Annotated in this window: 45 protein-coding genes and 3 pseudogenes (1 of these 48 running past the window's edge); 25 read left to right on the forward strand and 23 right to left on the reverse strand. The window is 59.6% G+C overall.

Translation table 11 applies throughout. The annotated features are described in order from the left end of the window. Positions 1-220 (forward strand): IS3 family transposase (locus tag EYC95_RS23065; protein WP_165557438.1); only part of this gene is annotated, 220 nt, incomplete at its 5' end. A 54-nt stretch (positions 221-274) separates the two neighbouring features. Here the strand turns inward: EYC95_RS23065 and EYC95_RS23070 are convergent. Together EYC95_RS23070 and EYC95_RS30220 are read right to left on the reverse strand one after the other, a co-directional pair. Then, positions 275-1,279 carry a helix-turn-helix transcriptional regulator gene (locus EYC95_RS23070; RefSeq protein WP_131062374.1) on the reverse strand — a complete coding sequence of 335 codons (1,005 nt, stop codon included), beginning with the start codon at positions 1,277-1,279 and terminating at the stop codon, positions 275-277. 230 nt (positions 1,280-1,509) lie between these two features. Beyond that, a complete protein-coding gene (locus tag EYC95_RS30220) occupies positions 1,510-1,650 on the reverse strand; it encodes a hypothetical protein (protein WP_165557497.1) in 141 nt (46 codons plus the stop codon). A gap of 193 nt (positions 1,651-1,843) precedes the next feature. On the opposite strand from EYC95_RS30220, the gene EYC95_RS23080 reads away from it, so the two are divergent. The 4 genes from EYC95_RS23080 to EYC95_RS23095 all read left to right on the forward strand — a co-directional run bounded on the left by EYC95_RS23080 (position 1,844) and on the right by EYC95_RS23095 (position 7,488). After that, positions 1,844-3,217, forward strand: coding sequence for a glutamine synthetase family protein (locus EYC95_RS23080; protein ID WP_131062375.1), 1,374 nt, complete (start codon positions 1,844-1,846; stop codon positions 3,215-3,217). 10 nt (positions 3,218-3,227) lie between these two features. Then, a complete protein-coding gene (locus EYC95_RS23085) occupies positions 3,228-4,619 on the forward strand; it encodes an aldehyde dehydrogenase family protein (RefSeq protein ID WP_131062376.1) in 1,392 nt (463 codons plus the stop codon). A 3-nt stretch (positions 4,620-4,622) separates the two neighbouring features. After that, positions 4,623-5,783, forward strand: coding sequence for an iron-containing alcohol dehydrogenase (locus EYC95_RS23090; RefSeq protein ID WP_131062377.1), 1,161 nt, complete (start codon positions 4,623-4,625; stop codon positions 5,781-5,783). Positions 5,784-5,922: 139 nt separating this feature from the next. After that, a complete protein-coding gene (locus tag EYC95_RS23095; RefSeq protein WP_131062378.1) occupies positions 5,923-7,488 on the forward strand; it encodes an amino acid permease in 1,566 nt (521 codons plus the stop codon). 354 nt (positions 7,489-7,842) lie between these two features. On the opposite strand, the gene EYC95_RS23100 is transcribed toward EYC95_RS23095, so the two are convergent. Continuing rightward, on the reverse strand, positions 7,843-8,202 hold the full coding sequence (locus tag EYC95_RS23100) for a DUF6124 family protein (protein WP_131062379.1): 360 nt from the start codon (positions 8,200-8,202) through the stop codon (positions 7,843-7,845). Positions 8,203-8,788: 586 nt separating this feature from the next. Between EYC95_RS23100 and alaE the strand changes: the two genes are divergently transcribed. Then, positions 8,789-9,250 (forward strand): L-alanine exporter AlaE, encoded by a 462-nt coding sequence (gene alaE / locus EYC95_RS23105; protein WP_131062380.1) that lies wholly within the window; start codon positions 8,789-8,791, stop codon positions 9,248-9,250. A gap of 208 nt (positions 9,251-9,458) precedes the next feature. Next, complete coding sequence (locus EYC95_RS30320; RefSeq protein WP_178083850.1) at positions 9,459-9,635, forward strand: hypothetical protein; 177 nt, start codon at positions 9,459-9,461, stop codon at positions 9,633-9,635. A gap of 76 nt (positions 9,636-9,711) precedes the next feature. Here EYC95_RS30320 and EYC95_RS23115 read toward each other — a convergent pair whose 3' ends face one another. The 5 genes and pseudogenes from EYC95_RS23115 to EYC95_RS23135 all read right to left on the reverse strand — a co-directional run bounded on the left by EYC95_RS23115 (position 9,712) and on the right by EYC95_RS23135 (position 24,564). Continuing rightward, positions 9,712-10,083, reverse strand: a complete 372-nt coding sequence (locus EYC95_RS23115; protein WP_131062382.1) for a hypothetical protein — start codon at positions 10,081-10,083, stop codon at positions 9,712-9,714. Between the two features lie 189 nt (positions 10,084-10,272). Continuing rightward, positions 10,273-11,118, reverse strand: a complete 846-nt coding sequence (locus EYC95_RS23120) for an alpha/beta fold hydrolase (RefSeq protein WP_131062383.1) — start codon at positions 11,116-11,118, stop codon at positions 10,273-10,275. Positions 11,119-11,321: 203 nt separating this feature from the next. Then, positions 11,322-12,374: an alpha/beta fold hydrolase gene (locus EYC95_RS23125; RefSeq protein ID WP_131062419.1), complete on the reverse strand. Its 1,053-nt coding sequence runs from the start codon at positions 12,372-12,374 to the stop codon at positions 11,322-11,324. Positions 12,375-12,617: 243 nt separating this feature from the next. Then, positions 12,618-12,719: pseudogene (locus EYC95_RS31110) on the reverse strand (carbon-nitrogen hydrolase); the annotation flags it as partial. Between the two features lie 76 nt (positions 12,720-12,795). After that, on the reverse strand, positions 12,796-24,564 hold the full coding sequence (locus EYC95_RS23135) for a peroxidase family protein (RefSeq protein WP_131062384.1): 11,769 nt from the start codon (positions 24,562-24,564) through the stop codon (positions 12,796-12,798). 692 nt (positions 24,565-25,256) lie between these two features. On the opposite strand from EYC95_RS23135, the gene EYC95_RS23140 reads away from it, so the two are divergent. From EYC95_RS23140 to EYC95_RS23155, 4 genes are all read left to right on the forward strand, one after another. Further along, positions 25,257-26,993: a type I secretion system permease/ATPase gene (locus tag EYC95_RS23140; protein WP_131062385.1), complete on the forward strand. Its 1,737-nt coding sequence runs from the start codon at positions 25,257-25,259 to the stop codon at positions 26,991-26,993. A gap of 6 nt (positions 26,994-26,999) precedes the next feature. Then, on the forward strand, positions 27,000-28,340 hold the full coding sequence (locus EYC95_RS23145; protein ID WP_131062386.1) for an HlyD family type I secretion periplasmic adaptor subunit: 1,341 nt from the start codon (positions 27,000-27,002) through the stop codon (positions 28,338-28,340). Between the two features lies 1 nt (position 28,341). Then, positions 28,342-29,670, forward strand: a complete 1,329-nt coding sequence (locus EYC95_RS23150; RefSeq protein WP_131062387.1) for a TolC family outer membrane protein — start codon at positions 28,342-28,344, stop codon at positions 29,668-29,670. Between the two features lie 421 nt (positions 29,671-30,091). After that, positions 30,092-33,181: an Ig-like domain-containing protein gene (locus EYC95_RS23155; RefSeq protein WP_256656990.1), complete on the forward strand. Its 3,090-nt coding sequence runs from the start codon at positions 30,092-30,094 to the stop codon at positions 33,179-33,181. Positions 33,182-34,050: 869 nt separating this feature from the next. Here the strand turns inward: EYC95_RS23155 and EYC95_RS23160 are convergent. Beyond that, a complete protein-coding gene (locus EYC95_RS23160; protein ID WP_131062388.1) occupies positions 34,051-34,890 on the reverse strand; it encodes a nitrilase family protein in 840 nt (279 codons plus the stop codon). Further along, positions 34,887-36,386 (reverse strand): cytosine permease, encoded by a 1,500-nt coding sequence (locus EYC95_RS23165; protein ID WP_131062389.1) that lies wholly within the window; start codon positions 36,384-36,386, stop codon positions 34,887-34,889. Before EYC95_RS23165 ends, EYC95_RS23160 begins: the two co-directional genes overlap by 4 nt. Positions 36,387-36,534: 148 nt before the next feature. On the opposite strand from EYC95_RS23165, the gene EYC95_RS23170 reads away from it, so the two are divergent. Further along, positions 36,535-37,434, forward strand: a complete 900-nt coding sequence (locus EYC95_RS23170; protein WP_131062390.1) for a LysR family transcriptional regulator — start codon at positions 36,535-36,537, stop codon at positions 37,432-37,434. Here EYC95_RS23170 and EYC95_RS23175 read toward each other — a convergent pair. Continuing rightward, a complete protein-coding gene (locus EYC95_RS23175; protein ID WP_131062391.1) occupies positions 37,431-37,961 on the reverse strand; it encodes a cysteine hydrolase family protein in 531 nt (176 codons plus the stop codon). The genes EYC95_RS23170 and EYC95_RS23175 overlap by 4 nt on opposite strands. A 571-nt stretch (positions 37,962-38,532) precedes the next feature. Between EYC95_RS23175 and EYC95_RS23180 the strand changes: the two genes are divergently transcribed. Then, complete coding sequence (locus tag EYC95_RS23180; protein WP_131062392.1) at positions 38,533-38,862, forward strand: hypothetical protein; 330 nt, start codon at positions 38,533-38,535, stop codon at positions 38,860-38,862. Beyond that, positions 38,863-39,717, forward strand: a pseudogene (locus tag EYC95_RS31115) (Ice nucleation protein); the annotation flags it as partial. It lies immediately after the preceding gene. Positions 39,718-39,772: 55 nt separating this feature from the next. On the opposite strand, the gene ggt reads toward EYC95_RS31115, so the two are convergent. After that, a complete protein-coding gene (ggt, locus tag EYC95_RS23190) occupies positions 39,773-41,500 on the reverse strand; it encodes a gamma-glutamyltransferase (RefSeq protein WP_131062393.1) in 1,728 nt (575 codons plus the stop codon). A 137-nt stretch (positions 41,501-41,637) separates the two neighbouring features. On the opposite strand from ggt, the gene EYC95_RS23195 reads away from it, so the two are divergent. Then, a complete protein-coding gene (locus EYC95_RS23195; protein WP_131062394.1) occupies positions 41,638-42,153 on the forward strand; it encodes a methylated-DNA--[protein]-cysteine S-methyltransferase in 516 nt (171 codons plus the stop codon). A 183-nt stretch (positions 42,154-42,336) separates the two neighbouring features. Here EYC95_RS23195 and EYC95_RS23200 read toward each other — a convergent pair whose 3' ends face one another. The 4 genes and pseudogenes from EYC95_RS23200 to EYC95_RS23215 form a co-directional block, all read right to left on the reverse strand. Then, on the reverse strand, positions 42,337-42,924 hold the full coding sequence (locus EYC95_RS23200) for an NUDIX domain-containing protein (RefSeq protein ID WP_131062395.1): 588 nt from the start codon (positions 42,922-42,924) through the stop codon (positions 42,337-42,339). Between the two features lie 145 nt (positions 42,925-43,069). Beyond that, a pseudogene (locus tag EYC95_RS23205) lies at positions 43,070-44,074 on the reverse strand (chitinase); the annotation flags it as partial. A gap of 39 nt (positions 44,075-44,113) precedes the next feature. After that, positions 44,114-44,749 (reverse strand): lytic polysaccharide monooxygenase auxiliary activity family 9 protein, encoded by a 636-nt coding sequence (locus tag EYC95_RS23210; protein WP_131062397.1) that lies wholly within the window; start codon positions 44,747-44,749, stop codon positions 44,114-44,116. Positions 44,750-44,971: 222 nt separating this feature from the next. Further along, positions 44,972-45,409, reverse strand: coding sequence for a hemerythrin domain-containing protein (locus tag EYC95_RS23215; protein WP_131062398.1), 438 nt, complete (start codon positions 45,407-45,409; stop codon positions 44,972-44,974). A gap of 152 nt (positions 45,410-45,561) precedes the next feature. Here EYC95_RS23215 and EYC95_RS23220 point away from each other — a divergent pair, with 152 nt between their 5' ends. Next, entirely contained in the window at positions 45,562-45,993 is a 432-nt protein-coding gene (locus EYC95_RS23220; protein WP_131062399.1) for an N-acetyltransferase, read from the forward strand. 157 nt (positions 45,994-46,150) lie between these two features. Here EYC95_RS23220 and EYC95_RS23230 read toward each other — a convergent pair whose 3' ends face one another. Next, a complete protein-coding gene (locus tag EYC95_RS23230) occupies positions 46,151-46,501 on the reverse strand; it encodes a hypothetical protein (protein WP_131062400.1) in 351 nt (116 codons plus the stop codon). A 162-nt stretch (positions 46,502-46,663) separates the two neighbouring features. On the opposite strand from EYC95_RS23230, the gene EYC95_RS23240 reads away from it, so the two are divergent. The 9 genes from EYC95_RS23240 (at position 46,664) to EYC95_RS23280 (ending at position 51,676) form a co-directional block, all read left to right on the forward strand. Next, the gene (locus EYC95_RS23240) at positions 46,664-46,912 is read left to right on the forward strand and encodes a hypothetical protein (RefSeq protein WP_008154823.1); all 249 of its coding nucleotides are present in this window, start codon (positions 46,664-46,666) and stop codon (positions 46,910-46,912) included. Positions 46,913-46,933: 21 nt separating this feature from the next. Continuing rightward, positions 46,934-47,263: a DUF6388 family protein gene (locus EYC95_RS23245; RefSeq protein WP_131062402.1), complete on the forward strand. Its 330-nt coding sequence runs from the start codon at positions 46,934-46,936 to the stop codon at positions 47,261-47,263. 35 nt (positions 47,264-47,298) lie between these two features. Next, positions 47,299-48,003: a YoaK family protein gene (locus tag EYC95_RS23250; RefSeq protein WP_131062403.1), complete on the forward strand. Its 705-nt coding sequence runs from the start codon at positions 47,299-47,301 to the stop codon at positions 48,001-48,003. 201 nt (positions 48,004-48,204) lie between these two features. Next, on the forward strand, positions 48,205-48,597 hold the full coding sequence (gene tusD, locus EYC95_RS23255) for a sulfurtransferase complex subunit TusD (protein ID WP_131062404.1): 393 nt from the start codon (positions 48,205-48,207) through the stop codon (positions 48,595-48,597). 1 nt (position 48,598) lies between these two features. Further along, positions 48,599-48,961 (forward strand): sulfurtransferase complex subunit TusC, encoded by a 363-nt coding sequence (tusC, locus tag EYC95_RS23260; protein WP_131062405.1) that lies wholly within the window; start codon positions 48,599-48,601, stop codon positions 48,959-48,961. Continuing rightward, on the forward strand, positions 48,961-49,254 hold the full coding sequence (gene tusB / locus EYC95_RS23265; RefSeq protein ID WP_131062406.1) for a sulfurtransferase complex subunit TusB: 294 nt from the start codon (positions 48,961-48,963) through the stop codon (positions 49,252-49,254). The genes tusC and tusB overlap by 1 nt, the downstream gene beginning before the upstream one ends. Next, the gene (locus tag EYC95_RS23270; RefSeq protein WP_131062407.1) at positions 49,251-49,586 is read left to right on the forward strand and encodes a TusE/DsrC/DsvC family sulfur relay protein; all 336 of its coding nucleotides are present in this window, start codon (positions 49,251-49,253) and stop codon (positions 49,584-49,586) included. Before tusB ends, EYC95_RS23270 begins: the two co-directional genes overlap by 4 nt. Beyond that, entirely contained in the window at positions 49,583-50,584 is a 1,002-nt protein-coding gene (locus EYC95_RS23275; RefSeq protein ID WP_131062408.1) for a glycosyl transferase family protein, read from the forward strand. Before EYC95_RS23270 ends, EYC95_RS23275 begins: the two co-directional genes overlap by 4 nt. 90 nt (positions 50,585-50,674) lie before the next feature. Beyond that, positions 50,675-51,676, forward strand: a complete 1,002-nt coding sequence (locus EYC95_RS23280) for a glutathione S-transferase family protein (protein WP_131062409.1) — start codon at positions 50,675-50,677, stop codon at positions 51,674-51,676. 116 nt (positions 51,677-51,792) lie between these two features. On the opposite strand, the gene cysG is transcribed toward EYC95_RS23280, so the two are convergent. The 6 genes from cysG to EYC95_RS23310 form a co-directional block, all read right to left on the reverse strand. Then, positions 51,793-53,187: a siroheme synthase CysG gene (gene cysG, locus EYC95_RS23285; RefSeq protein WP_131062410.1), complete on the reverse strand. Its 1,395-nt coding sequence runs from the start codon at positions 53,185-53,187 to the stop codon at positions 51,793-51,795. After that, positions 53,188-54,468 (reverse strand): serine--tRNA ligase, encoded by a 1,281-nt coding sequence (gene serS / locus EYC95_RS23290; protein WP_131062411.1) that lies wholly within the window; start codon positions 54,466-54,468, stop codon positions 53,188-53,190. A 15-nt stretch (positions 54,469-54,483) separates the two neighbouring features. Further along, positions 54,484-54,858, reverse strand: coding sequence for a fluoride efflux transporter CrcB (gene crcB / locus EYC95_RS23295; protein WP_131062412.1), 375 nt, complete (start codon positions 54,856-54,858; stop codon positions 54,484-54,486). After that, the gene (locus EYC95_RS23300) at positions 54,858-56,180 is read right to left on the reverse strand and encodes a replication-associated recombination protein A (protein ID WP_131062413.1); all 1,323 of its coding nucleotides are present in this window, start codon (positions 56,178-56,180) and stop codon (positions 54,858-54,860) included. Before EYC95_RS23300 ends, crcB begins: the two co-directional genes overlap by 1 nt. A gap of 139 nt (positions 56,181-56,319) precedes the next feature. Beyond that, a complete protein-coding gene (gene lolA / locus EYC95_RS23305) occupies positions 56,320-56,943 on the reverse strand; it encodes an outer membrane lipoprotein chaperone LolA (RefSeq protein WP_131062414.1) in 624 nt (207 codons plus the stop codon). Positions 56,944-57,008: 65 nt separating this feature from the next. Continuing rightward, a protein-coding gene (locus EYC95_RS23310; RefSeq protein WP_131062415.1) for a DNA translocase FtsK crosses the window boundary here: on the reverse strand, positions 57,009-57,671 show its 3' end. 1,746 nt of this gene lie beyond the right edge of the window; the window shows 663 of its 2,409 coding nt (coding positions 1,747-2,409); its start codon lies beyond the right edge, outside the window — the gene reads right to left on this strand; it ends in the stop codon at positions 57,009-57,011.

Consider the following 57,671-nt stretch of genomic DNA (forward strand, 5'->3'; position numbering starts at 1 on the left):
CAACTCAGTGATGGAGCGCTTCTTCCTGAGCTTGAAAATGGAGCGGGTATGGCGGCGCGATTACGCCAACCACGCCGAAGCGATACGTGACATTACTGAATACATCGTTGGGTTTTACAACAACGAGCGGCTGCACTCGAAACTCGGGTATCTGCCACCGACCGTTTACGAACGGGAGATGGCGTCGAAATCACCTATCGAGGTGTCCGGAATTAGTTGACCACGACACCCGCTCCCACAGGGGATTGCATTTGAGTGGGTGAAATTTGGGGACTTAATCGCGGCGCGTTGTGTCCCGCAGGACTGAACCCAGTTCAACCTTGCTTTTCACGCCAAGCTGCAAATAGCAGTTGCGCAGATAGGTGCGCACTGTCGCCGGGCTCAGGGTCAGGATCTTGGCAATCTCTTTGTAGGAATGCCCGGCAGCGAACAGCATCGCCGCCGTCCGCTCCCGTGGCGCAAGCACTGCCGCACGTGACTGCGCTTCGAGCGACAGAATCACATGCTCCGCGTTCGGACTCAGGGTCAGCGCACAACGGCCCAGACGCATCACGCATGGGGCCTTTTGCAGTTGCGCGATCACCTCGGCCGGCAGCATCGAACCGCTCCAGCCTGGCAACTCGCGCTGAATGGCGGCGCACAGGCTGGCCCCCACGTACAGCAGACTGCCGTCCATGCGCGCCACGCCGAAGTCGGTCGCGCCGTTGCCCGTGTCGATGCGGATCATGTCTTGCACCTGAAACCGCCACAGCTGGAACAGGTGGTCGCAGAAGGCCGAAAACAAAGCGGCCTCGCTGTCGTTGAACGCCGGAGCATCAATGCCACGGTAGAGACACACGAAGAACATCAGGCCGCTTTCGGGCAATTCGAAAGTGATGCACATCGGGTGGTAGAGATCGTGGCGCCGAGCGAATGCGTCCACGGCTTCATCGGGGTCGGTGAACCCGCTGTCGCGCACGACTTCACCGGGTTGACTCAAGGTGTCATGGGAGAATTTGTCGCGGCCTGCACTTTTGTGCCATTCGGCGGCAAACGATTCGGGCAGATTGATCCGCCCGTGCATCCAGCTTTTAGGCGGCGCGTTGACAGCTGACGCGGACATCTCGCCCCACCACGCCGACGCAAAGGGCACCAGTTCACGGAACGCTTGCAGGCCTTCGGCGATGAACTGCGAGGCGCCGCGCTCCCGGGCAAGCCGCCCCAGGTGGAGCACGCAACGATTGAACGCTTTGAGCGTTGCCATCGACGACTGCGCGCCGACCTCATCACCCTCCTCCATCGTTTTGATCCTGTTCGCAATACGACGTATTTTTTTCGACGATGCCATAGGCGCAGGCGTAGCGCCATTGGCTTTTTCGAAGGCTGCTATTCATGCGCAATCCGTCAACAGTGTTTGTCCAACGGGCCGCTATTTGAGGAACCGGTAAAGCCCTAGCATCGTCTCTACCCGGTGAGCAAACGACTCACACCGGGTCAACCCAAGACGAATCGGTGAATGACATGAAAGGTTTAAAAATTGCGCTTTTCCTTGCGCTGGGCGGCATAGGCACACACGCCTTTGCTGACGACAGCCGAGTGCGGACCGGTCCCGGCCCGAGTGGTCGCAATCTCGCGTTCACTCTCGATCAACTGGTTGGCGCGTACCAGCAACTCTGGTGTGCCGTGAATAGGCCGGCCTGATTCATCAAGTTTCGATCACCGAAACTTGCGTTTATCGGCCTTAAGCTAAGCTAAGAGCAGCTTATTGCACACGATGCTCACGTCTGCAGGTTTTGGGTTTTTCTGGAGAGCGTCTGCAACAGCTATTTCAGACCGGCCCAACCATTTCACGCAGGACTACGTGATGACCGAGCCCCTCCTCAGCTTTGACCAACTCAAGCGTGCTGCCGCCTCCGGCGAGATCGATACCGTTCTGGTGTGCATGGTCGACATGCAAGGCCGACTCGTCGGCAAGCGATTCCAAGTCGAGTTTTTCATCGACAGCGGACATGAAGAAACCCACTGCTGCAATTACCTGTTGGCCGACGACATCGACATGGAACCCGTGCCGGGTTACGCCGCGGCCAGTTGGAGCAAAGGCTATGGCGACTTTGTCCTCAAGCCCGACATGTCCACATTACGGCGAGTGCCCTGGCTTGAGTGCACGGCGCTGGTGCTGTGTGACGTGCTCGATCATCACCATCGGCGCGATCTGCCGCACAGCCCTCGGGCGATCCTGAAAAAGCAGATCGAGCGACTGCGCGAACGCGGCTACACCGGCATGTTCGCCTCGGAACTTGAGTTCTATCTGTTCGACGAGAGCTACGAGGCGATCCACGAGCGCAACTACCACAAGCCCAAGACCGCCGGCCACTACATCGAGGATTACAACATCCTCCAGACCACACGCGAGGAGCCGGTGCTGCGGGCGATTCGCAAACATCTGCAAGCGTCCGGCATTCCCGTGGAAAACTCCAAGGGTGAATGGGGCCCGGGGCAGGAAGAGATCAACATCCGTTACGCCGACGCGCTGACCATGGCCGACCACCACGTCATCATCAAGCACGCCTGCAAAGAGATCGCGCAGTTGCAGGGCAAGGCGATCACGTTCATGGCCAAGTGGCGTTATGACGCCGCCGGTTCCAGCAGCCATATCCACAATTCGCTGTGGGACAAGAACGCCAAGAAGCCACTGTTCTTCGACGCCAAGGCTGAGTTTGGCATGTCGAAACTGATGCGTGCCTGGGTGGCCGGGCAGCTGAAATATGCCAACGACATCACCTGCTTTCTCGCGCCCTATATCAATTCCTATAAGCGTTTTCAGGCCGGTACGTTTGCGCCGACCCGGGCAGTCTGGAGTCGCGACAATCGCACCGCAGGCTTTCGTCTGTGCGCAGAAAGCAGCAAAGCCATCCGTATCGAATGCCGCATTGGCGGCGCCGACCTCAACCCTTATCTGGCCTTCGCTGCCTTAATCGCCGCGGGGCTGGCCGGTATCGACGAGAAGCTCAACCTCGTGCCGCCCTTTGAAGGCGATGCTTACGTCGACGAACACTTGCCGGAAGTATCGAAAACCCTGCGCGAAGCCACCGCCGCACTCCAGAGCTCAACGATGCTGCGCGAAGCGTTCGGTGATGAAGTGATCGACCACTACGTGCACACCGCCGAATGGGAGCAGAAAGAGTACGACCGACGGATCACCGACTGGGAACTGCAGCGCGGTTTTGAGCGCTATTGAGACCACCATCATGACTGCAACGATTCAACTCATCTCACCGGTCGATGGCCGGGTCTATGTCGAACGTCGCTGTGCCGATGAGACTCAACTCGAACAGGCGCTAAGGGCAGCCGCAACCGCCCAGGCGTCATGGAAACGCCGGCCACTGAGCGAGCGCGCCGCTTTTTGCAGTGCTGCGGTGGATGCGATGCTGACCATGAAGGACGAAATTGTCCCGGAACTGGCCTGGCAGATGGGCCGCCCGGTGCGCTTTGGCGCGGGCGAACTGCGCGGTTTCGAAGAGCGTGCCCGGCATATGATCGCCATTGCGCCTGAAGCGTTGGCAGCCGTTGAACCCACGCCTGTCGCCGGTTTTCGAAGGCATATCAAACGTGAACCGCTGGGTACGGTGCTGGTCGTCGCCCCCTGGAATTACCCTTATCTGACGGCAGTGAATACGATCATTCCGGCGTTGATGGCCGGCAACAGCGTCATCCTCAAACACGCCTCACAAACGCTGCTCGTAGGTGAACGGTTCGCCGAAGCGTTTCGCCGTGCGAATCTGCCCGAAGGACTGTTCCAGAACCTGCTGCTCGATCATCGCCAGACCGGCGAGATCATTGCCTCCGGCCGTGTGCACCAAGTGAACTTCACCGGTTCGGTTGACGCCGGCAAGGCCATGGAAACCGCCGCCACGGGCCGCTTCCTCGGCCTGGGCCTGGAACTCGGTGGCAAGGACCCGGCCTACGTCCGCGCAGACGCCAACCTCGAACACGCAGTGGAAAACCTGGTGGACGGCAGTTTCTTCAACTCCGGGCAAAGCTGCTGCGCCATCGAACGGATCTATGTCGATGCGAAAATCTACCCGGCGTTTGTCGAGCGATTCGTCGCACTCACGAATCAATACGTGCTGGGCAACCCACTGGATGAAGCCACCACACTCGGTCCGCTGGTGAACCCGGGCGCTGCTGAGTTCGTGCGGGGTCAGATCTCCGATGCGCTGTCCAAGGGCGCAAAGGCACTGATCGATCCGAAGGCCTTTCCCTTCGACGCACCGGGCAGCGCCTACCTCGCGCCGCAGGTGCTAGTCGACGTCAGCCATCAAATGTCGGTGATGCGCGAGGAAAGCTTCGGCCCGGTGGTCGGCATCATGCCGGTGGCCGGCGACGACGAAGCCATTGCCTTGATGAACGACAGCGAGTTCGGGCTCAGCGCTTCCCTCTGGACCCAGGACCTCACCGCCGCCGAACGCTTGGGCAACGAGATCGACACCGGAACCGTGTTCATGAACCGCTGCGATTACCTCGACCCGGCCCTGGCCTGGACCGGCGTGAAGAACAGCGGGCGCGGCGTGACGCTGTCGCGCCTGGGTTACGAACACCTGACCCGAGCAAAATCCTTCCATTTGCGCCACGAGATCTGAGCCATGAGCCTGACCGGGAACTGGAACTACCCCACGAGCATTCGCTTCGGTGTCGGCCGTATCAGCGAGCTGGCCGAGGTCTGTCGCAGCCAGGGTATCCAGCGACCGTTGCTGGTCACCGACAGCGGCCTGGCGCGCGCCCCGATCACCACGGCAGCGCTGGATTCCTTGCGTGCCGCCGGTCTTGGCGTCGCGCTGTTTTGCGACCTGAAGCCCAATCCGGTCGAAGCCAACCTGGCGGGCGGGCTCGATGCCTGGCGCGCCGGCAAGCACGATGGCGTGGTCGCCTTCGGTGGTGGCAGCGGCCTGGACATGGGCAAGCTCATCGCCTTCATGAGCGGCCAGACCCGGCCGGTCTGGGATTTCGAAGACATCGGCGACTACTGGACACGCGCCGACGAAAGCAAAATCGCCCCGGTCATCGCGGTGCCGACGACCGCAGGCACGGGTTCTGAAGTGGGCCGCGCAGCCGTGATCATCGACGAGCGTACCCACACCAAACGCATCATCTTCCACCCGAAAATGATGCCGCGCGTGGTCATCAGCGACCCGGCCCTGACCGTCGGCATGCCGGCAAAAGTCACCGCCGGCACGGGCATGGATGCGTTGGCGCATTGCCTGGAAGCCTACTGCGCGCCTGGTTTTCACCCACTGGCCGATGGCATCGCCGTGGAAGGCATACGCTTGGTGGCCAACGCTCTGGTGCGGGCCGTTCATATGCCTTCCGATCTCGATGCTCGCGCGCAAATGCTCGCGGCGGCCGCCATGGGCGCTACCGCCTTCCAGAAAGGCCTGGGTGGGATGCACGCCCTCTCACATCCGGTCGGCGCGCTGTACGACACCCATCACGGCATGACCAACGCCACCTTCATGCCCTACGTTTTGCAATTCAATCGCCCGGCCATCGAAGAACGCATCACCCGACTGGCGGCTTACTTACGCCTGCCCTCGCCCGGGTTCGACAGTTTTCTGGCCTTCATTCTCAAACTGCGCAAGGACATCGGCGTACCACATACGCTGTTTGAGTTGGGTGTGGATGATCGCCAGGCCGATCTGATCGCGGACATGGCGATTGTCGACCCTTCTGCCGGCGGCAATCCGCTGCCATTGACGCGGGACGGCGCGGCACACATTTTCGACGCGGCGTATCACGGCCGTCTCTAGAGCAGTTGCCTGTGCATGCGCATGACTAAAAATCGGTGCATGGACAGGGTTGGAAACAGGAGCAGTACGACAAGGGGTTGAAGGCCAGACCATCCGGGACCCGGATGGATGCGTATCAAAACCTGAAGGGGCACACAACATGAAGCCAGCAAGTCAGCCCGGCACGAGCGCGCCGCAAGACGATGACGTCAAGGTGCTGCACAGCATGGGCTATGCCCAGCAGCTCTCGCGACGCATGGGCGTTTTCTCCAACTTTGCCATTTCCTTTTCGATCATCTGCATCCTCTCGGGTGGCATCAACTCACTCGCCCAGGGCACCTCAGGCGCAGGTGGCGCGGCCATCGGCATCGGCTGGCCGATCGGCTGCCTGATCTCCGGGGTCTTCGCCATGGCCATGGCGCAGATCTCCTCCGCCTACCCCACTGCGGGCGGCCTCTATCACTGGGGTTCGATTCTCGGTAACCGCTTCACCGGCTGGCTGACGGCCTGGTTCAACCTGTTGGGGCTGGTGACCGTGCTCGGCGCGATCAACGTCGGCACTTACTACTTCTTTTTCGGCGCCTTCGGACCGGCACTGGGAATGGAAGACACCATCACGACACGGATGATTTTCCTCGCGATTCTGACCGGTATCCAGGCCTTGTGTAACCACCTAGGCATCGGCCTGACCGCGAAGCTCACCGACTTCTCGGGGTATCTGATCTTCGCCACGGCACTGGCGCTGACCATCGTCTGCCTGATCTCGGCGCCCAGCTATGAGTTCGCCCGGTTATGGACCTTCGGCAACTATTCCGGCGAAGCGGGCGGCAGCGTCTGGCCACAGGTCTCGAACGGCTGGATCTTCATGCTCGGCCTGCTCTTGCCGATCTACACCATCACCGGTTATGACGCCTCCGCGCACACCTCGGAAGAGACCCGCAATGCCGCCATGTCCGTGCCCCGCGGCATGGTCATGTCGGTGGTCTGGTCGCTGCTGTTCGGCTGGGTCATGCTCAGCTCGTTTGTGCTGATGCTGCCGAGCATGGACGAGGCCGCGAAGCATGGCTGGAGCGTGTTTTTCTGGGCGATGGACACGCAAGTGAATCCGACGGTAAAAACGGCGCTGTACGTAGCCATTTTCATCTCGCAGTTCCTCTGCGGCCTGGCGACCGTGACCTCGGTCTCACGCATGATCTTCGCGTTCTCCCGTGACGGCGGCCTGCCCTTCTCCAAAGCGCTGGCCTCGGTCTCGCCAACCCTGCGCAGCCCGGTGGCAGCGATCTGGACCGGCGCCACCCTCGCGGTGTTGTTTGTCTGGGGATCGTCGGTGATCGCCATCGGCGAAACACCGGTCTACACCATCGTGGTGTCCTGCACGGTGATCTTCCTGTTCTTCTCCTTCGTCATCCCCATCGTGCTCGGCCTGTTTGCCTACGGGACGTCGAAATGGCCGACCATGGGGCCGTGGAATATGGGGCGCTTCTGGTACACCGTGTTCGCTCTGCTCTCGATCCTCTCGATGGTGATCATTTTCATCATCGGAATCCAGCCACCGAACGATTGGGCGCTGTACATCACCATCGGCTTTCTGGTGCTGACGGCGATCGTCTGGTTCGGCTTTGAAGCCCGCCGTTTTCAGGGACCGCCGATGGGTGACCTGATCGTCAAGCGCCAGGCGGAAATCGCTGCGGCGGAAGAGGCGTTGAATAAACGCGCTGGGGGCTAATGCGGCCACCAGTCAGTTAAGCCGTAACGCGGTCTTTGTAGCAGCTGGCGAAGCCTGCGTTCGGCTGCGAAGCAGTCGTAAAACCTGAGCATGCGGTCTTCCTGAAACACCGCATCGCCTGATTTTACGACTGCTACGCAGCCGAACGCAGGCTCCGCCAGCTGCTACAGATCGCGTTCTGAATTAACCCGTCGGCATTAACGCTGAGCGCCCCGTTTTTATGAACATAGATAGATAGAACGATGAATAACCTGTGGCGAGGGAGCTTGCTCCCGCTGGACTGCGCAGCAGGCCCATTTGCTGTGGTCACATCGCCGCAAAGCGAAAGCAAACCCCCTCTCCACAGAACAGCGACTACTTAGGTGGCTCAACTTTATCCAGCACCCGGTTCGCCGTAATCTCCGCCACCATGATGCTGTTCGAAATGCCCAGCAGGGCATAACGCGACTCACCCTCCAAATGATCCACCAACTGATGGACCATCACATCGACCGACGCCAGCGTCTCGACCAAAAAAACCGCCAGGGTTTCGGCAGTGGCTTCTGGGTCCACGGAAAACAGCTTGCTGGAGGTACGCGGGGTGGCTTTGATATCGGCGTTTGATGGGAAGTGGAAATCGAGGGCGCGTTCGGCGGCTTCGTGGAGTTTTTTTGAATCGGGTTCGTATGGGGAAACTGGATCGGTGTCTGGTGGGTTGGGCGTAACTTTGAACATATCTTAGGTTCCTAATGGTGTGCCAACCCTCTTGCTGCTAAACGAAGAGGGAGGCAGCTGCACGCAGGTTAGCAGACCGGGAAACCTAAGAAGCCGGCGCGCCCAAGGGCGCCCTGCGCACAGCCACCATCAAATTGCAGGCGAAACCTGACTGATGGAAGCGTCGTACGTCTTAGGTTATTCGCGGGCTGCTAAACCCGATCACTGATGAGCAGTGACACGGATCAAGTTACCGAGCGACCTAAAAGCGCACAAGCCGGCGGATTCTGGTGCAGTCGTAGGCAACGGCGCAAGGCTTTGTAGCTTTCAGAACGTAACCTTGAGGGCGTTTAAACACGCCCCTCAAGATTTGTTTAATAGGCTGACACGCTCCTCCTATTGGCTGTGAAAGCTGCGACAACTCCCAGGAAGCCACTGACGCACTTGTAAGGCTGACCCTCGCAAGGGTGGCAGCAACGTGGTCTCTTGAATCAGTCGGCTATCGGCCAGAAACGGCCAGTGGGGCGGCCTCCTGTTACGCTATATTTTTATGCCCTTCTTTCGGTCGGGACTCGCTTTTTGCTCAAGCCATAATAGGAGATGTGATTTGCATCAACGCCTGCAACAGCCCATGCGTCGGACTGCATTTTTTGCAGACACAACTGCGCTGATCCTGTTTTTCACGACCACCGGCATCATCAATGAACGTTTCATTGCTGGCATGACGTGGGATCAGGTCCTTCATGCTCGCCTTCTGGGAGCGGCGCTGATGGTTCCAGTCGCGAGACCTTACGGCATATGGCGGGATTGGTTAATGAAGCGAGCCAGTCAGAGTCGGGTTTCCATGTTGCTATGGGACAGTATTGCCCTCGTCAGTTTCCAAGTGCCCATCTATGCGGCGATCATTGCCTTCAGTGGTGCATCGGGAGGCGGCCTGGTGCGTGGTATTTTCGGCGCGGCCTTGATGATGCTCTTTCTGGGACGCCCTTATGGAGCGTTTCTTAACGGGGTACGGAAGCTGTTTGGCTTGCCTCCGGGTGGCGATAAGCCAATGTCGCTGAACAGTTGAGTGTCCGCTATCGGCCAGAAGCAGACATTCGAAAATCGTGCGCTCGCAGCCGTGTTATGGTCAGAAATCGAAAAGTAAAGCATGGAAATCAAATATGGATTTGGTTCGGCTCGCACCTGCGGCATACCACACAACGGACAGCTACTGGCACCTTCTAAAAGCAGAGGATGGCTCAATATATGTTCTCGTCGAGTGTGAAGCGTCTTTTGTGAGTTACGAATGCCTGATCAAGCTCAACGACGAGGAACTGCGTGACTACCATGGCTTGGGATGGCTGTCCATTCAGCACCTGGCTAACAGAATCAATTACTTTGTCGATGATTACAACGGTCGACGAATTACGGGACCTTTGCTCGAAGAAGCCATTCAGGCATCGAAGCACTAGTGTTCGTCAGCCCGCAACTGGTGGACGACTAAGGGTCGCAAGCACTCACTCACCTTGGTGACAGCAGCCTTAAGCATCAATCATGGTGGAATTTCACCATGAGCGCGTCGCACGTCACCGATACAGTGCCCCAATCTCCGGAAAGCAAGTAGTTGCGGCCGTCCGCCACGAACGTGTCTACGTTCCCCAAATCAACCTCGCCGTCTGCATCTACGGAAACAAGATCGTTTCTCTTCTGCCAGCTCACGCGCTCCGTTTCACGGAACAGAATTTCGGCCCTTCGATAGCAGTAGCGTTCACCTGCGCTTGGTTTTTTATAAAACGGGTGCGACTCAAGAAGCACCAAATCCATGGCAAATACCAAGGTTGACTCTCCCTCTTCGATCGCGAGCACGTAGCTATCTTCGAGGTAAATTTCGGTCAGACAGGCTTGTTCGTCGTAACGCATAAGTCTCACGCATTCAGTATGAAGTTACGATTGTTGATGCCGCAGAACATAATGGTCAACTTTCGGCCCATCGCCTCGTCGCAACCAGCAGGCTGCCAATCGCATTAGGCTGCTATGGGTCGATTCCTGCCTTCCTGAATAACCGCAATTGGCCGATTACTGGCCTTCATTCCAGGCAGAAAACGGCCATCAGCGATTATTTCGCTTGGACTGCAGCAGGCGTGGTTTGGTTTTGCCGTTGGCGATCATCAGCGCGGGCTCTTCATCGCCGTGCTGCTGGCAGAGGAATTCGCGTATCGCTTCGGCGGTTCGCCTAGCACTGGTCACCACGAAAAAATGCCCCTCACCCTGCAAGATGTTTAGTTCGGCACGGCGAATGGTTCGGCTCAGGATGTGCGCGTTGTACGGCCGCACTAGGGTGTCGCGTTCGCCAGTAAGGATCAGCGTGCGCTGGCGTAGACGGAACAACCGCAGCAGGCTGGTCCAGCCGACCAAGGCGGTGAGCTGGTGGTAATAGGTTCGCGGGTTGACCGTGAGCATGCCGTTCACCACACCAAAGCGCAGCAGCGTCTGTATCGAATTGCGCGAGCCCTCTTGCTTGGGTAGTTTGGCGCTTTTGCTCCGGCCAAAAAAATCCAGGACGTCGGCGGGCTTCACCAGCATCGCCGGGCCGGCCGAAGTCGCCGCGAGGATCAACCGGCGCACCATGCTCGGGTAACGCAGAGCGAATTCTTGCGCCAACGCACCGCCCCAACTCACGCCGAACACATCGACCTGGTCGATTTGCAATTGCTTGAGCATCTCGGCGATCAGGTCGGCATGGCGTGGCAGACGCATCGGCCAGCGGGGCATTTGCGATTTGCCGACCCCGGGCACATCCAACGTGATGGTCCTGTAGTCCGCCAGTTCATCGCGCAGCGGATCAAAGGTACGGATCAAACCACCCAGGCCGTTGAGCAAGAGCAGCGGTGAGCCTTGGCCGCGGATTGAAACGTTCAACTGCAAGTCTTTAATGGTTAATTTCTGCGTTGTCATGGTTTCCCCCTTGGCATACAGGACGCTTCTGGCCCATAGCCGTCTTTCGCGAGCGACCGCTTTGGGTCGATTGCAGCTGCTCGCGACCAACCGCTTCCACCCCAGAGCGCTCCCCCCTGGCCAACCGTTCTGCCAAATTGCGCGGACGCTGAAACTGCTCCAGCTTTTTTTTGCTGAGCTGCAGCACTTCTCCTACCAAGATCCTACAAACTGCCTTGTTTGTAGATAGATGACTGAAGAAACTCTGCTATCAGCGATGCAACCTGCTGTTGAATCACCCCACGCGAGCGAGCGCCGTCGCCATCCCGGCAAATAATGCCATCGCCTGGCACGTCTTCTTCGAGCAGTACTTCCGCGCCAGGTTTGCACACCGACAAGAAGCTGAAGTGGCTTGCGTCGCTGATTTCGACGTAACGGCTTGATGCCGCAGGCAAGCGTTTGGCCAGGTTGGCGGACTCCAACTCAGCAGGGAGTTCGCGCGACGGTACGCCGGCGGCGATCACCAGCGCTGGTATCGGCAGCGCGGCCAAGCTTTCATCGGTCATGCCCCGTGAAAGGCCCAAGTCCAATGTAACCACGGCGGTGACGCGTTTATCGCGCAAATCGGCGGTCAACGCGGCCTTTGATTCTGAGGTGCTTGCAGGGTTTATCTTTGCATAGACGGTGCAACTTGCTAACTGCGGGTGGGCTTTGCAGTCATGGGCGAAGCGGTCTGGATCGAAGCGAGCACCGGCGATTTCCAGGGCGGTCCAGCCGCCGAGTGAATGGCCTACCACGGCAATTCGGTCATTGGCGACCAAGCCGAATTTTTCAGGTTGAGTCGTGACGCTATCAATGGCTCGGCGCACATCAACGGGCCGCTGCCATAACTGCGCCGCAGCTTGAGGGCTACGGTCATGAGTGGTGGTGCCAGGATGATTGATTGCGGCGACGATGTAACCCCTTTGAGCCAGAGCACTGGCAAGCCAGATCTGGTTGCTCCAATTACCTCTGTACCCGTGGGAGAGCACCAACAATGGATGCTTGCCAGCAGCGGGCGGCGCCTCACGAACGGCAGACGCCCCGACGAACACCACATCATCGCCAATCATTTGCGTGGCAGCGGTAATTGCGCTGGGGTACCAGACGACCATCTCCAGTGAGCGGTCATTCTGCGAGTCAGGCAGTGTGGAAGATTGGAAGCCGACAGGGTTCTCGTCAGCGAGTGCGAGGGTAGTCAGGCAGCTCAACAACAGGGCGCAGAAAGCTATTTTCAATGTCGTTTCTTCCTTGATTAGACAAGTGCATGGCAACCTGAACCCGCCGTCAGGCGCATCCATCTTCGTACAGAGTCGACGCTAATGTGGCTGCATGTAAGCTCGGACATTAAAGCCCACATTCAAACCTCCGCGCATAACTTTCATCGTTAGCACTATTCGCGGTCTTTAATGAGAAGGCTAAACGTCCGCTTTTGGCTGTGGACTCAACCGGTCGATGCAACAGGCAAAAACAGGTTTGGGTTACCGCTTTATTCCCTGACCGCATCCATACAACCCCTGCCGCCGATCCCGGTGCAAATCATTACGCGCACTAATGCGCTTATTCCGTGCCTCAGCAAGATGGCTGATAAAAAAAGGGAGGGCATCCATTGCCCTCCCTCATCTGTACACGCTCCCTGTGCAAATACTGATCAGGACCTCAAGTAGCCAAAATGAAGTCCGTAGCAGTGACTGTTGTCGCGTCCGCCACACCTACCAGACGGATGGACTCAGCTCCTGCGGAGCTGATCAAGGTATCCGCACCGACATCGGTGATGATGACGGTGGCGGCAAAGGTCGCAGCTGTGACGCCGAACGCGGAAATATCGAGCAGGTCCTGGCCTCCCGCCGCGTTAGCATCGAAGCTGATGATCTGATCGGTTCCGAAGCCCGCTGCGAACAGGAAGACATCGTTGCCACTGCTGGCATCCATGATGTCGTTGCCGGCACCACCCGTGACCGTATCGTTGCCAGCACCACCATCGATAGAGTCATTGCCGATGCCACCCAACAACGTGTCGTTACCGATACCGCCGAGCAGCGTGTCGTTGCCATCGCCACCCTGGAGCAGATCGTTGCCGGTACCGCCATCCAGGCTGTCGTCACCCAGCCCGCCGAGCAGCGTGTCGTTGCCGAGGTCACCATTGAGCGTGTCGTTACCGCCGTTGCCGGTGAGGATGTCGTCGCCGCTGCCACCATTGAGGATGTCATTACCTGCCCCGGCGGTGATGACGTTGTTCGACACGTTGCCGTTGCCAACGAAGTTGCCGATTCCGGTATAGGACAGGTTCTCGACGTTGGCGCTGAGCGTGTAGCTGGCCAGCGAAGTCTGAACGGTATCCGTACCGCCACCTGCCACTTCGACCACCACGTCCGCGGTTGCATCGACGACGTAGGTGTCGTTGCCGCCTCCCCCAACTAGCTGGTCAGCGCCCGCCCCGCCATTGAGGACGTCGTTCCCGACTCCGCCGGTCAGCGTGTTGGCCAGCGCATTACCGGTACCGGTGAAGTTACCGACCCCGGTGAAGGCCAGGTTCTCGACGTTGTCACCCAGCAGGTAGCTAGCCAGACTGGTTTGCACCAGGTCGGTACCACCACCCAGCGCCTCGGTGACGGTGTCACCGACGTTGTCGACCACAAAGGTGTCGTTGCCGACACCGCCGTTCATGACATCCGCGCCGAGCCCACCATTGAGGATGTCGTTGCCGCTATCACCATTGAGGGTGTCATTACCTGCGCCGCCGGTGATGACGTTGTTCAACGCGTTGCCGTTGCCGGCGAAGTTGCCGACGCCGGTAAAGGTCAGGTTTTCGATGTTGGCACCCAGTGTGTAGCTGGCCAGGGTCGTCTGCACGGTATCCGTACCGCCACCCGCCGCTTCAACCACCACGTCCGCTGCATCGATGACGTAGGTATCGTTGCCGGCTCCCCCAATCAACTGGTCTGCACCCGCACCGCCATTGAGGACGTCGTTACCGAACCCGCCGGTGAGGGTGTTGTCCAGCGCATTACCGGTACCGGTGAAGTTGCCGGCTCCGGTAAAGGTCAGGTTCTCGATGTTGGCACCGAGCACGTAGTTAGCCAGGCTGGTTTGCACCAGATCGGTACCACCACCCAGCGCCTCGTTGACAGTGTCACCAACGTTGTCGACCACAAAGGTGTCGTTGCCGGTACCTCCGTTCATGGCATCCGCACCGAGCCCGCCGTTGAGGATGTCGTTGCCGTCCCCGCCATTGAGGACGTCGTTACCGACCCCGCCGGTGAGGGTGTTGGCCAGCGCATTACCGGTACCGGTGAAGTTACCGGCTCCGGTGTAGGTCAGGTTTTCGACGTTGGCACCGAGCACGTAGCTGGCCAGACTGGTTTGTACCAGATCGGTACCACCACCGGCCGCCTCGGTGACGGTGTCACCGACGTTGTCGACCACAAAGGTGTCGTTGCCTGCACCGCCGTTCATGGCATCCGCGCCAAGCCCGCCGTTGAGGATGTCGTTGCCGTCCCCGCCACTGAGGGCGTCGTTACCGACACCGCCAGTGATGCTGTTGGCCAGCGCATTACCGGTACCGGTGAAGTTACCGGCACCGGTATAGGCCAGGTTCTCGACGTTGGCGCCGAGCACGTAGCTAGCCAGACTGGTTTGCACCAGATCGGTACCACCACCGGCCGCCTCGGTGACGGTGTCACCGACGTTGTCGACCACAAAGGTGTCGTTGCCGGCGCCGCCGTTCATGGCATCCGCGCCGAGCCCACCGTTGAGGGTGTCGTTGCCGTCCTCGCCATTGAGGATGTCGTTGTCGTCTCCGCCGTTGAGAATGTCATTGCCAGTGCCGCCCAACAAAAGGTCAGAACCCGCCAGGCCATTGAGCGTATCGTTCCCGCCCAGGCCATTCAGCACATCGTCACCCGTGCCGCCCGTGAGGGTGTTCGCCGCAGCGTCCCCCGTAAGCACCACGCCGGGCGGTACCGCCGCCGTCGCCGCAGAGGTCACCGACTCCAGCGTGCCGAAGCCATCGGTGTAGCTCACGATCACCCGCAGTTGCAGATTGCCCTGCGCCCCACCAGGGGTGAAAGTCGCAGCGGTCGCGCCGTTAATGTCGGTGAAGGAAGCACCGGTACCTTGCTGCCATTGGTAGCTGAAGGTGCCCAGCCCATCCACATCGGCAATCCCGGCCGTCAGCGCGGTCAGCACCTGCCCTTGTTCAGGCGTCGTGTCGCTGATCAGCAACGCGCCTGTCGGTGCATCGTTGACGTTGGCGACCGGGTCCGAGGGGTCGGACGCCACGCTTTCGGCCACACCGAAGTCATCCACGTAACTGACCACCACGCGCACCTGATCGCCGACCTGGTCCTGGCTCAGCGTGAAGGTGCTACCGGTGGCGCCGACGATGTTGACGAAGCTGACCCCATTGGTCGCCTGCCACTGGTAGGTGAACTGCGGATTACTGAGACCATCAAGGTCAATGATGCTCGACGGGTCAGCGGTCAACAGTTGGTTCTGCACCAAAAGTCCGTTTACGCTCGGCCCTGCGGTCGGTGTGCTGTTCCCCGACGAGTCGACGATCTCCAGTGTACCCTTGGTATCCTGATACACCGCCCGGACGCGGATGTTCAGGCCCGCCACATCGTCCGCCACCCGGTAGGTGGTGCCGGTCGCCCGCGAAGCTTCGCCGGCGGCGATAACGGTGATGTCTTCATAGATGCCCGTGCCAGGAATGTTTTCCACCTGCCAGTAGTAAGCCACCGCACCGGTCACCGCGCCGGTCGTATTGACCCCGCTTACGTTGTCCACGTCGTGTACCGCTCGATTACTGACGCGCAGCAACTGGCCGGCCACAGGCGTATCGTCACGCAGACCGGTAGCATCATCGAGGATCGCCAGATGACCCGATGGGCCCTCGTTCAAGGCGGTGCCAACGCCGGACGACTGCGCCAAGTCAGAGAACTGCAGACGCTCGATGCCTGTCAGGCGATCGACACCGTCACGCCCCGCCACCAGGTCGGTCACGATGACAGTATTGCCCTCGACCTCGACGATGTATTCCGTCGAATTACCGGAGAACACCGCGGTGTCGAAGCGGTCATTGCCGGTCAGAATCTCCCGTTTGATGATCAACTGTCCCGGGTTGTACGTACCGTTCAGCATGAACGGCACCAGCGGCTCCATGCTGTCGAACGTGGCGATTTCCGGGCCAGTGCCATCAGCGTTTGCCCGCACGCTGATGCGTACGTTCAGCCACTTGTCACCATCGATGATGTCGTCGCCACCACGACCTTCGATAAGATCGCTGCCGCTGCCACCGAGGATGATGTTGCCGCCATCGAAGAACGTCGCTCCGGCCGGCAGCACATCCGCCAGGCCGTCGATCAGGTTGATGTTGGTCAGCACACTGCCGGTCGCGCCGGCGGTCGGTAGCGACGTCGCGTCTTCGTTATCACCGCGCAGGAAGTCACCGTGCGCCGAACCCGACAGCCCCTCCATGATGTCGAAACGCACGAGCGCCGAGGCACCCGAGCCCGGCACCGGAGGTACATCGAAAAAGCGGTCGGTGAAATCGATGGACACGCCTTGGGCAAGACCCTTGAAGGTTGCCCAGTCATAGCCGGAACCGCCGATATAGCGGTCACCGAGGCCGAGACTGCCGACCATGATGTCGTCGCCGCCCTCGCCGTTGAACTTGTCGTTTTCGCCAGCGCCGATGAACACATCGTGGCCGATTACAGGGTCGTTGCCGAGCGGGTCGAAATTGTCGCCAGGCGCACCGTCCGACGTGCCCTTCTCGATCCAGTCGTCGCCTTCGTTACCCATGTCTTGTTCGTTGGCTTTACTGCCCAGAATGAAGTCGTTGCCGTGGCCACCAATGGCCTCGGAGGCGTCCTCACCGGTGACGATGAAGTCATTGCCAAAGCCGCCAATGATCAGGTTGACGCCGTTGCCACCGTGCAGCACGTCGTTGCCGTCGCCACCCTGGATGTTATCGTCGCCACCGCGGTCGCTGATGATGTCGTCGCCGGCGCCACCGCGCAGTTGGTCATTACCGTCACCACCTTCGATGCGATCGTTGCCGCCGTCGCCCCAGACCGTGTCATCGCCTTCACTTGCGATGAGGATGTCTGCGTTGTTGGTGCCGCCCAGCACGATGTGCTCTTCACCGGTGTATTTGATGTAGTTGGTGTCCGCCCCTGCGGTCAGCGGGTTGTCGCGGAACACCACCTGCTCGCCGTTCTCGCCAAGTGGATCGGCGTTGCCCAGGCCTTCGTTGAACTGCTTGCTCTGGTCCCTTTCCAGATAGAACCCCGGGTCCGAGAACACCAGGCCTGGCAAGTGCGTGGCCGAGGTGTTGGCCATGATCAGCTTGGCGAACGAGTTGCTTTCCAGTTCGGCATTCATCGACAGGCCAGCGGTACGCTCCAGATAATAGAAGCGGTCGCCGTCCTGCAGTTTTTCCAGCTGGTTCTCGAACACGAAGTTGAAGGTCGAGCCCAACATGCCGCCGAACGGGGTTTTCTCTTCGGCCAGGCCGCCGATCCACAGGTCGATGGCATCGACACCCGTGATCGTCACACCCTTCAGATCGTCGGCAGTCCCCAGCACCCCGTCCTTGCCCGCCCGCGTCACGTTGGCCCAAGTGCCAGTGCCGTTGAGGAAGTCCAGCCGATCGGATGGCTCGTTAACACCCCCATCGCCAAATACCAGCAACATCGCCGCGGCGCGTTTAGCTTCCAGCGTGGTCGCCGCCGTGATCGTGCTATGCGTGCCATAGGCCGCGATGAAGTTGATCAACGACTCCGGATGTTTGAGGTGTTGGACCAGGTCGACCCAGCTGGTGTAAGGCTTGAGTTGGGTATCACCGGTCTGGCTGTAGATGTCGCGGCGGACCGCGTTGAGCGAAGGAATCCCCACGTCGCGGCCACGGGCGATATTGATCGCCGGCAGGTCAAGCGGCAGGCCGAGCAGGTTACTGCGCAGCGCCTCGGTGACGAACTCGTCGATTTCGTTACCGGCTTGCCGAGTCATCCCACGCACGATCGCACTGGTCGCATCCTCGGGCGTTACGCCACTGGCGGCGTACGCCAACGGGTTGAGGAACGCCGCGATCAGGCCGAGTTGCTGATCAGGATCAGCACTGTTCGGATCGCCGACCACGTTGAAATCGACATCGAAGCGATCGACGGTCTCGGTCAGCATCGAGTGGCCAAACCGGTACACGGTGTGGGCGAACTCGGCGACGATCGAGGCATCGAGGTCAACGTCATAGACTTGGGTCGGTGCGAAGAACAGGTCGACTCGGGGTTGGATGGTCCGGGCAAACTCCTCGAACACCAAGTGCTGATACTGCATCTCGGTGCCGAACTTGGCCGCCTGGAACAGGCGCTCGCCATTCCACACCAGTGCATCGATCTCGGCCTGGTTGGCGGGCAACCCGCTTACCGGAGTCAGCAGCCACTCGTTGAGGAAGGCCAGGTCAGCCGAGTCGAGGACAGTGTCCATCGTCTGCGCAACCAGCCGATTGTGCTCGGCGTGGAAGATCGCATGCACCGCGGTCAGGCCGATGTTCTCGTTGACCCGGCCGTCGCCAGCGATGTAATGCGCATCGAGCAACTCGTTGTCGTAGGCCAGGTTGGCCCCGGTGTGCGGATTGGCCGGCACTGCGTTGCCAATATCGGAATCCGCGTCAGGCACGAGCACGCCACTGCTGAACACCGGCGCTGCATTGTGAGCAATGTCGGCGAGGAACTGGTGACCGGTGCGCACCGCATTGGTCAGGCTAATGGGGGAAAGCGGATTGCCTTCGACCAGCACGTCATCAGCCGTGCCGCCCAGACCGTCAACCCCCTTCATCACGACCATCGGGAAGCCGTTCGGCCCCTTGATGAAATTGCCATAGGCGTCGGTCGCCAACAGTGGCGAGTTACTGACGTCGGCATCGGTCAGGCGGATACCCAGGATGTCATTGGCCTGCGCCTTGACCACCTTCCAGGTCGCCATGCCTCCGATTTCGGTGTCGTCTGCGGTGCCAAACGTGCCATCCGCCCCCAGGTCACGGTTAGTGATCAGTCTGCCGGTCGCGATCGGGCCGTTGTCGGTCAGCTCATAACCGCGCAGGAACACCTGGTGCGACGGGTGCGAGCTGTAGGTCTGGTTTTGGTCCACGAATGGCGACGTGGTGTTGGTGTGCTCATGGATGTCGTCGGCCGTGCCGAGAACGCCATCCGCACCTGGCAGGTTGGTCGCGCGGGTCAGCACCATGAAGTTGGTGTGGCCACCTGGCACATACAGCGGATCATCCGGTTGCAGCGGGATGAAGATGGTGCCCGAACCGCCTTTGGTCAGCAGGTCCAGACCATGATCGAAGAACTGCCCGAAGAAGGTCATCCAGGCATTGAACGGCGCGGACAACCCTGCATCCGCGGTGATGTTCTCGAACAGATACACATCGTGGTCGTCGCCCGTACCGAACTGACCATCCATGCCGGGGCTGGCGACGATCCGTACGCCATCCTTGAGCACGTCATCGTTGTTCAGCGCGCCGTAATTGAGTACACCGTCCGCCCCCACGTCGTAAGCCGTGGCATACGCCGCCGGGTTGTTCGACGTCTGGTCGACGATCAGATTGCTGATGGTGCGCGGCTGCGAGTCAAACACAGCCCCGCTGGTTTGCTGATATGACGATCCCGGGATGGCCGGCGAGCCGGGGCCGAAGAATCCGGCAGGAGCACCTTCGGCCGGATTGAAGACTGGATCGGTCAGCCGCGGAAAGACGTTATCGGCAGCACCATATTGGGTGTTGTTGATGCCATTGAGGTTCATCAGGTTGTTGTTCGATCCATCGACCGCACGCAAGCCCAAGGGTGCGCGGATATTCGGGATCAACGAGAGGATGTCCTGACCGGCCGCGTCAGCCTCGGCAATCTTGATCTGATCAAGAATGAAGTTGAGGTCGGAGCGGACCATGTGAAGGCCCTCGCCGCCCTCGGTGGCATTGACGACGGGTGTCGGGGCCGTCGGCACAACCAACGCGCCGGGAGCCACCACGGCCGTCGGTTGCGAGAACACTACTTCAGTAGTGCCATGCCCATCCTGGTAGATCGCCTTGACCCTCAGTGACAACCCGGCAAGATCAGGCGAGACCTTGAAGGTGGTGCCGTCTGCGCTCTGGAATGCCAGGTCACCGGCAGGCAGCAGAATGATGTCTTCGAAAACGCCGGTGCCCGGGTCGGATTCGAACTGCCAATAGTAGGACACCGACGAGTTGTTGAGACTTCCCCCGCCGGCGTTGTTGGCGTCGGTCACCCCGGCCACGCTGACAACCAGTGTGTCACCCACCGTGATCGCCCCACCGTTTCCATCCGCGATGGCAGGCCGGCCGACGGGTTGCGCATTAAGCCCCGGCACCAGCACTTGCTGGGTATCGGCGAACTGCAGGCGTTCGATATGCAGCAGGGTATCGACGCCGTCGCGCCCCGCTACGGTATCGGCCACTGTCCAGACATCGTCCGCCAGGCTGGCCGTGCCGCGGTCGTCCTGTGTCACCACATACTCGGACTGGACGCCGGAGAAAAACGCGGTATCGAAAGCCGCCCCGCCCGTCGAGGTACCGGGCAGGATTTCCCGCACTGCCTTGAGCTGGCCCGGGTTATAGGTGCCGTCCAACATGAAGGGGATCATGTCGACCATGCTGTCGAAACTGGCGATCTCTGGACCGGTATGATTAACATCGCCGGCGTCATAAACCGCAATCCTGACGTTGAGCCATTTGTCGCCGTCGATCAGGTCATCGCCCCCGCGACCTTCGATCAGGTCACTGCCGTCGCCACCCAGGATGATGTTGCCAGTGGCAAAGCCGGTGGTCGGCAAACCGGCATCAGCCAGAAGCTGCGCCAGTCCCCGGATCAACGCCACATTGGTCAACGCACTGCCGTTGGCACCACCGTGGTCGAGGATAGTGGCCGCATCGATGTTATCGCCTTTGAGCACATCGCCGAATTTCGAACCGGACAAGCCTTCGACCTCGGCAAAACGGTCGAGGATCGAGGCCGGCGATGCGCCGACCGGATTGAACGGCCCGTTGTTCTGGTTTGGCGCGTTGCCGTGTGGCTGCGCCAGCGCGGCCATGGTCAGGTCAACGGTCACGCCGACCCTGTCATTTTTGTGTGTCACCCAGTCGAAACCGGACATGCCGTCCATATTGTCCTGGGCATCGCTGCCGACAAAGATGTCATCGCCACCCTCGCCGATCATTTCGTCGAAGCCAGCACCCCCTATAAAGATGTCGTTGCCGATCACATCGTCGCTGAGCAAGGGCGAGGCGTTATCGCCAGGTGCACCGTCCTGGGTGCCCTTTTCGATCCAGTCATCGCCTTCGTTGCCGGTGGCTGGCAGGTTGGTCTTGGCACCAAGGATGAAATCGTCACCCTGACCGCCAAACGTGGTGCTGACATCTTCGGTGGTGACGATGAAGTCCTGCCCATCGCCTCCCAGGATCAGATTGCCTCCAGCCAGCATGCTACCGGCCACGATCACATCGTTGCCGGCATTGCCTTCAAGACGGTTGTCGCCGAACGAGTCGGTGATGATGTCATCGCCCGCGCCACCCAGTACCGCATCGTTCCCGGCGCCACCTTCAAGACGGTCGTTGCCGCCGTCACCGTAAAGGGTGTCATCGCCGTCACCGGAGATGATGATGTCATTACCGGCGGTGCCGCCCAGGACAACATGGTCTTCACCGGTGTATTGCAGATAATTACTGTCGGCACCAGGGGTGTTGGGGTTGTCTCGGATCACCAGTGGCACTATTTCCACGCCGTTGATCATGAGGCCGCCCGTCGGGTCGGCGCCGCCATTTGTGCCAAGGCCGGTGAACTGATTGGCCTTATTCACTTCCAGGGTGTACGTAGGCGTCAGGAACACGGTGTTCGACAGGTGGGTAACATCGGTGTTGAGCATGATCAGCTTGGCAAAGGAGTTGTTTTCCAGCTCGGTGCCGAAGTTCAGGCCAGCGGTGCGTGACAGGTAGTAGAAGCGGTCGCCGTCCTGCAACGCCTCCATCTGGGTTTCAAACACGAAGTTGAACGTCGAGCCGAGCATGCCGCCGAACGGCATCTTCTGCTCGGCGAGGCCACCGACCCAGAAGTCGATGTCGTCGACACCCGTGATCGTCACACCCGTCAGATCGTCTGCAGTGCCCAGCACCCCATCCTTGCCGGCCCGCGTTACGTTGGCCCAGGCACCGCTGCCGTTGAGGAAGTCCAGGCGGTCAGCCGGCGAACCTGCACCACCGAATACCAGCGCCAAGGCTGCAGCGCGTTTGTCGGCCAGCGTGGTCGCCGCGGTAATCGTGTCATGCGTGCCGTAGGCAGCGATGAAGTTAACCAACGACTCGGGGTGCTTGAGGTTGTCTGCCAGGTCAGCCCAACTGATGTACGGCTTGAGTTGGCTGTCACCGGTTAATTCGTAGAACTCACGGCGTGCCTCATTCAGCGTGGGGATGCCAGTGTCGCGACCACGCGCCAGGTTCAGGGCGGGCAAATCGAGCGGCAGACCGAGCAGATTGTTGCGCAACGCTTCAGTGACGAACTCGTCGATCTCGTTGCCGAGCTGGCGGGTCACACCGCGGATGATCGCCCCTGCCGCTTCGTCCGCAGTAGCCCCGCTGCCGGCGAACGCCAGCGGGTTGAGGAAGGCCGCGATCAGACCCATTTGCGAGTCCGGGTTGTTCGGGTCAGTGAGCAGCGGATTGAACTCGGGATCGAAACGATCGACGGTCTCGGTCAACATCGAGTGACCGAAGCGATACACCACGTGGGCGAACTCGGCGAGGATGGCCGGGTTGATCGAGGTGTCATACCCGTTGGGTGCAAGGAATGCATCGATCTGCGGCTGAACGGTACGCCCGAACTCCTCGAACACCAAGTGCTGGTACTGCATCTCGGTGCCAAACTTGGCGGCCTGGAACAGGCGTTCGCCGTCCCACACCAATGCTGCGATTTCGGCGAGTGTCGTCGGTATTGCGGCGACGTCGTCCACCAGCCACTCATTGAGGAACGCCAGATCGCCGGCGGCCAGGATGGTTTGCTTGGATTGCTGGACGAGGCGGTTGTGCTCGGAGTGGAACACATGGTGCACGGCGGTCAGGCCAATGTTTTCGTTCGCCCGTCCGTCGCCGGCAATGTAGTGGGCGTCGAGCAGTTCATTGTCATAGGTCAGGTTCTTGCCGCCCGCACCAACGGGCTGCGCATTGCCGACATCGGCGTCGGCATCCGCCTGCAGAACCCCACCGACGACCACTGGCGCGGCATTGTGGGCGATGTCGTCAAGGAAACCATGCCCGGTGCTTACGGCATTGGCCAGACTGATCGGAGCATCCCGATTGCCTTCGACCAGTTGCGTGACGTCATCAGCCGTCCCGGCAATACCGTCGGTGCCGTTACTGGTGCGCATCACCACCTGCGGCATACCGTTCGGCCCCCGAACGAAGTTGCCATAGGCATCAGTGGCCAGCAGCGGCACGTTGTGCACATCAACGTCGGTCAGGTTGATGCCGAGAATGTCACGGGCCTGAGCTTTTACCACTGCCCAGGTCGCCATGCCGCCGCTTTCGCCGTCGCCATCATCGGCAGTGCCGAACTTGCCATCGGCGCCGAGATCGCGGTTGGTAATCAAGCGCCCCGTTGCAATAGGGTCACCTGCCGCGTTCAGGACGTACTCGCGCAGGAACACCTGATGCGACGGGTGCGAGCTGTAGGTCTGGCTCTGGTCTACGAATGGCGAGGTGGTATTGGGCTGGCCATCATCGGAAGTGCCGACTATTCCGTCCGCGCCGGCAGTACGCACTGCTCGTGACAGCACCATGAAATTGGTCGGGCTGCCCGGGACGAACAACGGATCGTCGGGCTGTAGCGGAATATAAACGATGTCAGTACTGCTCTTGCTCAACAGGTCCAGGCCGTGGTCGAAGAACTGGCCGAAGAAGGTCATCCACGAGTTGAAGCCGGCGGTCAGACCGACGTCCGGCGACTCGTTGGGGATAAAGAACACTTCCTTGTCGTCGTCCGTGCCGAACACGCCGTCCAGGCCGGGGCTGATCACCGGGTCGGCACCGCCGTTCGCCGCAACCGCTGCCGGGTTGTTGGCTGTCTGGTCGTTGATCAGGTTACTGATAATCCTTGGCTGCGGGTCGACCACAGTCCCTGTTCCGGCGTACGCCGCTCGATACGAGGCATCAAGCAGGCGCAGGAAGGAATTGTCCGCAGCGCCAAACTCGCTTTGCCCGGTGACCAGGTTGTTGTAGCTGCCATCGACGGTTCGCAGGCCGAATGGGACCTGACTGTTGGGGAGTAAATCACCAAGGCTGGTGCCGTTGGCATGCGCCTCTGCGATGAAAATTTGCTTGAGGATGAATTCCAGGTCCGACTTGTTGAAATTGGCCATTGCGGTGTCCTCGATCTATTGGGAGAAAAGCACGGGACGATGAAACCCTCCCACGCCCAGTCAGGTGCTGGCTTGCGCAGTTCGTTGGTTCGGTTGTTTAGCGAGAGCAGGCGTGGATCAGGCAAAGCCGTCCCCTGCGCCCGGTAATGCGCGCCTGGAATTCGCGGAATGAAATGTCGCTGAGCGATTAGGCAGAGCGATTCCGAGCCACTGGTGGGCCATGGAATCGGGAAGTCGAAGCGAACTTCCTGAACAGCTCCGTCACGGTGCTACAGAACAAAATGATCGACATGTCTTGCTCCTTCAGGAACACCGTGCCTTGCACTTTCGAAGCGACGGCAGGCTTCAGACGGGCGCCCTTGGACATGACTAAAGTTCCATAGCTATGCTCTGTCAATATTACGACGCAAAAAACGACGATTGGCATTTGATATGCCAACTTACTGTTCTTTAAAGAGATATAGAGATTTATAACAACTGCTAGAGCGAAATGTTATTTCAAACTGTATCGCTAGAGAGACAAACGCCACCTACGCTGCTGCGTGTAAACATAAAAATTTATGGAACTTTTCCAAGAGCGCTACAGCTTGTGCCAACGAGACGCGCTCGCAACTACATCTATGGTTTGCCACAACATTTGCTGCTGCTGTTTTGCCGCAAGCACAACCGGTTTTTCGGTGAGGGACTATCAAATGCACAAGCTCTCGAGCACCCGCTCCGAACTGGCCGACGCGATTTTTCGCCTGCGCCGCAGTTTTTATTCGCTGGCGGGGTTCAGTGGCGTCATCAACGTCATGATGTTGACGCCAGCCATATACATGTTGCAGGTCTATGACCGGGCCCTGGTCAGTCGCAACGTCACGACATTGACGATGTTGACCTTACTGGTGATAGGACTGTTCTTGCTGATGTCCACGCTGGAAATGGTCCGCACCCGCGTGTTGATCCGAGTCGGCAACTGCCTCGACATGGACCTCAACCGACGCATCTTCACTGCTGCGTTCGAGCGCAACCTGAGCCGCGCCGGAGGCAATCCGGCCCAGGCCCTGCAAGATCTCGCGCAGGTTCGTCAGTTCCTCACCGGCAATGCCCTGTTCGCTTTTTTCGATGCGCCCTGGACGCCGATGTACCTGCTGGTCGCCTATCTGATCCACCCGCTGCTCGGACTGATCACCCTGATCGGCTCGCTGATTCTGGTGTTCCTGGCTTATCTCACCGAAAAGGCGACGCAGAAGCCGCTGGCCGAAGCCAATCAGGCCGCCCTCTCCTCCGCCTGCTACGCCAACAACAACCTGCGCAACGCCGAGGTCATCGAGGCCATGGGCATGCTGCCGTCGATTGGCAAGCGCTGGTACCAAAGCCATTTGCGCATCCTGGAAATGCAGACACTGGCCTCCGACCGTGCCGCCCTGATCAGCAGTACCGGGCGCTTCGTGCGTATCACTTTGCAGTCGCTGATCCTCGGCGCCGGCGCACTGCTGGCGATCGAAGGCAAGATCACCCCCGGGATGATGATTGCTTGCTCGATCCTCACCGGCCGAGCGCTGGCCCCGGTGGAACAAGTCATTGCGTCGTGGAAGCAACTGCTCGGTTGCCGTTCGGCCTGGGGCCGGCTCAACGAGATGCTTGAAGACTATCCGCGCCGGCCACCCAGCATGTCGCTGCAGCGGCCGCTTGGCATGCTGGCGGTGGAAAATGTGTATGCCGGCGCCCCCGGCACCAGCAACACGATTCTGCGCGGGGTGAGCTTCAACCTTTCACCCGGCGAAAGCCTTGGCATCATCGGTCCATCCGCCTCGGGCAAATCCACCCTCGCCCGCCTGCTGGTTGGCGTCTGGCCGGCGCAGGCCGGCAAGGTGCGCCTGGACGGCGCGGACATATTCACCTGGAACAAGGGCGAACTTGGCCCCTGGCTCGGTTACCTGCCACAGGACGTGGAGCTGTTCGAGGGCACCATCGCCGACAACATTGCGCGCTTTGGCGAAGTGGACAGCGACGCGGTCATCCGCGCCGCCCGGACTACTGGCGTGCACGAGATGATCCTGCGTTTTGCGCAGGGTTACGAGACCCGTCTGGGCACCGATGGCAGCCCGCTTTCCGGTGGCCAGAAGCAACGCATCGCCTTGGCTCGCGCGCTGTATGGAGAGCCCAATCTGATTGTGCTGGATGAGCCGAACGCCAACCTCGACGACGTCGGTGAAAAGGCCCTGGTCGATGCGCTGGCCCAACTCAAGGGCCGTGGCGCCACCGTCATTCTGATTTCCCACCGCCCCAACGTGCTCTGCGCCGTCGATAAGGTGCTGATGCTGCGCGACGGCGGCGTGCAGATGCTTGGCACACGTGACGAAGTATTCGCAGCGCTGCGCAAGACCAATGTGATGCCTGCAGGCGCGTCGACTCCACTGGCCTCCGTCAAAGCACGGGAGTGACCGATCATGCAAATGAACCAACACATCGAGATGATTCGTCCCGATCCCAGAAACGTGGTGGATCTGGACGTCGGCAAACCCATGCGCAGGGGTCTGTGGCTGGTGCTCGCCGGCTTCGGCGGCTTCCTCCTGTGGTCCTGGCTGGCGCCGCTGGATGCGGGCGTGGTAGCGACAGGCACCGTAAAAGTCACCAGCAATCGCAAAGCCGTGCAGCATCTGAGCGGCGGCACCGTGGAGGCCATTCTTGTTCGCGAAGGCGATGCTGTGAAAAAAGGCCAGGAAGTGGTCCGCCTCGACTCGCTGCGTGCCGTTGCCGAACAGGGTGCGGTCAGCGCCCAGTACATCGTCAGCAAGACGGTGGAAAACCGCCTGGAAGCGGAACGTGACGGCCGCGACGTGGTGAACTACGACCCCGAATTGCTCAAGCGCTTCGGGAATGACCACCGTCTGGTGGCCGCCATGAACCTGCAACAACGTTTGCTGGATACCCGGCGCGCCGGCCTCGCGGGCGAAATCAGCATCCTGCAGGAAAACCTCGCGGCGTCGGCGGTGCAGCTCAAGGGTCTGCAGCAGGTCTATGGCGCCCGCGCCTCGCAGATCAACTTCCTCAACCAGGAACTGCAAGGCACCCGCGTGCTGGCGGCCGAAGGTTACGTGCCGCGCAACCGCCTGCTTGAGCTGGAACGCAGCAATGCCGACCTCTCCGCAGGCCAGGCCGAAAACCTCAATAACATTGCTCGCATACGGAGCCAGACCACCGAAATCAAGCTGCGCATCCTGCAGCGCCAGCACGATTACCAGAAGGAAGTCGAATCGCAGCTCACTGACACCGCCAAGGAGAACACCACCCTGGCCGACCGCTTGCGTGCGCTGGACTATGAAGTGACCCACACGGTGATTCGCTCGCCCATCGACGGCATGGTCCAGTCACTGAGCATCGCGACCATCGGCGGGATCATTCAGCCCGGCTTCAAGATCATGGAAATCGTTCCGGACAACGAACCGCTGCAGGTCGACGCGATGATCCCCGTACAGGCCATCGACAAGATGGTCCCCGGACTGGCCGTGGACATTGCCTTTCCGGCCTTCAACCATGCCCAGACGCCCAACATCCCTGGCCGCGTGAAGACGATATCCGCCGACCGCCTGCTCGACGAGGAAAGCAAGCAACCGTTCTATCTGGCTCAGGTAGAAGTCACGCCCGACGGCATGAGCCTGCTTGGCAGCAATCACATTCGTCCCGGTATGCCCGCCAGCGTCACCATCAAGACCGGCGAGCGCAACTTGATGAGCTACCTTCTCAAACCAATGCTCGAGCGTGTCGACAGCTCGTTCAAGGAACAATGAAATGGACCGTCATTGCCTGATCTTCTGCCTGCTGGGGTTGTCCCTCCCGGCCAGTGCCATGGACCTCAAACAAGCCTGGGATCTGTTGCAGTACCAGGGCCCCGTCTACCGCGCCGCTGTACATGAAAAAGAGGCCGGCCTGGAAAACCGCGCCATCGGCCAGGCCGGCCTGCTACCGCAGATCAGTGCCTCGGCCTACGACAACAAGGTCAATGGCACCCAGCGCCAGAGCGGCATCGAAAGGGATCTCGACTACGACTCCAAGGGCGCTAACGTGCGCTTGCGCCAGCCGCTGTTCAACAAACAGAAAATGGCCGAGTACCGCCAAGGTAAACAGCGTGCCGACTACAGCGTCGCGGTGTTCGATGCCAAGAGTCAGGACGCCGCGGTGCGCCTCGCCGAAAGTTATTTCGACGTGCTTTTGGCCAGCGAAACCATCGTCCTCGCCAAGTCCAAGCTGAGCGCCTTCGATGAGCAACTCGCCTCGGCGAAACGGCGCATGGAGCTGGGGGCCGGCACCATAACCGACATTGACGAGTCGGTCGCTCGCCGCGACCTCGCCGAAGCCGAGCTGATCGAAGCTCAGGACAACCTGATCAATGCGCGCCGCAGCCTTGAGGAATTCATCGGAGAAACCCCCGAATCGCTGATCACCTTGCGTTCGAGCTTCGATACGCCACCGCTGCAACCGAGCAACCTGCAGGACTGGTTGATCAAGGCTCAGACCGATAGCCCGCTGATCCATGCGCGCCGTCATAGCAGCAACCTCGCTGAAGAAGAAGTGAAGCGCGCCAGGGCTGGCCACTGGCCGACACTGGATTTCGTTGCCGGCTACACCGCGGGCGATAGCCAATCAATCTCCGAGCTCAATCAACGCAACCGCTACGGCTCAATCGGGCTGGAAGTCAATTTCCCGCTGTACAACGGTGGCGGTACCAGCGCACTGACACGCCAAGCCAGCGCCAATAGTTTCAAGGCCCTGGACGAGCTCGACGCCACGCGACAAGAAGTCATCTCCGGAACCACCCGCGAGTATGCCGGCATACACAGTGGCGCCAAACGTATTCATGCGCTGGAGCGGGCCGTGGAATCCAACGAACGCTCACTGACTTCGACACGCAAAGGTTTCAAGGAAGGCGGCACCAGCACCAATTCGGACGTCCTCAATGCCCAAGAGCTGCTCTTCGTTGCGCGCCACGATCTGTTCGAGGCCAAGTTGCGCTATTTGATGTCGCGTCTGCGCCTGGCCTCTTCGGTGGGCAGTCTGGGCGACGATGATATCGACCAGATCAACAACTACCTTGGCCCGGAACTGCTGGTCACCAACTGACATTCGCCTGTCAGCCGGTCGAGCCAAATGATGGCTAACCGGCGTTCCACCTCTGGGTAACTTTGATATTAACCAAATCCCGCCGCCCACCACAGCCCCCTGAACTACTCTCAACTTTTTGGCGCTGATGAAATGGCCTTCGCAGCTGTTGACGGCCTTGAATTTTCACTGTCGAAAACGGGCCACTACCATTCCCATAAGTGGGGAACTACACCCACCAAAACCGGGGGTTCCACCGGATTTGAGGATTATCCCCCACCCTCTTCTTCGATCACTTGACACACTTGGAGCCACCAGCCAATGAAGTTGAACTTCTTCTTCGCTCTGCTGTAGTGGCTTAATTGTTGCTGCACCCCTTGCACCCGCATTAGCTGTCGTCCCGAACATGGAGACGGCGGGGCATCACGCGAGGGGTGAAAAAATGAAACGCGCAAAACCACCATGCAACTCCATCGACTTGCTGCGCTGGTCAAGCCTGCCCTGTGCGATGCTTCTTACCCTCAACACCGCCAATGCCGTGCCGCTCGACGATGTCAGCCAGCCGCCACCGACGGACCCCTCGGCGTATACCAATCCGCCCGCCGACCCTGCGGCAGCGCTGGAAGCCTTGAAAACAATGCCGTCGACCAACCAGGGCGCGATTGCCCTACCCAACGGCGCGTACGGTGACCGCAACACTCCACGCGCTGACAACGCGCTGCCGCCGAGCCTGCAAACCTCGTTCAAAGTCCCCACCAACGGCAAACCCAGCCCGTTGTTCGGGGCGCAACCCTTCACCCAGCAACTGCTGCTATTGGAGGAATTCGGCACGGAAAAACTCGACCCGACCCTGCCCGCACCGACACTGACATTCCCTGTGCCCCTTGCCGGCCCGGCGCCACAGCAGGACCCGGACAGCATCGCTCGCAGCGGGCCGTCAAGTTCGGCACTGGAAGCCTTCATGCGCCAGCCCGGGCTTTACCCGTTTCCGTCGCAATACTCCAACGTGCTGGATCGCAACCCCTGGAAATCGCAGATTGAAGCCTTCCTCAACCGCCATCCGGTAGGTTCGCCGGCCGAAGGTCGTCCGCCAGGAAAAGGCTGGTCCCATCAACGCTGGAACGAGTTCTACCCGCAGGTCGCCTTCAAAACCGTGCAAGCGGGCGCCAAACTCAACAGTGGCATGCGCGACCGCCGACAACTGCACAACTACGCCGTCGGTGAGTTCGGGCCTGGCGGGCTCTATTACCAGACCTCGGACGTCCCGACCACAACGGGCACGACCAAAGGCATCGACACCCGTCTTCACCCAAAAATGCCGATTCAGAACCACAAAGCGTTATGGACCTTCGACGGCACCTTTCCTACAAAACTGCTGATGGTGCGCTACGGCCAACCGGTGCTGATGCGTCACTACAACGCCCTGCCGATCGACCCTGCCGCAAACATGGGTTTCGGCCTGCACACCCTCAGCACCCACGAACACAACGGCCACAACCCGGCCGAAAGCGATGGCTATACCAATGCGTTTTTCTTTCCGGGGCAGTACTACGACTATCGCTGGCCAATGCAACTGGCCGGCTACGACACCATCAACACCAAGGCTGAAGATCCTCGCGCGGCGTTCCCTTGCGCCCCGGGCGAAACCCTGTTCGTCAACGACGCCACCCCGGGCCTGAAGACCTGCAACAACGGCACCATCAAGATCCGCGGCGACTGGCGCGAAACCATGAGCACTCACTGGTTCCACGACCACATGCTCGATTTCACCGCGCAGAACGTCTACAAGGGCAACGCGGTGATGATGAACTATTACAGCGCCCTGGATCGTGGCAACGAGGCGGTCGAGGACGGCGTCAACCTGCGCCTGCCCAGCGGTTCGGCGCTGCCCTGGGGCAACCGCGACTATGACGTCAACCTGATGGTGGCCGACAAGGCCTGGGATAAGAACGGCCAACTGTGGTTCAACCCGTTCAACACCGACGGCTTCCTCGGCGATCAGATCCTGGTCAACTGGCAGTACCAGCCGCGCCTGAACGTGCGCGCTCGCAGCTATCGTTTCCGCATACTCAACGGCTCGATATCACGCTACTTCAGGATCGCGCTGGTGCGTGAAATCGCCGGCACCGGCGGCGAATTCCCCGGACCGGCAGGTTCCGGCGTGTCTTTTGCGCGCGTGCCGTTCCACTTGATCGGCAACGACGGCAACCTCATGGAGCACGCCGTGCCGTTCGACGGCAGCATGGACCTGGACGGCGACGGCGACATGCAGGACCACAACGCTATCCTGCCAACCCAAGGCATTGCCGAGCGTTACGACATCATCGTCAACTTCGCGAAAAACGGGATCAAGACCGGCGACAAGCTGTACTTCGTCAACCTGATGGTGCACCAGGGCGGCAGGGGGCCGGAGATAGAACCGGTGAGCCTGGCCGACGTCATGTCCGGGAAGTACAAAGCGGTGCTCAAGCTGGGTAGCAAAGGGCTGGAATGGGACAACGGCGACCCGGTGGTGGGCAAGTTCATGCAATTGGTGGTTCAGCCTTACAGCGGCACGGATGTGAGCATGAACCCTGCCGAGTACGAGCCAGCCAAACCGGGCAAGGCGGCGGGTAAAATCATGATTCCGCTGACCCTCAACCGTGACGATCCGACGGTGCAGGCCAAACTCAAACTGGCGCGGCATCGCGAGTTCATCTTCGGTCGCTCCGATGGCACCGACGAAGAACCCTGGACCATCAAGACCGATGGTGGCTATGGCTACCAGATGGACGCACGGCGAATCAGCGCCGCCCCGCAACTGGCCAACGGTCCGACAGATGCCGGGTTCTCCGGCGACGGCACCCTCGAGGTGTGGAAAATCAAGAACGGCGGCAACGGCTGGACCCACCCGGTGCACGTGCATTTCGAAGAAGGCATCGTCCTCAACCGCGACGGCAAGGCGCCGCCAGAATGGGAAAAATGGGCGCGCAAGGACGTCTATCGCATTGGCGAGGGTATCGACAGTTCGGTGGACGTGGAAATAGCCATCCGCTTCCGCGAGTTCGCCGGCACCTACATGGAGCACTGCCACAACACCCAGCATGAGGACACTTCGATGCTGCTGCGCTGGGACATCGAGAGGCCCGGCCAGTTCCAGTTGATGCCAACGCCCCTGCCCGGCTGGGACGGCGTCACCTATGTGAACTCTGCGGCGCTACCGACCTTCCGCACAGGCGAAGGCGAAAACAAAAAACCGGTCGCCAAACCCGACAGCGCCACCAGCAGAGACGGCAAACCGCTGACCATCAATGTCCTGGCCAACGACACCGACCCTGACGGTAATGTGCCACTTAAAGTGGTGGGTCTGACGCAACCGAGCGCCGGCAAGGGCACGGCCAGCACCGACGGCTTACGCGTGATCTACACACCACCGTCCACGATCGCCGCGTCGTTCGTCGCCAGCTTTACCTATCAAGCCAGCGATACCAAGGGCGCGGTGTCGACACCGGCGACGGTGACCGTGGCCGTCTCGGCACCGGTAAGTCGCTGACATGAGCGCAACGCCGCAGGACTGCTCAGGAATTGCCTGAAGGGCTGCTCGCAGCGTGGCAGGTTGTGTTCTTGAGCGGAAATTTCAATGGGTCGATAGCTGCCTTTCACTCGGCAGCTATCGATTCCAGCCATTAGTGACCAGCATCATTCGGTCCAGAGTGTCTAAAACAGTTAGTACAGGTTTAACGTTCATGACCGGGACGAAAATTGCTCCTGTGCAATTCGGTCCAAGTGGTGAGTCTCGCACTGTCACTCGGGTTTTGTAACGGTTGCAGCATACGGCGCCTAGAGCCTGCACCCACGCGCCTGTCCACTCAGCCTGTTGCTACAGGACTTCGCTAAACGGGCTGTTATCGGCCCAAAGCCTGTAAAAACGCTTAAGCGAACAACACCTCGGAAGCCACCTCTAAAACCAACTTAAAACGCCTCCCCACTTCAGAGGAAACACCCCCATAAACGGGCTTTATTTACCCAAAGTTTATATCGAAAGAAGCCCAAAAATCGGTTACACCGGCAGAACTTATATGCGCTTAACGTTTGGCATAGAGTTTGCTGAACGTTAACTAGTACATTAATCGAGAAAGGTAAGTGGCACTCCCAAGGCATATGCATTCAATAGGCAATGAAATGCCCACGTCGAAGTTAGCCACTCATAGTACTTGCTATTTTATGGAGCTACTGTCATGCCCCATGAGTCGATAACGCTTACGTCTGTACTCATTCTTCTCATTTTTACTATAGGGGTAGGCTGGAATCTTATCGGTTTGTTATTCGATTAAGAATAAACGGTAAATACCACAACCTTCGTACTGCCTTGATGGCCTCTATGGCTGCTTGCCGCCCATCGCGGAAGAGCGAGCGACCGCTTCACTCCTCGACGCATCCATACAACCCCTGCCGCCGATCCCGGTGCAAATCATTACGCGCACTGATGCGCTTGTTCCGTGCCTCGGCGAGGTTAAGTGTCGCCAGCAAAATCTGCTCGCCCCCCTGCTCCGCCGGCCCAGCCAGCGGGTAACCGTCAGCATCGACGATCACCGAACCTTGCACCCAACCAACCCCGCGTTCATGCCCATGCCGGTCGCACGCGGCAATGAACATCCGGTTGACCGACGCATTGGCCTGAACCCGAACCACTTCCGCCGGACGTTCGGTCGGTGGCCGTGGTCCATCGGGCCAGTTGACCGGCGCGCAGAGCAAATTTGCACCGGCCAGCGCCGGCAGGCGCACCCATTCGGGAAATTCCAGATCGTAGCAAATCAGCATGCCGATCCGTCCATGGACCGTTTCGACCACCGGCGGCGCGTCGTTGCCGGGGCTGAAGATTTCTTTCTCCGCGTCCCACAGATGTGCCTTGCGGTAAACGGCGCGAAGGCCTTGGGCATCGATCAACGCCGCGCTGTTGGCCAGTTCATCGCCTACCAGTCGCTCGCAGAATCCGCCCACTACAACGATGTTCAATTCCTTCGCCAACGCCGTCCACAGGCGCAGGGTTGGCCCCTCGGATGTTTCGGACAAGGACAGCGCTTCGCCACGGTCAGCAAACACATAACCGCTCTGCACCAGCTCGGGCAGCACCACCACCTGAGCGCCCTGCAACGCCGCCGAGCGAATCGCACGCTCAGTCAGCATCCGATTGAAAGCGAGGTCACCTATTTTCGGTGCAACCTGGCAACAGGCGACCACGGTATTTTTTACGCTGTTCAACGCCCCTCCTCCACAGGTTGATGGGCCATGGAAACAATGTCGCTTTCGGTGATCGAGTCGATGATCCGGCGTTCGTATTCAAGGTCGATCGAACGGCTAAGGAGGTAATACGTCAGACCTGAAACCACCAGGCCCACCAGCCAGGCGATGTCCACGCCTTCCAGCATGCGCGCCAGCGGCCCGACGAAAACCTCTTTCCCGGCGGCGGCATCGAAGATGTAGAAGAACGGCACCATCGCGGCAAAGCCGATCAGGTACGAGACGATTCCGCGAAATTCCCAGGCGCCATAAATGCCCTTCGGCGTGAAGAAATGCGGGATGGCGTAGCGGCCTTTGCGCACGAAAAAGTAGTCGACCAGATTGACCGCGGTCCAGGGCACGAGGAAGTACAACAGCAGCACGAGGAAGGTGTTCAACAGGGCGATGCCATCGCCCTTGATCGACAGCACGCAGGTCAACAGGATGAGGCTGATCGCGGAGATGGACATCACTCGGGCGCGGGGTGTCGGTGTGATCTTTTTGATCGAGTCGACGCCCGTCAACAACGTCAGCATGGCGCTGTAAGTGTTGAGCGCGATGATCGGCAGGAAACCCGCCACCGAGACGATGACCAACACATTACCCAGGCCTGGAATCATCGACGATCCGACCTGGTTCAGCGCCACCAGCGCATCCGCCGCTTTCAACTGCTGCGCGAGCCAGGCGCCGAGGCCGATCATCCAGCCGCCCGACAACGAGGCGCCGATGAACACGGCCGCGATCAGCTTCGGCCGGCTGGTGTTTTTCGGCAGGTAACGAGAATAGTCGGAGACATACGGTGCATAGGAAATGTTGTAGCTCGCGCCGATGGCAAACAGCGTGGCAAACGACACCCAGCTGAACCCCAGATCGGTCGCCGGTGTGACGCCCTCCTGGCCTGCACCGAACATCAAGGCAATGGTGACGAGCGCATACAACGGCAAGGTCGCCAGCAACGCCCACTTGAAGGCTTTGTGCAGCAAGTCGTGACCGTAGATCGACAGCAGCGCGCCGATCAGCACCACGGCAATGGCGACGATGGTCGGGTCGACGCCGAAGACATGTTCGAGGCCGTTCATGATCAGCGAGATGTTCACCACATTGAATCCGACGAACACGAACATCGTTGCCATCAAGGCCAGGATCACGCCGCGATACCCAAATTGGGCACGCGACTGGATCATCTGCGGAAGACCCATTTCGGGGCCTTGCGAGCCGTGGAAGGCCATGAAGATGGTGCCGAACATGATCCCGAGTGCACCGGCCACCATCGTCCACAGCGCCGACAATCCGAGACTTGGGCCGACAAAACCGATGGAGATGGTGAAGAAGTGGAAGTTGCCCAAAAACCAGAAAGGCCCCTGGCTGCTGAGTTTGGCGTGACGTTCGTTTTCCGGAATGTAATCGATCGAGTGGCCTTCGATGGCCAACCCGCCACTCGCCTCAAGGGCGTGCGCAGAATGAGGAGACCCTGACATACGATTGTTCCTATGCAGTTGATTGTTGTTTTTATGGGCAAAGCGCCGGTTTCATTGCAATGTAGGGCCTGGATCAGGGCTGTAAAATATCGCTGGCACACTGTTTACATAGATCGGCGTCTATGTGAGTGAACATTGAGGGACACCCATGCTGGGCACTGTATCGGAGCTGGATCTGCGTTTGATCCGGGTCTTTCTGACCGTCGTCGAGGCGGGCGGCATCTCGGCCGCGCAAACCGCGCTCAACACCACGCAGCCCACCATCAGTGCGCAATTGGCGACGCTGGAAGCAAGGGTGGGATTTCGCCTGTGCGAGCGAGGGCGCGGCGGATTTTCGGTGACGCCCAAGGGCGGCCAGTTTGTCGAGGCGGCCCGCCGATTGCTGGCGGCGGCCGAAGGCTTCCGGGTTGAAGTCCAGCACATCAATCGCAAGGTGTCGGGCAACATCAACATCGGTTTGCTCGGCCAGATCGACCCCGTTGCCAACAAGAAAATCGCCTTGGCCATCGCGCGTTTGCGCTCGCGCCATGAAGGCTTGTATTTCCACTTCACGGAACTGTCGTCATCGCTGCTGGAAGAGAAAATCATCAATAGCCATATCGATCTGGCCATCGGTTACTTCTGGCATCGTTTGCCCAACATCGATTACTTCCCCTTGTTCCAGGAAACCCAGATCGCCTACTGCGCCCCTGCTCATCCGCTGTTTGAGCAAGTGGGTGAGCTGACCCGGGATGACGTCAGCGATTTCGATTGGGTCTGGCCCAGCCACCCCTTGCCGGAAATGCCCGCGCCCACCTCGATCGAACGCCTGACCGTGCTCACCGACAGCATGGACGGCGCGGCGCTGCTCATTCTTTCTGGCCAGCACCTGGGCTTTCTGCCGCAGCACTATGCGGCGAAGCATGAACAACTGGGGCAATTGCATCCGCTGAATCCCGAGCTGCTGCGTTATGAGGTCGACTTTCATGCGGCGGTTCGGCATTCGGCGCGTCAGCGTGATTTGGTGAGTGCGTTCCTCAACGAGCTGATCGATGTTTTCAGTACTTAGACGCGTATTTCGCTGGTCGGGATGACGTCGATCCGGGCCACCGAACCGGACAGGCGCGCCAAGTCCTTGTTGTGCTCGGCGATGATGTCATCGGCACGCATGTTGCCGTTGTCGACGGTTGAATGGGCGTCGGCAGCGAGCACCACGTCGTAACCCAACGAGTGTGCCTGGCGAACGGTAGCGTTAACGCAATAGTCGGTTTGTAGACCGCATATGATCAGGCGATCAACGTCGCGCTTCAGCAGCAGTTGGCGCAGATCGGTCTGGTAGAAAGAGTCCGGGGTGGTTTTGCGTACGCGCAGGTCCTGGAGTGATGTTTCCAGTCCGTCCGCCAGTTGCCAGCCTTTGGAATCGTGCTTGAGCAGGTCACCCTCTTCGTGCTGGATGAAGATGACTGGTATTTCAGCATCACGGGCCCTGGCACTGAGGCCGTTGATGTTCTTGATGACGCGTTTGATCTCAAAGCATTCGTACTCGCCAGCGCACAAGGCGTGCTGGACGTCGATGATCAGCAGTGCAGTGGTCATGGCTCAGGCCTTAAAGTCGTCCTTCAGATCAAGGGGTACGCCACCTGCTCACTGGAGCCGAGCAAAGAGTGCGTACCGTCGATAATGCCGCAAAACACCCACGATGGAATAGCTTGGCATCGTTGCGTGTCAGCGAATTCATCCAGTCGGGCAAGGCCCGCCTCAACGCCGCTACGCTGAATTGAAAATTCATTACACCACATCAACTATGACGATATTATTTAATCTATTGCAACGAACAGCATTAAACACTTTCGAACAACAATAAGTGCAGTCAGACCTGACCCATTGCTTCAGGGTAACTCTTCGATATCGAGAAGTTTCGCCAGGGACTGCAACCTGTTTAATAACAGGACTGCGGCTTTGCTGCTGGCTCTTAATGGATTTCAGCCAGTGACGTGTGAGTTATACCGAATCGTTCTTTTTGGAACGTTATGGGCGCCGCTTACAATCCTGATTCCCGCTGATGCCGTTACATCCATTGAGAACACATATATGAGTGACAACAAAGTCCTTGTCTTGCGCACTTGCGCCAACGACATGTCGGACCATGCCGGCCAGGTCTGATGGTGTGCAAGCACTGGAGCCCAGCAAAAAACTCGAGAACGGCCTGGTCGGTTTATTGTGGGGAGAAGGCTCCTCTACTCAACTGAGTTTGCGAGCCGAAGCCAAGTGGATCGTGTGCGAAGTTCACATTGATCACGTTATAAAACTTGAAGAAGACGGCATGATCAAGTTTCCGGAGGCGGAAGTTGTTCACACTGGCACTCAGGACAGCTCGATCAATTACATTGCAACGCACATTGAAAACTATCAAGCATCAAACATTAGTTTGATCGACAACTCACTTGTGTCACCCAACAAAACATCCAGCCGTGAATTCGAAAGTCGGCGAACATAGGGTTACAATTCTCCCGGCATCGGCGCTAAAACCGACGCCTCGCAAACTTTCGAAACCGCTGTTTACGGCAGTACGCTCACCGGCGGGCATCAAAGTTATCTGCTGGCGGGTTACGGCAGCACGGAAACGGCCGGCAGCCAGAGTTCATGGATTGCCCGCTACGGCAGCACCTTGACCGCCCAACACAACGGCACCCTCACAGCCGGTTACGGCAGCACCGAAACTGCGGGCCAGAACAGTTCTTTGATCGCCGGCTACGGCAGCACGCTGATCAGCGGATTGCGCAGTGTATTGACCGCCGGTTACGGCAGCAGCCTGACATCCGGCATGCACAGCACGCTGACTGCCGGATACGGCAGCAACCAGATCGCCAGTTATCAAAGCTCATTGATCGCCGGCAAGGACAGTTCACAGAATGCGGGTTATCGCAGCACCCTCATCGCGGGCGCCGGCAGCATCCAGACTGCAGGCGATCGCAGCAAATTGATCGCCGGCAAAGACAGCACTTAAATCGCCGGCGACCGCAGCAAACGGCTGGCGGGCAGCAATAGCCACCTCACGGCGGGTGGTCGCAGCAAACTGACGGCGGGCGATGACTGTACGTTGATGGGCGGCGATAAAAGCGTTTTGACGGCGGGCAAGAACAGCATCCTGGTGGGCGGCGCCCGCAGCAAGCTCATTGGCAGCCTGGGTTCGACGCTGACCGGAGGCGAAAATGCGACGCTGATTTTCCGGTGCTGGAACGGCAAGCGCTACAAGAATGTCGTGGCGCATACCGGCAAGGATGGCGTAGAGGCGCATGTGCCGTATCAGGTGGATGAGGCGGATAACATTGTCACCAAGCCCGACGAATAACCTTGTAGCCGGTTGGGCCACCCTCGCAGATTGAGGGTGGCCATGGTGTTACGACTTAGTAGCCGAGCGACAACCCGGTATTCCTGCGCGGGTCATTGGCCCCGTAGAAACGGTTCTTGCCCACCGGCTTGCCTTCCAGCGAAGGTGCACCGACCAGGATTGCCGCCACATGGTTGGCATCCTGCGGCCCGGCAAACTTGTGCCCCCAGCTTTCGAGCATCTTCACCGTGTCAGGACTGGTGGTGAAGGTCTCCAGATTGGTTTCTTCCGGCAGCCATTGCTGGTGGAAACGGGGTGCATCGACCGCTTCCTGGATGTTCATGCCGTAGTCGATCACGTTGAGGATCGTCAACAAGGTGGCGGTGATGATGCGGCTGCCGCCGGGGGTGCCGACGACCATGACCACTTTGCCGTCCTTGGTGACAATGGTCGGGCTCATGGACGACAGCGGTGCCTTGCCGGGAGCGATGGCGTTAGCTTCGCCTTGCACCAGGCCGTACATGTTGGGCACGCCGATTTTCGAGGTGAAGTCGTCCATTTCGTCGTTGAGGATGACCCCAGTTTTGCTGGCCATGACCCCGGCGCCGAACCAGTCGTTGAGGGTGTAGGTCACCGACACCGCGTTACCCCATTTGTCGACGATGGAGTAATGCGTGGTGTTGCTGCCTTCATGGGGCGCTACGCCGGGCTTGAGTTCGCTGGATACGGCGGCCTTTTTCGGATCAATCGCGGCGCGGATTTTAGTCGCGTAGTTTTTGTCCAGCAGGTGGGCGATCGGATTGTTCACGAAGTCCGGGTCGCCGAGGTAGCTGTTGCGGTCCACATACGCGTGGCGCATCGCTTCGATCTGGTAATGCATGCCTTGGGCCGAGCGGTAGCCCAGGTCTTTCATCGGGTAGCCGTCGAGGATGTTCATGATCTCGCAGATCACCACGCCACCGGAGCTTGGCGGCGGTGCCGACACCACGTGATAACCCCGGTAGTCGCACTCGATCGGCGCCAGTTCACGGGTCTTGTATTTGTCGAGGTCGGCCTGGGTGATGATGCCCTTGTTGGCCTGACTGGAGGTGACGATGGCGTCGGCCACCCAGCCTTTGTAGAAACCGTCTTCGCCCTTCTCGGAAATTTCCCGCAGGGTTTTCGCCAGATCCTTCTGTACCAGTTTTTGCCCGACCTGCATCGGCTCGCCGTTGCTCAGGAAGATCGCGCCGGAATCCTTGATGTCCTTCTTGAACACGTCGGTGGCGTATTCCAGCAATTCGACATCGCCCTGCTCCAGCACAAAACCGTCTTCGGCGAGTTTGATGGCCGGGGCGATAACTTCCTTGCGGGGTTTGGTCCCGTATTTCTTCAGCGCCAGTTCCATCCCGGACACCGTACCGGGCACGCCAACAGCCAGGTGGCCTCGGGTACTCAGGTCCGGGACCACATTGCCCTCCTTGTCGAGGTACATGTTTGCAGTGGCAGCCAGGGGGGCTTTTTCGCGGAAATCGAGGAAGGTCTTGCGCCCGTCCGCCAGCTGAACGGTCATGAAACCACCGCCACCCAGGTTACCCGCGGCGGGATAGACCACCGCCAGCGCATAACCCACCGCGACGGCGGCATCGACGGCGTTGCCACCGTTCTTGAGCACATCGACGCCCACATGGGAGGCCAGATGCTGGGCCGTGACGACCATGCCGTTTTCGGCCGCAACCGGGGCTACGGAGGCCGCGTAAGCACTGAGGCAACTGAGCGCCAAGGAGGTCGCAATCAGCGATTTGGCAAAAGGTTCGAACTTCATGAGTCGGTCTCTTCTTGTTTTTAAAGTAGGAAAACGCTTCAAGAGCAGTAGGCAGTATGGCTGGGATTGCGTATTGCGCCTCCCCATCGAGGCAGTATGCTTGGCCTCTGTTCAGCCCTTCTGCGGAGTTCGCCGGCATGTCTTACACCTTCACCACCATGGCGTCTCCGGTCGGCGAGCTGAAGCTGGTCGCGAAAGATTCAAGACTGGCAGCCATCCTCTGGGAAAACGACAAACCGAACCGCGTAAAGCTCGGGCCGATGAGTGAAGCGGTGGACAACCCGATTCTGGTGCGTGCCGTTAAACAGCTGCAGGAATACTTTGCCGGCACACGAAATCGCTTAGAGCTGGAACTGGATTTTTCCGGGACGGACTTTCAGAAGAAGGTATGGCAGGCGCTGCTGACCATTCCGTTTGGTGAGACTCGCAGTTACAGCGAGATTGCCGAGCAGATTGGCAACCCGAGCGCAGTCCGGGCGGTGGGCGCGGCGAATGGCAAGAACCCGATCTCGATTGTTGCACCGTGCCATCGGGTGATTGGTGCGTCCGGGAAACTCACCGGGTTTGCTGGCGGGCTTGAGGCGAAGGAGCGGTTGCTGACGCTTGAGGGTTGCGAGTGGTCGGGGGGTAGCCGAACAGGCGATTTATTTTAAAACTGATTCATCGGAGCCTCTGTGGCGAGGGGATTTATCCCCGTTCGGCTGCGAAGCAGTCGTGAATTCAGACGACGCTGTGCATCAGATCGACCGTGCATTCAGGTTTTACGACTGCTGCGCAGCCGAACGGGGATAAATCCCCTCGCCACAGGACAGCTGCTACAGGGGGGCAGGAGTCGTTCAGGCAAAGATGTTTTTCATCGCCGCATACTGAAGCAACATGATGGTCTTCGCATCGCAGATTTCCCCGCGATAAAACGCCTCAAGCGCCTCGTCGAATGTCCACTCCAGCACTTCCAGTTCTTCGGTCTCTTCTTCCAGTCCACCGCCCTCGCTGACTTTCGACGCGGCGTCATATTTTGCGATGAAGAAGTGCAGTTTTTCGGTGACCGAGCCTGGGCTCATGTAGGCCTCGAACACCTTTTGCACGTGGTGAACGCGATAGCCGGTTTCCTCTTCGGCTTCGGCGCGGATGCGTTCTTCCGGTGCCGCGCCTTCGAGCAGTCCCGCCGCTACTTCGATCAGCAAACCATCGTGGCCGTTGACGAACACCGGCAGCCGAAACTGACGCGTCAGTACGACAGTTCTTTTATCGCGATTGAACAACAGCATCGCCACGCCATTGCCACGGTCGTACACCTCGCGGGTCTGGCGCTGCCAGTCGCCGTTATTACGCAGATAGTCGAAGGTGATTTTCTTCAGCAGGTACCAGTCGTGGGACAACACTTGGGACTCAATGATGTTGACCCGTTCGGCTGTGTTCGCCATCACAAAGCATCCTTTTTTTCGTCAGAAGGTCCACATGGTAGGCGAAAACGAAAAAGCCCGGCATCTCTGCCGAGCTTTCTTTTTACTGCTGCCTGGCAACGTCAGGTATCGCGTTGCCTTCTTCGTGGGAAGAGAGCCGGCTGCCATGAATCAACGGCCCGTAACGACGGCTGAACTCCCAGTTGTAAGGCACGTGGTCCTTATTGACTCCGTTGTCCCAATTCACCGACCAGGTCATCAGACCCTTGATCGAAAGCCCCTTGGCGTCGAGACGCTTGAAGGCATTCACCACTGCCACCGGGTTGATCACGTAACCGGTGGCCGCCGCGTCGACGTTGGCGGGCAGGCCGATCACGAACTTGTCCGCCGGAATCCTGGTGAACCCGCGAGTGCCGCTCACCAGACTTTCGGTCAGGTAAAACAGGAAGTCCTCTTTCAGCGCGTCGTTGTTCTGGGCAATCCACGCGCCATTGCCGTTATTGGTTTCCGGCACCCAGATTCCGTCACCGCCCTGGTTGTAGTACTGCGGGGCGATGAAGTCGTAATAGCCTTCCAGGGCCTGAATGTAGCCGACGTATTTGCCGGCGGTGGTCAGGTACGGAAACTCCGGCGCCATGCTGATAATGAAGTGTTTGCCTTCAGCGGCGTAATGGTCCTTGACCCGTTTCAGCGCGGCAGGCAGGACGGACTTGTTGTCGGCGAAATCAATCGCACTCTGTTCAAGATCGATGTCCAGCCCATCGAAGCCGTAGGTTTCCACCAGACGGATGATTTCATTGGCCAGTGGCAGCTCGTTGCCTTTGTGCAGCTCGATGTGCGCGTCGGCGCCACCCAGGGAAATCAGCACCGCCCTGCCCTGGCTGTTCAGCACGCCGACCTGGCGACGGAACTCGGCGTCGGACAGGTTGTACGGCTTGAAGGTCGGGATGCCGTTGCCCTTCATGAAGGCCACGGCCACCACGTTGTACTCCTTGGGCACATCCTGCAGCGCGATGTTGGCGAATTGGCCGCGCTGGTAACCGTCGCTCGGTCCGGCGGGCCAGTTGTGCCAGAAACCCATGAGGATCTTTTTTTTACCGGCAATGCTCGGCATCAACGACGCCGCATCGGCGAGTGGCGATTTCAGTAACGTAAAGTCGAAAGTAGACATGTTCTATTCCTTGAACGTGTTGGGTTTAACACCGCGGGCCTATTTGAAGTCCACGTCGAACGCTTGGTAGAAGGCGTTGCCGGTGTTGGCCACGATCCACATCAGCACAATCACGTGATGGCCCTTTTTGTTGCCCGGCAATTTCACTTCGTGATTGACCTTGGCCTTCATCTCGGCGGAATGGCTGTAGTACGGGACCTGGGTGTAGAAGTCGTCATAGAACGATTTTGCCTCCAGTTGCGCACGACTGATGCGCTGTTTCGGGTTCCAGCCATCCTTGGTGATGAACCAGCTGTAGCCACGGGTGACGTGAGGGGCGGTGTATTCCCAAGTGACTTTGAAGGTCTGGCCGGGGTCGACATTCAACAAAGGCCAGGAGAACGGGCGGCCGAGCTTGAGGCTCATTTCCTCGTTGGTGAAGTTGATGCAGTCACGGGCATCAGATTTGCCCCCACTGAGGATCAAGCCGTCGGCAGGTGGCGTGACACTGTCGCTGTCGGTTTGATACGGCGCCGGAAATGGCCCGGCCGTCAGCGATGGGAAGTTCTTGCCACCTTCCATTTCGTTGACTTGCCAGTTACCCAGCAGCCCCTGCTCTACGGCCACCGCACCGCGGCTGGAAGGGGATGTGACACGACCGTGTCGAAGTTGAGGTTGAGTCTGTGGTTGGTTCATTTTTTTCACTCCGTTGATTTAAGAACTCTCCTTCCTGAGGAGAGGCCTTCAACCTAACGGAGCTGTTTTTTTTGTCCATCGACCCATTTTTGGTGCGGATGAGTCTGCTGTGGCAGACCACCCGCAAATACTGGATATACAACCAGTACTCTGATCCAAGTCCTACGTCCTGTGTAGCAAATGGATTACAGCGCAAGGCAGCAATCGGGGGCTTCATGCGGCCTAGGAAAGCTGTGCCTTGTATTCCTTCTCGTACTGCCCGGCCAGGGACTCTTTCTGCTTGTCGTCGAGCAGTTTGCCGGCCATCTGGAAGAACTTCTGTTCTTCCTCTTCCAAGTGGTGATGGACCTTCTCGGAAAGCTTCTTGGCGGTCGCCAGCCAGGCCGGGTTGGACATTTCCGTCTCATCCAGCTCCTCCATCATTTCATCCATTTCGTGGTGCTCGGAGATGGCATGGCGGCTGAGGTCGACGCCGTTGTCGAACTCCATCAGCGGTATGTAGAAATGGCGCTCTTCGGCGGTTTCGTGGGCCTGGAGTTCAGACTTGAGCTGTTTGTAAGCCTCGACCCGTTCCGGCGTGTCACCGCTGGTCCTGATGAGCGCTTTGGCATAGGTGCGTTGGCGGTCGTGACTTTCACGCAGGGCTTCAAAAATATTCACGGGTGATCCTCATTGGCCGCGTTCTGGAATGACGCTGTTTAGGCTAGACATCCGGGCGCGAGCGAGGGTTCCACTCAAGAGACTGGAACAACCGCCGGGGCACACGGTAGGCTTGCGGGTGTTGTCCCCTCATGGCCATAAGGATTTAGCTGATGGAACTGCGAATCGAACAGTCGCAAAACCCCACCGAAGACGAAGAGCAGGCGATTCTGCTGCCGTTGCGCGCCTATAACGCCTCAAAGGCCGGTGTCTCGAAGCAGGAGCCCATTGCCCTGCTGATCCGCGACGAACACGACGAGATTCTCGGCGGCCTGCATGGCCGGGTTTTTTATCAATGGTTGTATATCGAGTTGCTGTCGGTGCCGGAACAGGCTCGAGGGCAGGGCTTAGGCACCAAGCTGATGCGGATGGCCGAAGACCTGGCACGGGAGAAGGAATGCATCGGGGTCTGGCTCGACACCTTCGACTTCCAGGCGCCGGAGTTCTACAAGAAGCTGGGCTACAGCGAGGTAGGCCAGATTGTCGACTATCCGCCGGGACATAAGCGCTTCTTTTTCCAGAAGCGCCTGGTCAACGACGTATAACCTGTGTGGGCAGCCCCATTTATGTGATCAACACCGGATCATTGTGGGAGCGGGCTTGCTCGCGAATGCGGTGCGCCAGGCAACATTGATGTCGTCTGATACACCGCATTCGCGAGCAAGCCCGCTCCCACAGGGGGGTACTGCGTCAGCCTTCAGATCAGAGGCAGGTCGCAAGCGCCGCAAGCCGGCGCTTGGCCACAAAGTCGTCACGCTGCGCGTAGTAACTCAACACGGTGCCTGACGCATCGGTGGTCACGTCCACGAAGGACTCAGCCGAACGCGTGTAGACGGTGGACCCGCTCTTCTCACCGGGCTGCAGATACGCCCCGGCATCGACACCGAACACCGCCTCGTCCTGCCAGGAAAACTGCACGCACTGGGCGACGACTTTTTCCGGCTTGTCCGATTTCAGGGTTTTGTAAGGGGCTTTGGTGCGGGCATCGTTCATCACCGAGCCGGCGCATCCCGCCAGCAACGTCACGGCCAGCGCCACCATCAGAATTCGCATTGTGTTCGCTCATCAAGAAAAAGCGGACTGTATCACCGTGGCACGGCGTATCGTTCTGCTTTACTTCATTTATACCGCGACACCGAGTGACGATTCGCGCACCCTGTCGCGCCATTAACGTCGCATCGCCCATTTTACCGGGCCCATTTTTCTGGAAAGGTCATGACCCCCAACGCCGAATATTACAAACCGACCGCCGAATACGCTGACAAGCTGATCAGCCAGATCGGTCAGACACCGTCCTGGATCGCCAAGCGAATTGGCGTCACCGACAAACGAATCCGTTACATCCTCGACGGCGAACGCACCGTCAAAGGCGAAACCACGCCGATCCAGATGACCTACCCCGAGCAGTTTGCGCTCGAGTGTCTGGCCGCTGCGGCCAAGGCCAGCAAGAAGCAATCTTCGTAACCCCAGCCTCAAGGAGCGACCATGGCGGCAACCGAACAGCAACACGAGCAGGCGCTGAAGACGTTTCTCGATGAGCGCCCAGAACTGCGCGTCGAACTCGACAACCTCAACCCGCTGTTGGCTCAGGCCAAGGGCGAGACTGCCGAGCAGTATCGCGACGAGCGCTTGCATGAGGCCTTCGAAGCCGAAGCCGAGCGCCTGGGTTTGTTTGCCTGGGAGCTCACGCTGCAACTGACCGCCGCAACGCCTGAAGACTACGAGACTCAGCGCCTGGAAGTGCACAAGGAAGTGGCCGAGATGGCGGGTATGGACTGGCTGGAGTATTGCGAGTTATATGGATTGAGCAAGTGACCGTGACGGTCGCTGCCTGAGGACGACTTCCGCCGATGCTGCCATCCCTCTCGACGTCTCGCGCCAGCCCCGGCCACCTGCATATCCAGAAATGGCGCGGACGCATCGGCATGGCGCTGGTGGCCGCGCTCTCGGTGCTCGCCGGCATGACCGACGCCATCGGCTTCATGGCCAGCGGCGATTTTGTTTCCTTCATGAGCGGCAACACCACCCGCCTCGCCGTGGCCATCAGCGACGGCGATCTCGGGCTGACCTTGCGCCTGTTGATTCTCGTGGCGACCTTCATCGTCGGCAACGCCTTGGGTATTGTCGTCAGCCGCTTTGGTGGCCGCCGGGCGCTACCCTTGCTGCTGTGCATCGCGATGCTGCTCTGCGGCGCCGCAGCCTGGCCTTATGACGAACAATTGCCGGCGCTGCTGGCGGCGATCATCGCCATGGGCATGCTCAACGCGGCGGTGGAAGAAGTGAATGGCCTGCCGGTCGGTCTCACCTACGTCACCGGCGCCCTGTCGCGCTTCGGGCGCGGGCTGGGACGGTGGATGCTCGGTGAGCGGCGCAATGGCTGGCGGGTTCAGTTGATTCCCTGGACGGGGATGTTCGCCGGTGCAGTGCTTGGCGCGGTGCTGGAACATCACCTTGGGCTCAAGGCGTTGTTTATCAGTGGGTTGCTGGCCGGGGCGATCGGGTTGCTGTCGCTGAAAATCCCGCGGCGTTGGCAGTTGGGGTATATGCCGCGTTGAGCGGTGCCTGTCAGGCAGCCATCGCGAGCAGGCTCACTCCCACAGGGGTTTTGTGGTGGATTTCAATGTTGTGTACGACACAAATCCCTTGTAGGAGCGAGCCTGCTCGCGATGGCCGCGACTCGGTCTACGAGTAAACCCCCTTCGCCGCCCCGGCGATAAAGCTTTATCATGGACACAGTTTTGCTGATCGAGTCCGTCATGAAGTTCGCCATCGCGCTGTTTTCCGCCGCCCATGCGCCCTCCTCGCGCCGTGCCTTGCTGTTTGCCCAGGCTGCGCTGGCCGGCGGGCATGAGATTGTCCGGCTGTTTTTCTATCAGGACGGCGTCTACAACGCCTCCGGCAGCGTGGTCACGCCCCAGGATGAGCTGGACGTGCCCAAGCAATGGCGCGCCTTTGTTAGCGAGCATCAATTGGACGGCGTGGTGTGTATCGCCGCCGCCCTGCGCCGTGGCGTGTTGAACGAAGAGGAAGCAGGGCGCTATCAGCGTGACGCTGTTGCGGTGAGTGCGCCGTGGGAATTGTCCGGCCTCGGCCAGTTGCATGACGCGGTGCAAGACGCTGACCGCCTGATCTGTTTCGGAGGCGCCTGAGATGGCTAAATCCTTGTTGATCATCAGCCGTCAGGCCCCGTGGTCCGGGCCGAACGCGCGCGAAGCGCTGGACATCGTGCTGGCCGGCGGCGCGTTCGACCTGCCGATCGGCTTGCTGTTTCTCGATGACGGCGTGTTTCAGCTCGCCGCGAAACAAAACGCCAAGGCCCTGCAACAAAAGGACCTGAGCGCCAACCTGCAAGCGTTGCCAATGTTCGGTGTTGAAGACTTGTTCGTCTGTGGCGACAGCGCTGCCGAACGGGGCCTGGACCTCGACGGTCGGTCGCTGGAAGAAGCCCAGGTGCTGGCCGCCCAGGAAATCTCTGCACTTGTTGACCGTTACGACCAGGTGATCACCCTCTGATGTCGACTTTGCATGTGTTGTCTCATTCCCCGTTCGGCGATGACCGCCTGACCAGTTGCCTGCGTGTGATCGGCACGAACGATGCGCTTTTGCTGACCGGCGACGCGGTGTATGCGTTGCAGCCGGGTACCGCGCCGTTCAACGCGCTGAACGCTCTCCGTTTGAATCTGTTCGTACTGGCCGAAGATGCCCAGGCTCGCGCCCTGGAGATTCCTGAAGCGGCCAAGACCATTGATTACCCGGCCTTCGTCGAGCTGTCGATTCACTACGACAAGGTCAACAGTTGGCTATGAATTCCCTGACGCTCGGCGCTCGCGCCATCGAGTTGGACAAGGACGGGTTCCTGGTCGAACTCAGCGATTGGTCCAATGAAGTGGCCACCGCCCTCGCCGCTGCCGAAGACATCGAGTTGAGCCCGGAGCACTGGGAAATCCTCGAATTGTTGCGCAGCTTCTACGCCGAATTCCAACTGTCCCCGGCCACTCGCCCGCTGATCAAGTACACCGCGCTGAAGCTCGGCCCGGAAAAAGGCAACAGCCTGCACCTGAACCGACTGTTCAAAGGCACCCCTGCCAAACTCGCCGCGAAACTGGCGGGTCTGCCCAAACCGACGAATTGCTTATGACCGACTTTCCAGCGCTGACCCTCGAAACGCCCGCCGAACACCCGTTCGCCCAGTTCGTACGGATCCTCGGCAAAGGCAAGCGTGGCGCCCGCGACCTGACCCGGGTCGAAGCACGGGAAGCCATGGGCATGGTGCTCGACGACAAGGTCGAGGACACCCAGCTCGGCGCGTTCCTGATGCTGTTGCGGCACAAGGAAGAAAGCGCCGAGGAAATGGCCGGCTTCACCGAAGCCCTTCGTGAACGATTGAACCCGCCAGCGCTGGCGGTGGATCTGGACTGGCCGACGTATGCCGGCAAGAAGCGTCATTTGCCGTGGTATCTGCTGGCGGCCAAATGCCTGGCGCAGAACGGTGTGCGCATCTTCATGCACGGCGCTGGCGCCCACACGGCCGGCCGGCTGTACAGCGAGCAGTTGCTGGATGGATTGAGCATTCCGCTGTGCCGCGACTGGCAGCAGGTGGGCACGGCACTCGATAACGGTGGCCTGGCGTTCATGCCGCTGGTGGATTGGGCACCGCAACTTCAGCGCATGATCGACCTGCGCAACACTTTGGGCCTGCGTTCGCCGATCCATTCCCTCACCCGCATCCTCAATCCGTTGGGCGCTCGCTGCGGCCTGCAAAGCATTTTCCACCCCGGCTACCAGGCGGTGCATCGCGATGCCAGTGGTTTGCTCGGCGACACCGCGATTGTGATCAAGGGCGATGGTGGCGAAATCGAGATCAACCCGGACGCCGACAGCCATCTGTACGGCACGACCGGCGGCGAAAGCTGGGACGAGGAATGGCCGCAGTTGTCGACCCAGCGCCACGTCAAACCCGCCTCGCTCGATCCTGAGCATTTGAAAGCGGTATGGCGCGGTGATGTGGTCGACAGTTACCCGCAAATGGCCCTGATTTCGACCATGGCCCTCGCGTTGCGCGGCCTCGGTCAGACTCGCGAACGCGCCTTCGAAACGGCCCAACAGTACTGGGATGCTCGAGACAGATCGATTTAACCGATCATAACGCTCCAACCTTTGCGCTTTTTTATCGAACCTATGCGAATAGACTCCTCTCCAACGCTTATCGGTTGAGGAGTCTTGAGCATGGGTTTGTTAGTTGAAGGTCGCTGGCAGGACCAGTGGTACGAAAGCAGCAAGGACGGCGCGTTCCAGCGTGAACAGGCGCAACGTCGTAACTGGCTGACCGCCGACGGCAAGCCCGGCCCGACGGGTGTCGGTGGTTTTGCGGCCGAGGCCGGTCGTTATCATCTCTACGTGTCTCTCGCCTGTCCGTGGGCGCATCGCACGCTGATCCTGCGCAAACTCAAAGGCCTGGACAACCTGATCGATGTTTCGGTGGTCAGTTGGCTGATGCTGGAAAACGGCTGGACCTTCGACCAGAACCTCGGCTCGACCGGCGACAAACTCGATCACTTCGACTTCATGCACCAGCGTTACACCGCCGACACCGCCGACTACACCGGCCGCGTCACTGTGCCGGTGCTCTGGGACAAACAGCAAAACCGCATCGTCAACAATGAATCGGCGGAGATCATCCGCATGTTCAATGGCGCCTTCGATGATTTGACTGGCAATGACCTGGATTTCTATCCGGCGCCGTTGCGCGGCGAGATCGATGCGTTGAATGAACGGATTTATCCGGCGGTGAACAACGGCGTTTATCGGGCAGGGTTTGCCACGTCGCAGTCGGCTTATGAAGAAGCGTTCGATGGATTGTTCGCGGAACTGGATCGCCTGGAAGAGTTGTTAGGCGCCAATCGTTACCTGGCCGGTGAATACCTGACCGAAGCTGATATCCGCCTGTTCACCACGCTGATTCGCTTTGACGCGGTGTATCACGGCCACTTCAAGTGCAACCTGCGGCGGATTACCGATTATCCGAATCTGTCGAACTGGCTGCGGGAGATTTACCAGTGGCCGAGGATTGCCGAGACGGTGGATTTCCAGCACATCAAGAATCACTACTACGGCAGCCACAAGACCATCAATCCTACCGGGGTTGTGCCGAAAGGGCCGGCGCAGGATTTCACGGCAACCCATGATCGGGCGCGGTTGAGTGGGAAAGGGGTTTGGCGCAGGGCCTGAGGTGTGTGAAGCTTTTGAGGGCCCCTTCGCGGGCAAGCCTCGCTCCTACAGGTTATGTGTTCACTCAGCACGCAACCAAGGAGCGAGGCTTGCCCGCGAATGAGGCGACTCGGTCTTCAGACTTGCGCCTGAGCACCCTCGAACCACGCCAGTTTTTCGCGCAATTGCACCACTTCCCCAACGATCACCAGCGTCGGCGCATGCACTTCATGCTCCGCCACCAGCCGTGGCAAATCGGCCAGCGTGCCGGTAAACACCCGCTGATTGACCGTGGTGCCCTGCTGAATCAACGCCGCTGGGGTATCTGCCCCGCGACCATGCTTGATCAACTGTTCGCAGATGATCGGCAAGCCCACCAGCCCCATGTAAAACACCAGGGTTTGCGCCGGCGCGACCAGGTCGGCCCACGGCAAATCGGTGGAACCGTCCTTCAAGTGCCCGGTGACAAAACGTACCGACTGCGCGTAATCGCGGTGAGTCAGCGGAATCCCGGCGTACGCCGCGCAACCGCTGGCGGCCGTGATACCTGGCACCACCTGGAACGGGATGCCATGGGCCGCCAGTTCTTCGATCTCTTCACCGCCGCGACCGAAGATGAACGGATCACCGCCCTTCAATCGCACGACCCGCTTGCCTTGCTTGGCCAGATCCACCAGTTGCTGGTTGATCTGATCCTGAGGCACGGCGTGATCGGCGCGACGCTTGCCGACGTAGACCCGCTCGGCATCGCGACGACACAAATCGAGAATCGCCGGGGCGACCAAACGGTCGTACAACACCACATCGGCTTGCTGCATCAGGCGCAAGGCACGGAAGGTCAGCAAGTCTGGATCACCTGGACCTGCACCCACCAAATACACTTCACCGGTGGCGACCGGCGCTTCGCCATTGATCTTCGCCAGCATCAAGCGCTCGGCTTCAGCGCCCTGCCCGGCCAGTTGCCGGTCGGCAATCGGGCCCTGGAATACATCTTCCCAGAACGCCCGACGCTGCTGCACATCCGGGAACAGGCCTTTGACCTGACTGCGAAAACGCGCCGCCAGACCGGCCAGTTGACCGTAGGTGGAAGGAATCCAGGTTTCCAGCTTGGCGCGGATCAACCGCGCCAGTACCGGCGCATCGCCGCCGCTGGACACCGCAATAATCAAGGGAGAGCGGTCGACGATTGCCGGGAAGATCACGCTGCACAGGGCTGGCGCATCCACCACGTTGACCGGCACGCAACGCCGATGGGCATCGGCAGAGACTTGCGCGTTCAGCGGTTCGTCGTCGGTGGCGGCAATGATCAGCCCGCAACCGTCCAGGTCCGCTGCGACGTAGCCCCGTAAAAGGCATTCGCCACCGCTGCCGGCAACCAATTCGCGCAGCTGCGGTTCGATTTCAGGTGCGACCACCCGCAGCAGCGCACCGGCTTCGGCCAGCAGGCGGGATTTGCGCAAGGCAATCTCCCCCCCGCCGACGACCAACACACGACTGCCGCGAAGGTTATGAAACAGCGGCAGATAGTCCATTTAGCCGATGACCTCGAGGCCACCCATGTACGGTTTCAGCACTTCAGGCACACGGATCGAACCGTCGGCCTGCTGGTAGTTTTCCAGCACCGCCACCAGCGTACGACCGACCGCCAGGCCGGAGCCGTTCAGGGTGTGGACCAGTTCAGGCTTGCCGGTTTCCGGGTTGCGGAAACGCGCTTGCATACGACGGGCCTGGAAGTCGCCGCAGTTGGAGCACGACGAAATCTCGCGGTATTTGTCCTGGCTCGGAATCCACACTTCCAGGTCGTAGGTCTTGACCGCGCTGAAACCCATGTCACCGGTGCACAGCGCAATCGTGCGATAAGGCAATTCCAGCAGTTGCAGGACTTTTTCAGCGTTGGCCGTCAGGCCTTCCAACGCCTCCATCGAGGTCGACGGCTCAACGATCTGGACCATCTCGACCTTGTCGAACTGGTGCTGACGGATCATGCCGCGGGTGTCACGGCCCGATGCACCGGCTTCGCTGCGGAAGCACGGGGTGTGGGCGACGAACTTGATCGGCAGCAGTTTGGAATCGACGATCTCGCCGGCCACGATGTTGGTCAGCGATACTTCTGCGGTCGGGATCAGGTACAGATCGGCTTCGCCTTCGCGGCTGATCTTGAACAGGTCTTCTTCGAACTTCGGCAGCTGACCGGTGCCTTGCAGCGCAGGCGCCTGGACCAGATAAGGCGTGTAAGCCTCTTCGTAACCGTGTTCGCTGGTGTGCAGGTTGATCATGAACTGCGCCAAGGCGCGGTGCATACGGGCAATCGGGCCGCGCAACAGGGCGAAACGGGCGCCGGACAGCTTGGCGGCGGTTTCGAAGTCCAGCCAGCCGAATTTCTCGCCCAGGGCCACGTGGTCCTGAACCGGGAAATCGAAGGCGGTCGGGGTGCCCCAGCGGCGCACTTCGACGTTGCCGTCTTCGTCATCACCGATGGGTACGGATTCGTGCGGCAGGTTCGGGATGCCGAGCAGAATCGAGTCCAGATCGGTCTGGATCCCGTCCAGCTCGACTTTACCGGCGCTCAACTCGTTCGCCATGCGCTCGACGTCGGCCATCAGCGGCGCGATGTCTTCGCCGCGCTGCTTGGCCTGGCCGATGGTTTTGGAGCGCGCATTACGTTCAGCCTGCAGTGCTTCGGTGCGGGTCTGGACGGTCTTGCGCTGTTCTTCCAGCGCTTCGATGCGCGCAACATCCAGCGTGTAACCACGGGATGCCAGGCGGTCCGCTACGTCCTGAAGGTTGCTACGTAACAGTTTGGAATCGAGCATGTCGGTCTCTCGTTATCAAAGTTTGGTCAAGGACAGGCCAGCCCAGGTCGCGAGCAGCCCTCCGAATACGCTGATGGCAGCATAGCCCAGGGCCAGCGGCATTTGCCCGGTTTCCAGCAGGCGCACCGTATCCAGTGAAAAGGATGAAAAAGTCGTCAGCCCCCCGAGGAAGCCGACCATCAACCCGGCGCGCACCTCAATCGGCACCTCCGGGCGGATCAAAAACAGACCGTATAGAACGCCGATCAGCAAACAGCCGACGATATTAACGGCCAGCGTCGCGGTATAGAAGTGCCGTGGCCAATTAGCATTGATCCAGTTACCGGTAGCAAAGCGCAACAGTGTCCCGGCGACACCGCCGACGGATACCGCAATGACCAAAGGAATCACTATGTTCTCCGCTGCCGGGGGCTTAGACGGTCAAGTTGTGCGAGGTGATTGAGCTTTTCGCCGATCTTCAGCTCAAGGCCGCGAGGCACTGGCTGATAGAACGGTTGTGGCTCAAGTTCGTCCGGGAAGTAGTCTTCGCCAGCGGCGTAAGCGTCCGGCTCATCGTGCGCGTAACGGTATTCATCGCCGTAACCCAATTGCTTCATCAGTTTGGTCGGAGCGTTACGCAAATGCAGCGGCACTTCCAGCGAACCGTGTTCGGTGGCGCTGCGCATGGCGGCTTTGAAACCCATGTACACCGCGTTGCTTTTCGGCGCGCAAGCCAGATAGGTGATGGCTTGGGCCACCGCCAATTCGCCTTCGGGACTGCCGAGGCGCTCCTGCACTTCCCATGCCGCGAGGCACAGGCTCAGGGCGCGCGGGTCGGCGTTGCCGATGTCTTCGCTGGCCATGCGCACCACGCGCCGGGCCAGGTACAGCGGGTCGCAACCGCCGTCGATCATCCGCGCGAACCAGTACAGCGCGCCGTCGGGATTGGAGCCGCGCACCGATTTATGCAGCGCGGAAATCTGGTCGTAGAACGCTTCGCCGCCCTTGTCGAAACGCCGACGGGTATCGCCGAGCAGGCTTTGCAGCAGATCGACGCCGATCTCGCTGTTGTCTTCTGCCAGGTCCGAGGCGTTTTCCAACAGGTTGAGCAGACGGCGGCCATCGCCATCAGCGGCGGACAACAGCATCTGGAAGCCTTCATCGCTGAGGGTCAGTTGCCGCTTGCCCAGGCCACGCTCTTCGGTCAGCGCGCGATGCACCAGTTTGCGCAGGGCCGCTTCGTCGAGGCTCTTGAGCACGTAGACACGTGCCCGGGAGAGCAAGGCGTTGTTGAGTTCGAACGAGGGGTTTTCCGTGGTCGCGCCGATGAAAATCAGCGTGCCGTCTTCAACGTAGGGCAGGAATGCATCCTGCTGCGACTTGTTGAAGCGATGCACTTCGTCGACGAACAGGATGGTGCGTTTGCCGTATTGGCCGGCCTGCTGCTTGGCGATTTCCACCGCCTGACGGATTTCCTTCACGCCGGCCAATACCGCCGAGACCGTTTCGAAGTGCGCGTCCGAGACTTCCGCCAGCAACCGCGCCAGGGTGGTTTTGCCCACGCCGGGCGGGCCCCAGAAGATCATCGAGTGCAGGGCACCCTGCTCCAGGGCTTCGCGCAAAGGCTTGCCGCGAGCGAGCAGGTGTTCCTGACCGACGTACTCGTCCAGATTGGCTGCGCGCAGGCGTGCGGCCAAAGGCTGAGCTATCGGGGCACTGCGAAACAGGTCCATCACTGCTTATGAAACCTCACTGATTCTTTATCCCTTGTAGGAGCGAAGCTTGCTCGCGAAAGCGGTGTGTCAGTCGCCGTGAATGTCGTCTGGAAAACCGCTTTCGCGAGCAAGCTTCGCTCCTACAGGGACTTGCGGTTTATTCCTGGATCACATCGGCACCCTTGGGGATGTCGAACTTGAACTTGGACGCCGGGATCGGCTCGTTGGCCTTCACGCCGGTGAACAGGATGTTGGTGCGCTGACCGACGCTGTCGATCAGTTGCATGTCATTGACCAGGCCATTGCGGAACGACAGACGCAGGCTGTCGAACAGGGTGTCTTTGGTTTTCGGCTTCAACGTAAAGTCGATCACGCCACCGGCTTCCTTGGCGCTGATGTCGAAGCTCTGGCTGATCTTGGACACGTCACCGGACAGCAGCAACGCCGGGGTCTGGGTCAGGCGCTGGTCGAGGGTCTTGATGGTGACCTGCTCCAGGTCCGGGTCCCACAGGGACACCTTCTTGCCATCGGAGACCATCAATTGCTCTTGCGGTGCGTCGGTGTGCCAGTAGAACAGGCCGGGACGCTGCAGGGACATTTGCCCGGCGGTTTCCTGCAATTGAGTGCCGCCGCCATCCAGCGTCAGCTGAGAGAAGCGTGCAGTCAGGGTCTGGGATTTTTCCAGCAGTTGGGTCAGACGCGCCACGTCCTTGTCATCGGCGTGGGCCGAGAGCGTGGTCAAAGCCAGTACCGGCAGCAACAGCATGCGGATAAGACGCATGGGAGTCCTCATAACATTCGTGGGAGTTCGGGCGGCGCATCACTGCGCCATCCTTTCAAATCAAATCAGTCGCGTACCGGGCCAGGCGCCAGAACTTCACGCGAACCGTTGGTATTCATGGACGTCACGACCCCGGCCATTTCCATGGCTTCGATCATGCGCGCGGCGCGGTTGTAGCCGATCTTCAGCTTGCGCTGAACCGCAGAGATGGACGCCCGACGGCTTTCCAGGACGAACTGCACCGCTTCGTCGTAGAGCGCATCGGATTCGCTGTCTTCGTCGCCACCGCCACTGCCGCCGTCGAAACCGCTACCGGCCTCTTCGACACCGGCCAGGATCTCGTCGTTGTATTCCGGGGCACCGCGCAGTTTCCAGGCTTCAACCACCCGGTGAACCTCGTCATCGGACACGAACGCACCATGGACCCGGATCGGCAGGCTGGTGCCCGGCGGCATGTAGAGCATGTCACCGTGGCCCAGCAGTTGCTCGGCGCCGCCCTGGTCGATGATCGTCCGGGAGTCGATCTTGCTCGACACCTGGAACGCCATACGCGTCGGAATGTTGGCCTTGATCAGACCGGTGATCACGTCAACCGACGGACGCTGGGTCGCGAGGATCAAGTGGATACCGGCCGCACGGGCCTTCTGGGCGATACGGGCGATCAGTTCTTCAACTTTCTTGCCGACGATCATCATCATGTCGGCGAATTCGTCGACGACCACGACGAT

It is taken from the genome of Pseudomonas sp. BGI-2 (genome assembly GCF_004310295.1).
Taxonomy (GTDB): domain Bacteria; phylum Pseudomonadota; class Gammaproteobacteria; order Pseudomonadales; family Pseudomonadaceae; genus Aquipseudomonas.

Excerpts from the sequence above, each read along its gene's own strand:
- EYC95_RS23070 (WP_131062374.1), bottom strand. The coding sequence starts at position 1,279 with ATGGAGGAGGGTGATGAGGTCGGCGCGCAGTCGTCGATGGCAACGCTC.
- EYC95_RS23080 (WP_131062375.1), top strand. The coding sequence starts at position 1,844 with ATGACCGAGCCCCTCCTCAGCTTTGACCAACTCAAGCGTGCTGCCGCC.
- EYC95_RS23085 (WP_131062376.1), top strand. The coding sequence starts at position 3,228 with ATGACTGCAACGATTCAACTCATCTCACCGGTCGATGGCCGGGTCTAT.
- EYC95_RS23090 (WP_131062377.1), top strand. The coding sequence starts at position 4,623 with ATGAGCCTGACCGGGAACTGGAACTACCCCACGAGCATTCGCTTCGGT.
- EYC95_RS23095 (WP_131062378.1), top strand. The coding sequence starts at position 5,923 with ATGAAGCCAGCAAGTCAGCCCGGCACGAGCGCGCCGCAAGACGATGAC.
- EYC95_RS23100 (WP_131062379.1), bottom strand. The coding sequence starts at position 8,202 with ATGTTCAAAGTTACGCCCAACCCACCAGACACCGATCCAGTTTCCCCA.
- EYC95_RS23115 (WP_131062382.1), bottom strand. The coding sequence starts at position 10,083 with ATGCGTTACGACGAACAAGCCTGTCTGACCGAAATTTACCTCGAAGAT.
- EYC95_RS23120 (WP_131062383.1), bottom strand. The coding sequence starts at position 11,118 with ATGACAACGCAGAAATTAACCATTAAAGACTTGCAGTTGAACGTTTCA.
- EYC95_RS23135 (WP_131062384.1), bottom strand. The coding sequence starts at position 24,564 with ATGGCCAATTTCAACAAGTCGGACCTGGAATTCATCCTCAAGCAAATT.
- EYC95_RS23140 (WP_131062385.1), top strand. The coding sequence starts at position 25,257 with ATGCACAAGCTCTCGAGCACCCGCTCCGAACTGGCCGACGCGATTTTT.
- EYC95_RS23145 (WP_131062386.1), top strand. The coding sequence starts at position 27,000 with ATGCAAATGAACCAACACATCGAGATGATTCGTCCCGATCCCAGAAAC.
- EYC95_RS23150 (WP_131062387.1), top strand. The coding sequence starts at position 28,342 with ATGGACCGTCATTGCCTGATCTTCTGCCTGCTGGGGTTGTCCCTCCCG.
- EYC95_RS23155 (WP_256656990.1), top strand. The coding sequence starts at position 30,092 with ATGAAACGCGCAAAACCACCATGCAACTCCATCGACTTGCTGCGCTGG.
- EYC95_RS23165 (WP_131062389.1), bottom strand. The coding sequence starts at position 36,386 with ATGTCAGGGTCTCCTCATTCTGCGCACGCCCTTGAGGCGAGTGGCGGG.
- EYC95_RS23170 (WP_131062390.1), top strand. The coding sequence starts at position 36,535 with ATGCTGGGCACTGTATCGGAGCTGGATCTGCGTTTGATCCGGGTCTTT.
- EYC95_RS23175 (WP_131062391.1), bottom strand. The coding sequence starts at position 37,961 with ATGACCACTGCACTGCTGATCATCGACGTCCAGCACGCCTTGTGCGCT.
- ggt (WP_131062393.1), bottom strand. The coding sequence starts at position 41,500 with ATGAAGTTCGAACCTTTTGCCAAATCGCTGATTGCGACCTCCTTGGCG.
- EYC95_RS23195 (WP_131062394.1), top strand. The coding sequence starts at position 41,638 with ATGTCTTACACCTTCACCACCATGGCGTCTCCGGTCGGCGAGCTGAAG.
- EYC95_RS23200 (WP_131062395.1), bottom strand. The coding sequence starts at position 42,924 with ATGGCGAACACAGCCGAACGGGTCAACATCATTGAGTCCCAAGTGTTG.
- EYC95_RS23210 (WP_131062397.1), bottom strand. The coding sequence starts at position 44,749 with ATGAACCAACCACAGACTCAACCTCAACTTCGACACGGTCGTGTCACA.
- EYC95_RS23220 (WP_131062399.1), top strand. The coding sequence starts at position 45,562 with ATGGAACTGCGAATCGAACAGTCGCAAAACCCCACCGAAGACGAAGAG.
- EYC95_RS23230 (WP_131062400.1), bottom strand. The coding sequence starts at position 46,501 with ATGCGAATTCTGATGGTGGCGCTGGCCGTGACGTTGCTGGCGGGATGC.
- EYC95_RS23240 (WP_008154823.1), top strand. The coding sequence starts at position 46,664 with ATGACCCCCAACGCCGAATATTACAAACCGACCGCCGAATACGCTGAC.
- EYC95_RS23245 (WP_131062402.1), top strand. The coding sequence starts at position 46,934 with ATGGCGGCAACCGAACAGCAACACGAGCAGGCGCTGAAGACGTTTCTC.
- EYC95_RS23250 (WP_131062403.1), top strand. The coding sequence starts at position 47,299 with ATGCTGCCATCCCTCTCGACGTCTCGCGCCAGCCCCGGCCACCTGCAT.
- tusD (WP_131062404.1), top strand. The coding sequence starts at position 48,205 with ATGAAGTTCGCCATCGCGCTGTTTTCCGCCGCCCATGCGCCCTCCTCG.
- tusC (WP_131062405.1), top strand. The coding sequence starts at position 48,599 with ATGGCTAAATCCTTGTTGATCATCAGCCGTCAGGCCCCGTGGTCCGGG.
- tusB (WP_131062406.1), top strand. The coding sequence starts at position 48,961 with ATGTCGACTTTGCATGTGTTGTCTCATTCCCCGTTCGGCGATGACCGC.
- EYC95_RS23270 (WP_131062407.1), top strand. The coding sequence starts at position 49,251 with ATGAATTCCCTGACGCTCGGCGCTCGCGCCATCGAGTTGGACAAGGAC.
- EYC95_RS23275 (WP_131062408.1), top strand. The coding sequence starts at position 49,583 with ATGACCGACTTTCCAGCGCTGACCCTCGAAACGCCCGCCGAACACCCG.
- EYC95_RS23280 (WP_131062409.1), top strand. The coding sequence starts at position 50,675 with ATGGGTTTGTTAGTTGAAGGTCGCTGGCAGGACCAGTGGTACGAAAGC.
- cysG (WP_131062410.1), bottom strand. The coding sequence starts at position 53,187 with ATGGACTATCTGCCGCTGTTTCATAACCTTCGCGGCAGTCGTGTGTTG.
- serS (WP_131062411.1), bottom strand. The coding sequence starts at position 54,468 with ATGCTCGATTCCAAACTGTTACGTAGCAACCTTCAGGACGTAGCGGAC.
- EYC95_RS23300 (WP_131062413.1), bottom strand. The coding sequence starts at position 56,180 with ATGGACCTGTTTCGCAGTGCCCCGATAGCTCAGCCTTTGGCCGCACGC.
- lolA (WP_131062414.1), bottom strand. The coding sequence starts at position 56,943 with ATGCGTCTTATCCGCATGCTGTTGCTGCCGGTACTGGCTTTGACCACG.